This window comes from Ruegeria sp. CDSA141, assembly GCF_059612005.1.
Genome location: NZ_JBXWPT010000006.1, coordinates 1 through 55,807, shown reverse-complemented (window position 1 = coordinate 55,807; position 55,807 = coordinate 1). Strand labels below are relative to the sequence as shown.

Annotated in this window: 57 protein-coding genes and 1 pseudogene (1 of these 58 cut by a window edge); 32 read left to right on the top strand and 26 right to left on the bottom strand. The window is 56.3% G+C overall.

Translation table 11 applies throughout. The features are described 5' to 3' along the window. The 5 genes in view from AC2FLP_RS10960 to AC2FLP_RS10940 are tightly spaced (at most 58 nt apart) and all read right to left on the bottom strand, a layout consistent with a single transcriptional unit that may run on beyond the window. A protein-coding gene (locus AC2FLP_RS10960; RefSeq protein WP_299897490.1) for a fumarylacetoacetate hydrolase family protein crosses the window boundary here: on the bottom strand, positions 1-683 show its 5' portion. Its footprint begins 172 nt before the window's first position; the window shows 683 of its 855 coding nt (coding positions 1-683); its start codon is at positions 681-683; its stop codon lies beyond the left edge, outside the window. Next, entirely contained in the window at positions 680-2,077 is a 1,398-nt protein-coding gene (locus AC2FLP_RS10955; RefSeq protein WP_299897492.1) for a pyridoxal phosphate-dependent decarboxylase family protein, read from the bottom strand. The genes AC2FLP_RS10960 and AC2FLP_RS10955 overlap by 4 nt, the downstream gene beginning before the upstream one ends. 58 nt (positions 2,078-2,135) lie before the next feature. Further along, a complete protein-coding gene (hpaD, locus tag AC2FLP_RS10950) occupies positions 2,136-2,978 on the bottom strand; it encodes a 3,4-dihydroxyphenylacetate 2,3-dioxygenase (protein WP_299897495.1) in 843 nt (280 codons plus the stop codon). Positions 2,979-3,032: 54 nt separating this feature from the next. Continuing rightward, positions 3,033-4,541 (bottom strand): 5-carboxymethyl-2-hydroxymuconate semialdehyde dehydrogenase, encoded by a 1,509-nt coding sequence (gene hpaE / locus AC2FLP_RS10945; RefSeq protein WP_496683639.1) that lies wholly within the window; start codon positions 4,539-4,541, stop codon positions 3,033-3,035. Positions 4,542-4,544: 3 nt separating this feature from the next. Next, a complete protein-coding gene (locus AC2FLP_RS10940; protein WP_496672630.1) occupies positions 4,545-4,943 on the bottom strand; it encodes a 5-carboxymethyl-2-hydroxymuconate Delta-isomerase in 399 nt (132 codons plus the stop codon). Between the two features lie 105 nt (positions 4,944-5,048). On the opposite strand from AC2FLP_RS10940, the gene hpaR reads away from it, so the two are divergent. Beyond that, complete coding sequence (gene hpaR, locus AC2FLP_RS10935; protein ID WP_117873900.1) at positions 5,049-5,489, top strand: homoprotocatechuate degradation operon regulator HpaR; 441 nt, start codon at positions 5,049-5,051, stop codon at positions 5,487-5,489. 33 nt (positions 5,490-5,522) lie between these two features. Here hpaR and AC2FLP_RS10930 read toward each other — a convergent pair whose 3' ends face one another. Continuing rightward, complete coding sequence (locus AC2FLP_RS10930) at positions 5,523-6,875, bottom strand: aminotransferase class III-fold pyridoxal phosphate-dependent enzyme (protein WP_299897505.1); 1,353 nt, start codon at positions 6,873-6,875, stop codon at positions 5,523-5,525. Positions 6,876-6,909: 34 nt separating this feature from the next. Then, positions 6,910-7,689 carry an IclR family transcriptional regulator gene (locus AC2FLP_RS10925; protein ID WP_299897508.1) on the bottom strand — a complete coding sequence of 260 codons (780 nt, stop codon included), beginning with the start codon at positions 7,687-7,689 and terminating at the stop codon, positions 6,910-6,912. A 108-nt stretch (positions 7,690-7,797) separates the two neighbouring features. Here AC2FLP_RS10925 and AC2FLP_RS10920 point away from each other — a divergent pair, with 108 nt between their 5' ends. The 7 genes from AC2FLP_RS10920 to AC2FLP_RS10890 all read left to right on the top strand — a co-directional run bounded on the left by AC2FLP_RS10920 (position 7,798) and on the right by AC2FLP_RS10890 (position 15,842). Further along, the gene (locus tag AC2FLP_RS10920; protein WP_299897511.1) at positions 7,798-8,727 is read left to right on the top strand and encodes a tripartite tricarboxylate transporter substrate binding protein; all 930 of its coding nucleotides are present in this window, start codon (positions 7,798-7,800) and stop codon (positions 8,725-8,727) included. Positions 8,728-8,790: 63 nt separating this feature from the next. Next, a complete protein-coding gene (locus AC2FLP_RS10915) occupies positions 8,791-9,327 on the top strand; it encodes a tripartite tricarboxylate transporter TctB family protein (protein WP_299897514.1) in 537 nt (178 codons plus the stop codon). Positions 9,328-9,334: 7 nt separating this feature from the next. Beyond that, the gene (locus AC2FLP_RS10910) at positions 9,335-10,855 is read left to right on the top strand and encodes a tripartite tricarboxylate transporter permease (RefSeq protein WP_299897517.1); all 1,521 of its coding nucleotides are present in this window, start codon (positions 9,335-9,337) and stop codon (positions 10,853-10,855) included. A 6-nt stretch (positions 10,856-10,861) separates the two neighbouring features. Next, a complete protein-coding gene (locus AC2FLP_RS10905) occupies positions 10,862-12,346 on the top strand; it encodes an aldehyde dehydrogenase (RefSeq protein ID WP_496683632.1) in 1,485 nt (494 codons plus the stop codon). 13 nt (positions 12,347-12,359) lie between these two features. Continuing rightward, positions 12,360-13,655 carry an aspartate aminotransferase family protein gene (locus tag AC2FLP_RS10900; RefSeq protein ID WP_299897523.1) on the top strand — a complete coding sequence of 432 codons (1,296 nt, stop codon included), beginning with the start codon at positions 12,360-12,362 and terminating at the stop codon, positions 13,653-13,655. Continuing rightward, the gene (locus AC2FLP_RS10895) at positions 13,652-14,593 is read left to right on the top strand and encodes a phosphotransferase enzyme family protein (RefSeq protein ID WP_496683629.1); all 942 of its coding nucleotides are present in this window, start codon (positions 13,652-13,654) and stop codon (positions 14,591-14,593) included. The genes AC2FLP_RS10900 and AC2FLP_RS10895 overlap by 4 nt, the downstream gene beginning before the upstream one ends. Positions 14,594-14,606: 13 nt before the next feature. Continuing rightward, a complete protein-coding gene (locus tag AC2FLP_RS10890) occupies positions 14,607-15,842 on the top strand; it encodes a Tm-1-like ATP-binding domain-containing protein (RefSeq protein ID WP_496683626.1) in 1,236 nt (411 codons plus the stop codon). Between the two features lie 61 nt (positions 15,843-15,903). Here AC2FLP_RS10890 and AC2FLP_RS10885 read toward each other — a convergent pair whose 3' ends face one another. Together AC2FLP_RS10885 and AC2FLP_RS10880 are read right to left on the bottom strand one after the other, a co-directional pair. After that, on the bottom strand, positions 15,904-16,371 hold the full coding sequence (locus AC2FLP_RS10885) for a YqfO family protein (RefSeq protein WP_496683623.1): 468 nt from the start codon (positions 16,369-16,371) through the stop codon (positions 15,904-15,906). A 79-nt stretch (positions 16,372-16,450) separates the two neighbouring features. Next, the gene (locus AC2FLP_RS10880) at positions 16,451-17,155 is read right to left on the bottom strand and encodes an ArsR/SmtB family transcription factor (RefSeq protein WP_496683620.1); all 705 of its coding nucleotides are present in this window, start codon (positions 17,153-17,155) and stop codon (positions 16,451-16,453) included. 267 nt (positions 17,156-17,422) lie between these two features. On the opposite strand from AC2FLP_RS10880, the gene AC2FLP_RS10875 reads away from it, so the two are divergent. From AC2FLP_RS10875 to AC2FLP_RS10815, 13 genes are all read left to right on the top strand, one after another. After that, positions 17,423-18,223 (top strand): transporter substrate-binding domain-containing protein, encoded by an 801-nt coding sequence (locus AC2FLP_RS10875; protein ID WP_299638427.1) that lies wholly within the window; start codon positions 17,423-17,425, stop codon positions 18,221-18,223. Positions 18,224-18,328: 105 nt separating this feature from the next. Continuing rightward, entirely contained in the window at positions 18,329-18,958 is a 630-nt protein-coding gene (locus tag AC2FLP_RS10870; RefSeq protein WP_299638424.1) for an amino acid ABC transporter permease, read from the top strand. Positions 18,959-18,969: 11 nt separating this feature from the next. Beyond that, on the top strand, positions 18,970-19,632 hold the full coding sequence (locus tag AC2FLP_RS10865) for an amino acid ABC transporter permease (protein ID WP_117873924.1): 663 nt from the start codon (positions 18,970-18,972) through the stop codon (positions 19,630-19,632). Continuing rightward, on the top strand, positions 19,629-20,351 hold the full coding sequence (locus tag AC2FLP_RS10860; RefSeq protein WP_299897540.1) for an amino acid ABC transporter ATP-binding protein: 723 nt from the start codon (positions 19,629-19,631) through the stop codon (positions 20,349-20,351). Before AC2FLP_RS10865 ends, AC2FLP_RS10860 begins: the two co-directional genes overlap by 4 nt. 39 nt (positions 20,352-20,390) lie before the next feature. Beyond that, complete coding sequence (locus AC2FLP_RS10855; protein WP_117873928.1) at positions 20,391-21,350, top strand: dihydrodipicolinate synthase family protein; 960 nt, start codon at positions 20,391-20,393, stop codon at positions 21,348-21,350. Next, positions 21,341-22,273 (top strand): 4-hydroxyproline epimerase, encoded by a 933-nt coding sequence (locus AC2FLP_RS10850; RefSeq protein WP_496683613.1) that lies wholly within the window; start codon positions 21,341-21,343, stop codon positions 22,271-22,273. Before AC2FLP_RS10855 ends, AC2FLP_RS10850 begins: the two co-directional genes overlap by 10 nt. A gap of 66 nt (positions 22,274-22,339) precedes the next feature. Next, complete coding sequence (locus tag AC2FLP_RS10845) at positions 22,340-23,590, top strand: NAD(P)/FAD-dependent oxidoreductase (protein ID WP_299897548.1); 1,251 nt, start codon at positions 22,340-22,342, stop codon at positions 23,588-23,590. 15 nt (positions 23,591-23,605) lie between these two features. Further along, positions 23,606-24,709 (top strand): cis-3-hydroxy-L-proline dehydratase, encoded by a 1,104-nt coding sequence (locus AC2FLP_RS10840; RefSeq protein WP_496683610.1) that lies wholly within the window; start codon positions 23,606-23,608, stop codon positions 24,707-24,709. Between the two features lie 7 nt (positions 24,710-24,716). Further along, entirely contained in the window at positions 24,717-25,742 is a 1,026-nt protein-coding gene (locus AC2FLP_RS10835) for a trans-3-hydroxy-L-proline dehydratase (protein WP_496683607.1), read from the top strand. Between the two features lie 315 nt (positions 25,743-26,057). Then, positions 26,058-26,738 carry a GntR family transcriptional regulator gene (locus AC2FLP_RS10830; protein WP_117874114.1) on the top strand — a complete coding sequence of 227 codons (681 nt, stop codon included), beginning with the start codon at positions 26,058-26,060 and terminating at the stop codon, positions 26,736-26,738. A gap of 72 nt (positions 26,739-26,810) precedes the next feature. Beyond that, complete coding sequence (locus AC2FLP_RS10825; RefSeq protein ID WP_496683604.1) at positions 26,811-28,325, top strand: aldehyde dehydrogenase (NADP(+)); 1,515 nt, start codon at positions 26,811-26,813, stop codon at positions 28,323-28,325. A gap of 227 nt (positions 28,326-28,552) precedes the next feature. Beyond that, on the top strand, positions 28,553-28,837 hold the full coding sequence (locus AC2FLP_RS10820; protein ID WP_299897559.1) for a malonyl-CoA decarboxylase domain-containing protein: 285 nt from the start codon (positions 28,553-28,555) through the stop codon (positions 28,835-28,837). A gap of 5 nt (positions 28,838-28,842) precedes the next feature. Then, positions 28,843-30,357, top strand: a complete 1,515-nt coding sequence (locus AC2FLP_RS10815; RefSeq protein WP_496683600.1) for a malonate--CoA ligase — start codon at positions 28,843-28,845, stop codon at positions 30,355-30,357. A 210-nt stretch (positions 30,358-30,567) separates the two neighbouring features. Here the strand turns inward: AC2FLP_RS10815 and katG are convergent, their stop codons facing one another. Beyond that, on the bottom strand, positions 30,568-32,748 hold the full coding sequence (gene katG / locus AC2FLP_RS10810) for a catalase/peroxidase HPI (protein ID WP_496683597.1): 2,181 nt from the start codon (positions 32,746-32,748) through the stop codon (positions 30,568-30,570). A 107-nt stretch (positions 32,749-32,855) separates the two neighbouring features. Between katG and AC2FLP_RS10805 the strand changes: the two genes are divergently transcribed. Continuing rightward, the gene (locus tag AC2FLP_RS10805; protein ID WP_496683594.1) at positions 32,856-33,788 is read left to right on the top strand and encodes a hydrogen peroxide-inducible genes activator; all 933 of its coding nucleotides are present in this window, start codon (positions 32,856-32,858) and stop codon (positions 33,786-33,788) included. 49 nt (positions 33,789-33,837) lie between these two features. Here the strand turns inward: AC2FLP_RS10805 and AC2FLP_RS10800 are convergent, their stop codons facing one another. Further along, a complete protein-coding gene (locus AC2FLP_RS10800) occupies positions 33,838-34,419 on the bottom strand; it encodes a carboxymuconolactone decarboxylase family protein (RefSeq protein ID WP_299897567.1) in 582 nt (193 codons plus the stop codon). A 153-nt stretch (positions 34,420-34,572) separates the two neighbouring features. On the opposite strand from AC2FLP_RS10800, the gene AC2FLP_RS10795 reads away from it, so the two are divergent. Then, positions 34,573-35,679: a hypothetical protein gene (locus AC2FLP_RS10795; protein ID WP_299897570.1), complete on the top strand. Its 1,107-nt coding sequence runs from the start codon at positions 34,573-34,575 to the stop codon at positions 35,677-35,679. Here AC2FLP_RS10795 and AC2FLP_RS10790 read toward each other — a convergent pair whose 3' ends face one another. From AC2FLP_RS10790 to AC2FLP_RS10775, 4 genes are read right to left on the bottom strand one after another with little or no spacing between them, the layout of a single operon-like run. Continuing rightward, positions 35,680-36,729 (bottom strand): aromatic ring-hydroxylating dioxygenase subunit alpha, encoded by a 1,050-nt coding sequence (locus AC2FLP_RS10790; RefSeq protein ID WP_299897573.1) that lies wholly within the window; start codon positions 36,727-36,729, stop codon positions 35,680-35,682. Between the two features lie 5 nt (positions 36,730-36,734). Beyond that, the gene (locus tag AC2FLP_RS10785) at positions 36,735-37,070 is read right to left on the bottom strand and encodes a carboxymuconolactone decarboxylase family protein (RefSeq protein WP_299897576.1); all 336 of its coding nucleotides are present in this window, start codon (positions 37,068-37,070) and stop codon (positions 36,735-36,737) included. A 12-nt stretch (positions 37,071-37,082) separates the two neighbouring features. Further along, positions 37,083-37,841 (bottom strand): amino acid ABC transporter permease, encoded by a 759-nt coding sequence (locus AC2FLP_RS10780; protein ID WP_299897579.1) that lies wholly within the window; start codon positions 37,839-37,841, stop codon positions 37,083-37,085. A 9-nt stretch (positions 37,842-37,850) separates the two neighbouring features. Further along, complete coding sequence (locus tag AC2FLP_RS10775) at positions 37,851-38,591, bottom strand: amino acid ABC transporter ATP-binding protein (protein ID WP_299641773.1); 741 nt, start codon at positions 38,589-38,591, stop codon at positions 37,851-37,853. 121 nt (positions 38,592-38,712) lie between these two features. On the opposite strand from AC2FLP_RS10775, the gene AC2FLP_RS10770 reads away from it, so the two are divergent. Further along, on the top strand, positions 38,713-39,483 hold the full coding sequence (locus tag AC2FLP_RS10770; RefSeq protein WP_299897582.1) for a transporter substrate-binding domain-containing protein: 771 nt from the start codon (positions 38,713-38,715) through the stop codon (positions 39,481-39,483). 53 nt (positions 39,484-39,536) lie between these two features. On the opposite strand, the gene AC2FLP_RS10765 is transcribed toward AC2FLP_RS10770, so the two are convergent. The 3 genes from AC2FLP_RS10765 to AC2FLP_RS10755 form a co-directional block, all read right to left on the bottom strand. Beyond that, positions 39,537-40,145, bottom strand: a complete 609-nt coding sequence (locus AC2FLP_RS10765) for a helix-turn-helix domain-containing protein (protein WP_117873956.1) — start codon at positions 40,143-40,145, stop codon at positions 39,537-39,539. Positions 40,146-40,223: 78 nt separating this feature from the next. Next, positions 40,224-41,363, bottom strand: coding sequence for an aminotransferase class I/II-fold pyridoxal phosphate-dependent enzyme (locus AC2FLP_RS10760; protein WP_496683586.1), 1,140 nt, complete (start codon positions 41,361-41,363; stop codon positions 40,224-40,226). Positions 41,364-41,403: 40 nt separating this feature from the next. Then, positions 41,404-41,859: a DnaA N-terminal domain-containing protein gene (locus AC2FLP_RS10755; RefSeq protein ID WP_496683583.1), complete on the bottom strand. Its 456-nt coding sequence runs from the start codon at positions 41,857-41,859 to the stop codon at positions 41,404-41,406. 696 nt (positions 41,860-42,555) lie between these two features. Between AC2FLP_RS10755 and AC2FLP_RS10750 the strand changes: the two genes are divergently transcribed. The 3 genes and pseudogenes from AC2FLP_RS10750 to AC2FLP_RS10740 form a co-directional block, all read left to right on the top strand. After that, positions 42,556-43,863: an AAA family ATPase gene (locus AC2FLP_RS10750; RefSeq protein ID WP_117873962.1), complete on the top strand. Its 1,308-nt coding sequence runs from the start codon at positions 42,556-42,558 to the stop codon at positions 43,861-43,863. Beyond that, the gene (locus AC2FLP_RS10745; RefSeq protein ID WP_496683580.1) at positions 43,860-44,969 is read left to right on the top strand and encodes a ParB/RepB/Spo0J family partition protein; all 1,110 of its coding nucleotides are present in this window, start codon (positions 43,860-43,862) and stop codon (positions 44,967-44,969) included. The genes AC2FLP_RS10750 and AC2FLP_RS10745 overlap by 4 nt, the downstream gene beginning before the upstream one ends. Positions 44,970-45,532: 563 nt before the next feature. Then, positions 45,533-45,859, top strand: a pseudogene (locus AC2FLP_RS10740) (IS110 family transposase); the annotation flags it as partial. A 45-nt stretch (positions 45,860-45,904) separates the two neighbouring features. On the opposite strand, the gene AC2FLP_RS10735 reads toward AC2FLP_RS10740, so the two are convergent. The 5 genes from AC2FLP_RS10735 to AC2FLP_RS10715 form a co-directional block, all read right to left on the bottom strand. Next, positions 45,905-46,147, bottom strand: coding sequence for a hypothetical protein (locus tag AC2FLP_RS10735; protein WP_282121184.1), 243 nt, complete (start codon positions 46,145-46,147; stop codon positions 45,905-45,907). A 14-nt stretch (positions 46,148-46,161) separates the two neighbouring features. Continuing rightward, entirely contained in the window at positions 46,162-46,632 is a 471-nt protein-coding gene (locus AC2FLP_RS10730) for a hypothetical protein (RefSeq protein WP_299643656.1), read from the bottom strand. A 388-nt stretch (positions 46,633-47,020) separates the two neighbouring features. Further along, positions 47,021-47,326 carry a hypothetical protein gene (locus AC2FLP_RS10725; RefSeq protein WP_282121186.1) on the bottom strand — a complete coding sequence of 102 codons (306 nt, stop codon included), beginning with the start codon at positions 47,324-47,326 and terminating at the stop codon, positions 47,021-47,023. A gap of 57 nt (positions 47,327-47,383) precedes the next feature. After that, positions 47,384-47,737 (bottom strand): hypothetical protein, encoded by a 354-nt coding sequence (locus tag AC2FLP_RS10720; RefSeq protein WP_176865328.1) that lies wholly within the window; start codon positions 47,735-47,737, stop codon positions 47,384-47,386. A 59-nt stretch (positions 47,738-47,796) separates the two neighbouring features. Beyond that, positions 47,797-48,048: a hypothetical protein gene (locus AC2FLP_RS10715; protein WP_496683575.1), complete on the bottom strand. Its 252-nt coding sequence runs from the start codon at positions 48,046-48,048 to the stop codon at positions 47,797-47,799. A gap of 222 nt (positions 48,049-48,270) precedes the next feature. On the opposite strand from AC2FLP_RS10715, the gene AC2FLP_RS10710 reads away from it, so the two are divergent. Beyond that, positions 48,271-48,810: a hypothetical protein gene (locus AC2FLP_RS10710; RefSeq protein WP_496683572.1), complete on the top strand. Its 540-nt coding sequence runs from the start codon at positions 48,271-48,273 to the stop codon at positions 48,808-48,810. 171 nt (positions 48,811-48,981) lie between these two features. Further along, positions 48,982-49,182, top strand: coding sequence for a hypothetical protein (locus AC2FLP_RS10705; protein ID WP_113789405.1), 201 nt, complete (start codon positions 48,982-48,984; stop codon positions 49,180-49,182). 54 nt (positions 49,183-49,236) lie between these two features. On the opposite strand, the gene AC2FLP_RS10700 is transcribed toward AC2FLP_RS10705, so the two are convergent. Then, positions 49,237-49,968, bottom strand: coding sequence for a Crp/Fnr family transcriptional regulator (locus AC2FLP_RS10700; RefSeq protein WP_496683569.1), 732 nt, complete (start codon positions 49,966-49,968; stop codon positions 49,237-49,239). A 155-nt stretch (positions 49,969-50,123) separates the two neighbouring features. Between AC2FLP_RS10700 and AC2FLP_RS10695 the strand changes: the two genes are divergently transcribed. Together AC2FLP_RS10695 and AC2FLP_RS10690 are read left to right on the top strand one after the other, a co-directional pair. Further along, the gene (locus tag AC2FLP_RS10695) at positions 50,124-50,354 is read left to right on the top strand and encodes a hypothetical protein (protein ID WP_496683566.1); all 231 of its coding nucleotides are present in this window, start codon (positions 50,124-50,126) and stop codon (positions 50,352-50,354) included. Positions 50,355-50,377: 23 nt separating this feature from the next. Continuing rightward, a complete protein-coding gene (locus AC2FLP_RS10690; protein WP_496683563.1) occupies positions 50,378-50,974 on the top strand; it encodes a fatty acid desaturase in 597 nt (198 codons plus the stop codon). Between the two features lie 193 nt (positions 50,975-51,167). On the opposite strand, the gene groL is transcribed toward AC2FLP_RS10690, so the two are convergent. Both groL and AC2FLP_RS10680 read right to left on the bottom strand, forming a co-directional pair. Then, positions 51,168-52,790: a chaperonin GroEL gene (gene groL, locus AC2FLP_RS10685; protein WP_496683560.1), complete on the bottom strand. Its 1,623-nt coding sequence runs from the start codon at positions 52,788-52,790 to the stop codon at positions 51,168-51,170. Positions 52,791-53,540: 750 nt separating this feature from the next. After that, positions 53,541-53,939, bottom strand: coding sequence for a DDE-type integrase/transposase/recombinase (locus tag AC2FLP_RS10680; RefSeq protein ID WP_496683906.1), 399 nt, complete (start codon positions 53,937-53,939; stop codon positions 53,541-53,543). 257 nt (positions 53,940-54,196) lie between these two features. Here AC2FLP_RS10680 and AC2FLP_RS10675 point away from each other — a divergent pair, with 257 nt between their 5' ends. Then, positions 54,197-55,453 carry a class I SAM-dependent methyltransferase gene (locus AC2FLP_RS10675; RefSeq protein ID WP_496683557.1) on the top strand — a complete coding sequence of 419 codons (1,257 nt, stop codon included), beginning with the start codon at positions 54,197-54,199 and terminating at the stop codon, positions 55,451-55,453. Positions 55,454-55,807 lie beyond the last annotated feature (354 nt).

Here is a 55,807-nt window from a genome sequence, read left to right as displayed (position 1 = left end):
TATTCGATCTCGCGCCGGATCGGGAACATCATGCGGTTCAGCGTATCATCCTGCCGCAACTCACCATTCACGCGGGTTTGAAGACGCGCCTCATCCAGCTGGGCCGCATCCGTGAAAGGAACCAGCCACGGGCCGATGGCCCCAGAGCGGTCCCAGTTCTTGCCTTGCGTGACATTGAACTTGGCGTGCCGAACCCAGTCGCGAATGGTTCCTTCATTACACAGCGTCAGCGCGGCGATGTGCTCATACGCGTCCTGCTGCGGAATGCGACGGCCAGCCTTGCCAATCACGATGGCCACTTCGCCTTCGTAATCCAGCGTGTGGTTTTCCGGCGGGCGGATCAAAGGCCGGTTATGGCCGGTAAACCCACTGGCGAAACGCGGGAACAGCGACATGTGTTTTGGCTGCACGCTGCCATCCTTGTATTCCGCATTCCGGTCGGGAAAGTTCACCCCGACGCAAAGGATACGTCGCGCATCCGGCATCACCATGTCATATGTAAACTCGGAATGGGTGACAGGTTTGCCGTCGGCGGCTTCTGCCAGTTGATCAAATGCACCGGCAGCGATCACCTCGTAGAGGCTGGCGTATTCGGGGAAGACCGGATTCAAAGCAATTGCACCACTGTCGGTGATTGCCCCAAAAAAACGCTCATCACCCGAAAAGAAAGTTGCAAACTTCATTCAATAGTCTCCCACACGTCCCGGATCACGTCCGCCGCCATCAGCACGTCATCGCGGGTGGTATCGAACTGCCCGACCTGAAAGCGGATGATTTTGCGTCCATCGAACAAGCCTTGGGTCAGGTAAATCCGGCCATCGTCATTCAGCGCGTCCACCAGACGCTGTTGCTGGGCGTCGTCCCCGGGACAGCGGAAGGAAAACAAGCTGAGGATCGGGCCGGTTGTGATCTCGAACCCCTCGATCGAACCGATCTTTTCCGCCAGTTCGCTGGCCCATGTCACGTGGTTGCGGATGCGTTCGCGCAATCCTTCCAACCCGTATGACCGCAACAGGAACCAGATTTTCAACGCCCGGAACCTGCGGCCCAAAGGGATGGTCCACTCAGAGTAATTTGTCACCTCTGCACCGGTTGTCTTGAGGTATTCCGGTTCAATTTTCAGCGTATTGAGCTGGGGCGCGGCGTCTCGCAGGAACTGGATGGCACAATCGAATTGCGCGCCCATCCATTTATGCGGGTTGAAGACAATGCTGTCATAGCGACCGGCCCCCTGCCACAAAGCCTTGCGAAATTCCGGGCAGATCATAGCCGATCCCGCCCAAGCGGCGTCGAGATGGGTGTAGAGGTCGTATTTTTTCGCAATGTCAGCTACGGCCATAAGGTCGTCGCAAGCCCCCGCTCCTGTGCCGCCGGTAATGGCAACGATCCCGGCCGGAATATGCCCGGCGGCAATGTCATTCTGAATGGCGGCCTCAAGCGCCGAGGGAACAATCCCGAAGTTCGGCCCCTGTGTGGGCAATTTGACCAGATTGTCCTGACCAATCCCAGCGACCCAGCAGGCCCGGTCAATCGACGAATGCACCTGATCCGAACAATAAATCCGCAATGCACCCTTCGCGTTCAGACCTTCTCGGTTGCCGGTAAAGCCGGTGGCCCGTTCCCGCATGGTCAGCACTGCTGATAACGTAGCCGAAGAGGCGCTGTCCTGAATGACGCCGGTCATGCCCTCAGGCAATCCAAGGGCCTGCCGCAACCATTCGACCATGACGCCTTCAACCTCGGTCGCGGCAGGCGATGTCTGCCACAACATGCATTGCGCTGCGATAGTCGTCACCAGCATCTCGGCCAACATGGACGGGGGCGCGGCATTGGCCGGGAAATACGCAAAGAAGCGTGGATGCTGCCAATGGGTGATGCCCGGCATCACGATCCGTTCGAAATCGGCCATGATGGCGTCCATCGGCTCGCCTGTCTCGGGTGGTACTGGCACAAGCTGGGCCGCGATTTCCCCCGGCGCGGTCTGCGCCCGCACGGGACGTTCAGCAAGTGTCTTGTGATAATCCGCCGCCCATTTCGAGATGTGCTGACCCCAATACGAAAACGTGTCCCAGTTCATCTACTGACTTTCCTTTGTGACGGGATCACCGCCAAATCCTCGTGTTCCGTTGCTTGCGTCACACCGAAAAGCTGACATTTGCCTGACCGGTGCCAGAGCTGCCGAAATACGGGGTGTAAATGTCAATTTCACCTTTGTAGCTTCCCCAACCCAACGCACCAAACAGCAAAGCGGTGTCATTCATGGCGCATTCGCCAGTGCATTTCTTTGCATAGTCCGGCAGCATTTCAAGGAACTCTTCAAACCTGCCCTGCTGCCACAACTCCAGAACGCGCATGTCCATCTGGCGGTTGAACTCGCCATTCACTGCATTCAGCCCGTCGACCGAGCGTTCATTCGGAGTGAAGTCGTGGCTGAGCGAGCCGGACGCCAGAATGGAAACATTGCGGTCCGAACGTCGGATGCCTGTGGCAATGGCCTCGCCCCAGGCCCGGTTTTCTGCAATCGACGAGAATTGATTGACTGCCACCGGCAATACCCGGGCATTCACACCATCGTTGATGAAATGCATCGGCAGCAGGGTGCCGTATTCCATGCCCATGTCGGGGTGCGAATGGCCCAGCGCCCGCTCTCCCCGTTCGCGCAGAACGTCAAGGATGGTTTCCCCCAGTTCGTGATCGCCGCGATAATCGAACTCCATATCCGCCAACATATGCGGCAGTTCGTGACTGATGAATCGACCCTTGTGACGTTCTTTCGTATTCAGGTGAAACCCTTGATTGGTGATCCAATGGGTGTCGAACACAATGAACGTCTCGACCCCGCGATCTATCGCGTCCTGACGCAGGCGTTCATACCCATCAATGGCAGATTGCCGGATGCCTTTGTATTTTGGCATCGTGTGGGACATCCAGATGCTGGGTACATGCGTAATCTTTGCGGCCTGTACTATCTTTCCCATGGCAATTCCTCCTCGTGAAATGGGCTTGCCCCAGCCGGGGTCGGCCTATGAGATCTACTTACCCAACTGCATGATCTTGTGCTGACCGGTGGCAAAGCCAATGTGTTTCTGTTCCATATAGAATTCAAAGCTCCAGTCGCCGCCATCCCGGCCGATGCCGGACGCCTTGACCCCTCCGAACGGCGTTGGCAAGTGACGTGCGTTCTCCGAATTCACCCAGATCATTCCAGCCTCCAGCTTGTCTGTAAACCGAAGCGCGCGGGTCAGATCATTGGTCCAGACATAGCCGGTCAGGCCATAAGGTGTGTCGTTGGCGATCTCCAGCGCCTCGTCCTCGGTCGAGAACGGGATCGAGGTCAGGACAGGGCCAAATATCTCTTCCCGTGCGATGCGCATTTGGTTGGTGGCATTGGTGAACAGGGTCGGCCGGACAAAGTAGCCCGCATCCCCCACCGTGACGCCGCCAGCGGCGACAGTTGCGCCATCTTCCTTGGCGACGTCGAAATAGCTCGTAACCTTGTTGTAGTGTTCTTCAGTCACCAACGGCCCAATCTCGGTCTCCGGGTCCAAGGGGTGGCCCACCTTGATGCTGTTGACGCGTTCAATCAGTCTGGCTTCGAATTCTTCCTTGATCGTGTCCTGCACCAGAAGTCGCGAAGACGAGGTGCAGCGTTCGCCATTGATCGAATAGATCATAAAGATCACGGCATCCAACGCGCGGTCCAGATCTGCATCGTCAAACACGACAACGGGGTTTTTTCCGCCCAATTCCAAATGGTTGCGCTTATGGGTGTCTGCGCCTTGCTTGACGATCAGACTGCCGGTACGACTTTCGCCCACAAAAGCAATGGCCTTGATCAGTTCATGCTCGCACAAAACCTTGCCAGCGTCGGGGCCAAATCCGTTGACCGTGTTCAGCACACCTTTGGGCAGCCCTGCCTGTTCGGCGATTTCCACCAGCAGGCGAGCCGTCAGAGGGGAATCCTCGGCGGGTTTGTGAACCACCGTGCAACCCGCAGCCAACGCAGGCGCGATCTTCCAGGTCGACAGCATGAACGGCGTGTTCCACGGGGTGATCACGCCAACCGGGCCAATTGGCACACGGGTCGTAACATTCATCAGTGTCGGAGACTTCAGGTGCTGCCCGTCCCGTGCCTGAATCACCTGATCCGCGAAATACCGGAAGTTCTCTGCGCCCCGCAACGCTGCCTTTGACATGAAGCGCAGAGTCTGCCCTGTGTCCCAGCACTCGCACAGTGCTATTTCCTCGGCGCGGGCTTCAATGCCATCAGCCACATTCAACAAAATGCGACGGCGTTCGGTGGCGGGAATGTCTCGCCACTCTGCAAAGGCTGCATGAGCGGCCTTGGCTGCCGCGTCAATATCATCACCCGTGCCATGGGCAACATCACAGATCACGGATTTATCGACGGGCGAGACAGACTGAAACACTCCGGCAGATCCGTCCCAATCTTCACCCGCTATTCGGTTGCGGATGCCCGTTTCCCGGAACCGGTCCAGAAAGCCGTTCAGCTTTTCGATGTTTGTGTCCAATGCACTCATGCGTCAGGTCTCCTGCGTGGTCGCATCCAAGTGGTCGCGGATCGTACCAGCCTTGGGCGACAGCTTGGGGTCGATGTCACGCATCTCAAGCGAGAGCGCGATGGAATGCTGTGAAAAAACCGGCGCCAGATATGCTTTGACCGCCTCAAAAATGCGCTGGGTGGCGTCGTGTTTGACATCAGCGGGCCGGCCTGCCCGCAGGCGGATCGAGATATCAATAAACCCATGCGCCGGGTTGCCGTCCGCTATGGCGTAATGATCGACCCGCGTCGCGCGCACACGAATGCCCGGCATCGGAAAGGTCTCAATCTCAGCTGCCGTTGCCCGAATGCATTCGCATAGGCCATCCATGTCGATCCTGTCTTCCAGATTACCGGAGTATTCGACGTGGAAGTGGGGCATGGTTTCTCCTCTATTAGTTAACATGTTTAGTATTTAATGCGTTCCCTGTCAAGAGATTGCTTTGTTAATCTTTGCAATTTCCGAGATGACATTCTAGAAGGCCGCATGAACACTCAAAGCCATTCTAAAAGCACCGCCCGGTCCCTTCCGATTGCGCTGCTGCGAGCCCGCGAAACCGTCATGGCTCCGATCCGGGACATGCTGCAAGGCATCCAACTGACCGAGCAGAAATGGCGCATCCTGCGTGTTTTGGACGAGCTGGGCGAAGTGGAACAAAGCACCATCGCGCACGAGGCATGCCTGCTGCTACCCAGCGTGACCCGCATTTTGCGCACGATGGAGGCCGATGGCCAGATCACCCGCCGTCAGGATAGCGACGACAAGCGCCGCACCATGGTCAAGATCACGGATTCAGGCCGCTCTATCCTCAAGGAGAACCTGGCCACATCACTCGCCATCTCCAGTAATATCGAAGCGCAGATGGGCACCGAGAAACTGGATCAACTGCTGGACCTGCTCGAGGAATTGCAGGCCATCAAAGCCTGACCCCGCCCCAACAGGACGGGGTCGTTTGAATACTTACAGGGTCCCCAATCCAGCGTCCAAAGCCGATAGAATTTTAGTCACCTCTTCCGAAGTGACGATCAGCGGCGGCGACAGAATGATGTTGTTGCCTGATACGCGGACCATCACGCCGTCTTCATATGCAGCTTTCTGAACCTGTAGCGGCAGGTGTTTTGCGATAGGTGCCTTGGTCGCCCGATCCGAGACCAGTTCCAATGCACACATCAGGCCCTCACCGCCCCGCACGTCCCCGATCGCGTCATGCTTGTCGGCCAGCTTTTGCAAGCCGGCAAACAACTCATCCCCGCGCGCGGCAGCGTTTTCCCAGATCCGTAGGCGGTTGATCTCGGACAGGGCGGCCAAAGCTGCGGCCGCCCCGACCGGATGGCCGGAATAGGTATACCCCTGATCGACGGATGCCAGACCCGTGGTGTCACTTTCAAAAACCTCTGCAACCGCGCCCGAAATCATGGCCGCGCCAAAAGGGAAATACCCATTGGTGATCGCCTTTGCCGTCGTCATAATATCCGGCTGGACGCCCCAGTGCCGCGCACCGCTTTCACTGCCGGTGCGACCAAAAGCGGTGATAATCTCGTCCGAGATCAGCAGGATGCCGTGCCTGGAACAGACCTCGCGCACCATGGGCATGAAACTCTTGTGCGGCGGGATTACGCCTCCTGCCCCGAGAACCGGCTCCATGATGAAGGCCGCAACAGTGCTTGCACCCTGAAATGCGATCTCGGCCTCAAGCGCCTTGACACAAAGCTGCGCCAGACGCTCGGGATCGGTTTCGTCAAACGGATTGCGATAGGTCCAGGGGGCCGGCACGTGGTAGCAGCCCGGCATCATCGGCTCATACACCGCGCGGAACTTCTGGTTGCCGTTGACAGAGGCGGCAGCAAAATGAGTGCCGTGATAGCCCTGCTTTAGGCTGATGAACTTGGTACGTCCGGCTTCACCCCGGACTTTGTGATACTGGCGCGCAAGTTTCAGAGCTATTTCGACAGAATCCGACCCACCCGACGTAAAGAAAGCGCGGGTCAGCCCGTCAGGCTCAAAGAACTGGGCCAGTTCATAAGACAGCTCAATTGCCTTGTCATTGCTGGTGCCCCGAAAGGTGGAGTAGTAGGGCAACGCATTCAGTTGATCCGCTATGGCCCGCTTCACCGGTTCACAGGAGTAGCCCAGATTGACGTTCCACAGCCCCCCTACGGCGTCCAGCGCCCTGTGGCCATCGACATCCATGATGCTGACCCCTTCACCACCGCTGAGAATGGTCGGCGGGTTCTTCCGGCTGTCGGCGGGATGCGCCATCGGGTGCCAGAAGTATCGGGCGTTGTTTTCCTTCAGAAAGTTGGAGTCTTTCATGTCGCGGGTCTCCGAGTGTTGAATCCGCCCTTGGTCACGGGTGGAATTCGGTTGGAAAGGAGTCGGGCAACTGGCCGCCAAAACCAGCAGTCAGATCAGCCGAAAGTGAATGCAAAGTTGACAGTATTGCCGGAAGGCGGTCGCTGGTTGCCCGGGTTTCAGGGACAGCTATTGCGATGGTTCCCAGTGCAATCTGATCGATGCCGAAGATCGGCGCGGCATATCCAAAAACACCTTCTTCGTAACTGCCGCGGCTGTCGGCCCAGCCTGAAACTCTGATCTTTGCGACCCGCTCTTTGATGAACTTCGGATCAGTAAGCGTGGCTTGTGTAAACCGTGCCTGCACGTCCTGATCCAACTGCTCCAAAAGGTGAGCCGGTCCGAAACTGAGCATGCACAGACCGGAAGCCGTCGCATTTAGCGGAAGCATCTCGCTGGGATCAAGACTTACCCGGACACTGTGCCGCGTTGTTTCCACCACCAGAGCTGTCTGTAATCCCGTTTTCTCCAGCAAGGACAGATGCAGGGATTCACCGACCATCTGCATTGCGGCCTGCATTTTTTGGCGCGCGCCCTCAATGCCGGGTCTGGCGATCTCTCGCAGTGCGGCCAAACGCAATGCCGCCGGCCCGATGGCATAAGTTTTTGTCATCGGATTCTGTTCGATCAACCCGAACTCCTCAAGCGCGCGCAGGTGGCGCAATGCCGTTGCCTTGTTCAGCCCGGACAACCGCGCCAGGTGACTCAGCCCGATCTCTGGGCGGGCATTGGAAAAGTAATCCAGCATTTTTAGGGCGTTAAGGGCTGTGCCCATGTGCGTATCGTCCTCTTGCTCAGGTAATACTTGACAGAACTAACTTAACAAAGCAACATTATTATTGTTAACGAGGTTCAAATATTGAACCACTAACGGGAGGTGTCAATGAAGAAATTTCTAACAGCCGCCGCTTTTGCAGCTTCGGCCACTGCCGCACTGGCAGAGTACCCTGAGAAGCCGGTAAGCTTTGTCGTACCTTGGCCTCCGGGCGATCTGGAAGATGTCCTTACCCGGATGATCGCCGACGAATTCCAGGCCATGTACGGTGTGCCTGCTGCTGTCGTGAACAAACCCGGAGGTGGCGGTGGCCCATTCCCCGGCGCTGTCGAGGTGGCAACCGCTCCGGCGGATGGTTACACCATCGGCTCTTTCGTCATCGGAGTACCCGTCATTGGCCCCGAGATCGGAATTCCCGAACTCAACCCGAATCCTTTCGATCCAATTGGCATCTTCCTGACTTATCCCTTCGTCATCGCAGCGAGCAAAGACGCACCGTTTTCAAGCTGGGAAGAACTGGCCGAATACGGCAAGGAAAAGGACGTGGCGCTTGGCCATTTCGGATCGGTTCTGCCGCCCACTCAGGTCACATTTGCAGCTGCGGTCAGCAGCGGGTTCGACTTTGCCAGCGAAGCGGCATTTGACGCCTTGGATTGCAACACGCTGGCCTCAGGCGACGTGGATGTAATCAATACGACGCTACAGCTTATCCTTCCCTGCCTTGATCAGGTGAACGTCCTTGCCAGCATCGGTGGCGAGCGGATTTCACTGGTTCCGGATACGCCGACGATCGTGGAACTCAATCCGGACCTGCCATTGGCTCTTTGGAACGGGCTGTTTGTGCACAAAGACACGCCTGCCGACGCGCGTGAAAAGATCTCGGCTGCCGCCCAGAAAGCGTTGTCCTCGGACAAAGCCAAGAAGCTGGCTGAGGAAACAGGCGCACTGATCTACTGGCAGGACCCGGACGCATCCAATGCTCAGATCGAGCAGGACAAAGCCTCTTTTGCCAAGATCGAAGAGATTCTGGGCGAATAGTCCGAAGAAGGCCCGGCAAGGTCGAACAACGCCGGGCCTTTTTCTTTCAAACAGGAGGCCAAAATGATAGCAAAGACACTGCAAGACATGTTCCGACGTTATCGACGTCCTGGCGATATTGTCTTTGCCTTCCTTTTCTTCGGTTGCTCCCTGTTCCTTCTCAGCCAGATCGGCACTGAGACTCAGGCTGTCAAACGAACCAAGTGGTTTGCCCAGCCCGCCCTTTGGCCCAAGATCGCGATCTGGGGTATGGTTTTGTTCAGCGGCCTCCACTTGCTGAGCTCTTTCCTGTCCCCGCGCATTCCCGGACGTTTGCGAGAGGTGACGTTCTGGTTGATGTCCCTCGAATACGTTGCCTACTTCCTGATCTATGTCGTGGCGGTTCCGTGGCTTGGGTATCTGCCCTCCACCATGCTTTTTGCGGCCCTGCTGACGATACGATTGGGATTTCGACTGCCTGGGGCTTTTTGCGTTGCACTTACCTTCGGCGCGGTCGTGGCCGTCGTCTTCCGCGCGCTGCTTCATGTGAACATTCCTGCCGGTCGGATATACGAATTCTTGCCCGATGGGCTGCGCGCCTTTGCGCTGACCTACCTGTGAGGCCAAGATGGACAATCTGATTTCCGGCTTTGCAATTCTGGCACAGTGGCAGGTCGTCGTGGCACTAGTCATCGGATCGGTGGGCGGCGTCATCATCGGCGCGTTGCCCGGCGTCGGCGCTGCTGTGGCAATTGCCATTCTGCTGCCCGCCACCTTCGCGTTTGAGCCCATCGTCGGCCTGACCCTTCTGTTGGGCATTTACGGGTCGTCCATGTATGGCGGTGCAATTCCTGCCATTCTGATCAACACGCCTGGCACGGCCGTCAACGCACTGACCACCTATGACGGCTATCCCATGACCAAGCGCGGCGAGGGACACCGAGCCCTGTCGCTGGCCTATTCGGCGTCGTTTTTCGGCGGCATCTTCTCGATCCTCTGTCTGATCATCCTATCGCCTGTGTTGGCCTGGGTTGCCCCACATTTCGGAAGCCGCGAAATATTCCTGGCTGCGTTAATGGGCATCCTTCTGGTGATCCTGGCCCATCGCGGGCAGACCTTTTCGGCCGCGATGCTGGCGTTCTTCGGCATTTTCCTCAGCACCGTCGGTCTGGAACCCGTCAAATACACCAAACGTTTTACCTTTGACCAAACCTGGCTTTCGTCAGGTGTCGATCTGATCGTGGTGGTTCTTGGGCTGTTCGCCATCAGTCAGGCGCTGCTGCTGCTGGTCGACAAAGAACACGCGCCGGGCGAAGCCCATGTGCGCGGCAGCATCTTCGCGGGCCTCAAAGAACTACTGGGCCTGAAACGCATCGCAACGGTGTCGTCATCGCTGGGTGTGCTCATGGGCATGGTACCGGGCACAGGCGAATTCACATCACAGTTCCTCTCATACACATACGCACAGAAAACCTCTGAAGACCCCGACAAATTTGGCGATGGGTCACCAGAAGGTCTGGTGGCGTCCGAGGCGGCCAACAATGCCGTTCCTGGGGCCGCAATGATTCCGCTGCTGGCGCTGGGTATTCCTGGCGAAGCGCTGACCGCGATGATGCTTTCGGTCTTCTATGTTCACAACGTCATTCCCGGACCACAGCTTTTTGCCGATCAGATGGATTTTGTCATGGCACTGTACATGTCGCTGATCCTGCTCAATGTGATCGTTCTGGTCTTTTTGTTGTTCTCGACCAATCTGTTGCTGAAGATCATTCAGATCCCGACGCGCTTTCTGGGGATCATGATCCTGACGCTTTCCTTTGTCGGTGTATTTAGCCTGCGCAACTCAGTCACGGACTGCGCCATTGCCGCCGGGTTCGGCGTGTTCGGGCTGATCCTGAAGCGCCTGAACCTGCCCATTGTTCCGATCATTCTGGGCATGGTTCTGGGCGGGATCATGGAAGTCAAACTGCGCAGCGCCATGGCGCGGGTGAAGACACCACTTGATTTCATTGACCGGCCGATTGCCGCAATACTATTCATCATGATCCTTGGGATCATTCTGCTCCACGTTCGCTCGCTGATCAAGGAACACAAGGAACGCATCACACCGCAACCGGTTCTCGACGAAGACTCAACTCAGCAAGGATAACCCCCCATGGACCAATCCTCGATTGATGCGCTGCGTGCGCAGGACATTGCTCCGCGCGGGCATTTCATAAACGGCCGCTTTCAGGATGGCGAAACCGGGGCCCGGCATCAAGTTCTGTCTCCGATCAACGGTCAGCCTCTGGCGCTGATCGCCGAGGGCACGCCTGCGGATGTCGAGTCAGCCGTTCGTGCGGCGCGCCTAGCGTTCGAGGATGGGCGATGGGCGCGCATGGCGCCTGCCGACCGCAAGAAAGTATTGCTGAAACTGGCTGACCTGATCGAAGCACGCGCGCTTGAGCTAGCCGTGCTGGGCGTGCGCGACAACGGAACCGAGATCACCATGGCTTACAAGGCCGAGGCACTCTCGGCGGCTGCTACTTTCCGGTACTACGCCGAGGCGATCGACAAGATTTATGGACAAATCGCCCCGACAAGCGGTGATGTTCTGGGGCTTGTACATCACGCTCCGGTCGGGGTTGTCGGGGCCATCGTACCGTGGAACTTTCCACTGATGATCGGCAGCTGGAAAATTGCACCGGCACTGGCCGCAGGCAATTCCGTCGTCCTGAAACCTGCCGAAAGCGCCTCACTCAACCTGCTGAAGATTGCCGAGCTTGCCGCAGAAGCCGGAGTGCCCGACGGGGTGTTCAATGTCGTGACCGGGCGTGGCTCGGTCGTGGGTGAGGCTCTGGCCCTGTCGATGGACGTCGACATCATGGTGTTTACCGGGTCGGGCACAACCGGACGGCGGCTGTTGGAGTATTCCGCTCGGTCGAACCTGAAACGCTGCTATCTGGAACTAGGCGGCAAGTCCCCTAACATCGTTTTTTCCGATGCCCCTGATCTGTCCGAAGCGGCCAAGGTCTCAGCCGCTGGCATCTTCCGCAATTCTGGTCAGGTCTGTGTCGCCGGATCTCGCCTGCTGGTCCAGCAAGAGGTTTACGAGGACTTCGTGACCGAGATCAGCCGCCATGCTGAAAGCTTCCGCGTCGGCGACCCGCTGGACCTGAACAGCCAGATCGGCGCGGTGCACAGCCTGCCAGAGCTTCAGGCCAATCTGGATTTCGTGACCAAAGCCGAAGCAGAAGGCGCCGAGCGCCGGACGGGCGGAAACCGCATCCTGACAGAGACCGGAGGCTATTACATGGCGCCGACCGTCATGGCCAACGTGAAAGAGACCGACAACCTGTTCCAGAACGAAGTCTTCGGCCCTGTACTGGCGGTTACGCCTTTCAAGGATGAAGACGAAGCGATCCGTCTGGCCAATGCCACGGTCTATGGGCTGGCTGGCGGTGTCTGGACCTCGAACCTCAGCCGTGCGCATCGCATGGTGGCTGGCATTCGCGCCGGTGTTGTGCACGTCAACACATATGGCGGTGCCGACCTGACTGTGCCGCTGGGCGGGGTTCGCCAGTCGGGCAATGGGCACGACAAATCTCTGCACGCACTGGAAAAATACTTCGACCTGAAAACCGCCTGGATAAAACTCTGAGAAGGCCGACCTCATGACTCTTCCAGCGAAATCTGTTGAACTCATTGAGCGCCGGGCCAGGCTATTGGGCCCTAACGTGTCGACGTTCTACGACGAGCCGGTTCATTTTGTAAAAGGTGAAGGCGTCTGGTTGTGGGATGCGGACGGGCGTAAATATCTGGATTGCTACAACAACGTGCCACATGTGGGACATTGCAATCCGCGCGTGGTCGAGGCGATCTGTCGTCAGGCGCGCACGCTCAACACGCACACCCGGTATCTGCACGACGGGATTCTGGACTATGTGGAAAAACTGACCGGGACGATGGATGCAGCGCTGAATACGGCCATCCTCACCTGCACCGGTTCCGAGGCAAATGACATTGCTTTGCGAATGGCAGAGGCAATGACCGGAAAACGAGGGATCATTGCCACTGACACCACCTATCATGGAAATACAGCGCTGGTCAGCCAGTTGAGCAAATCGAACATCCCGACAGTCGGCTTCGGGCTGAGCAAGTATTTCCGTTTTGTCGGCGCGCCCGACAGCTATCGCGATCCCGACCCGGACGGGTCAAAATTCGCCGATGCCGTGGCGGAACAGATTGCCGAGCACGAAAAGGCCGGCACCGGTTTTGCCGCATTGATCGTCTGCCCTTATTTTCTGAACGAAGGCTTTCCAGACAATCCGGACGGTTGGCTGGCACCCACGGCCAAGGTCGTACGCCAGGCCGGTGGCCTGTTGATCTGCGACGAGGTGCAATCAGGCTTTGGCCGAACCGGCACCCATATGTGGGCGCATCAGAAGATGGGCGTTGTGCCGGATGTCATGACTTTGGGCAAACCCATGGCCAACGGCCATCCGGTGGGCAGCGTGGTCACACGTTCCGAGATCATTTCGGCGTTCCGCAAGGGATATCGGTACTTCAACACGTTTGGCGGAAACCCTGTTTCCTGTGCTGCAGCGATGGCGGTTTTGCAAGAGATCGAAGACCAGAGCCTGGTCGCACATGCCAAATCCGTTGGCGACCATGCGCGAAAACGACTGAAGCTTTTGAAAGAAAAGTATGACGTCATCGGAGACATACGCGGCTCGGGGCTGATATTCGGGGCCGAAATGGTCCTTGATCGCGACAGCAAGCAGCCCGCCAGTGAATTCACTGACCGTATCATCAACGCCATGCGCCAGCGCGGGATTATTCACTCCAAGCTTGGACGCCATAAGAATGCTCTGAAAATTCGACCACCCATGCCATTCTCTATCAAAAACGCGGATCTTCTCTTTGACACGCTGGACGAAGTTTTGGCGAAAACGCCACTGGTCGCATGAAGCAGATCGTGGAACAGGCGCTGACCCTTTGGGAACTGGTCGATAGCGAATGGTCTCTCGTGGCTGCTCGGGAAAACTGCGTATATCGCGTTCAGGCAGGCCAGACCGCCTATGCTCTGCGACTGCATCGCAAAGGGCTGCGAACGGATGTCGAACTCCGTTCAGAGCTACAATGGATGGCCGTTCTCGGCAAAAACGGGGTCGGAGTTCCAACTCCTGTCCCGGCCGCAGATCGACGCTATCTGCATCTGGTGGACGGCATTCAGGTCGACATGCTCAACTGGTTGCCGGGCAGCCCTTTGGGTGCGACCGGATCAGCCTTGGAGCAGCGCGACAGAAACGGCGTCTTCCACACAATTGGCAGAGAAACGGCGCGACTGCATGACATCAGTAACCAATGGACTCGTCCGCACGACTTCACGCGTTGGTCATGGGATCGTAGCGGGCTGCTTGGAGACACCCCTCTCTGGGGTCAATTCTGGGAGAACCCAACGCTTGGGAAAACGGACCGGTCACTTTTCCTGGCGTTCCGAGACGTCGCAGATCGTGACCTTCAGCGCGTGGAAAAGCAGTTGGATTACGGGCTGATCCACGCCGATCTTGTCCGCGAAAACATCATGGTTGATGGTGACAAACTGTGGCTTATCGACTTCGACGATTCCGGTTTCGGTTTTCGCCTGTTTGATATCGCGACAATACTCCTCAAGAATCTGCGCGAACCGGATTTCAACCAGTTGCACGATGCTTTGCTGGCCGGGTACCGATCGGAACGAACGATCTGCGCCACGCAACTTGACCTGTTCATGGCACTTCGCGCGGCAACATATGTGGGATGGGTTGCATCCCGCCTGAATGAAGAAGGATCGGACATACGCAATGTGCGGTTCATTGAAACCGCCCGAGGGTTGATGACCAAATACCTCGAACGCCACACTTAGACGGGAGGCACCAATGGCCCAAAAGACAATCCTGCTGATTGGTACTTATGACACCAAAGAGCCCGAGATGCGGTTCATCGAAAAGGCGGTCAGAGCGCAGGGTGCCGACGTCCTGACCATGGATGTCTCGGTTCTGGGTGATCCGTCCGATCCAACTGATATCTCAAAGCACGACGTGGCCGCAGCCGGTGGCATGACCATTGAAGAAGTCATCGCGCAAGGAGACGAAAACAAAGCCTTTCGCGCAATGTCGGCCGGGGCAGCAAAGGTCGTTGCAAAGGCTTATTCAGAAGGTCGGTTTGACGGAATGCTTGCCACGGGTGGAACCATGGGCACGGACCTTGCGCTGGATTGTGCGCAGGCGCTGCCGATGGGCGTTCCCAAATACATCGTATCAACGGTCAGCTTCTCACCTCTGATTCCTCCGCATCGGCTTGCACCTGACATTCAGATGATCCTCTGGGCCGGCGGCCTGTATGGCATGAACTCGATCTGCAAATCTTCGCTCAGCCAAGCTGCCGGGGCCGTCGTGGGCGCAACCAAAGCGGCGACCGCCCCCGATCGCAGCAAACCTCTGATCGGTATGACCAGCCTTGGTTCGTCCTGCCTGCGTTACATGAAAACTCTGAAACCGGCATTGGAAGACCGCGGGTTTGAAGTGGCCGTGTTCCACTCTACTGGCATGGGCGGCATGGCTTATGAAAAACTGGCAGGCGAAGGCGCGTTTGCCTGCGTGATGGACTTCTGCATGCAGGAATTCGGCAACCTGATGGCGGGTTCCGTTGTCTCCAGCGGCGATGACCGTGTCACCAATGCCGGACGTGTAGGAACACCACAGATGGTGGCCCCAGGTGCGCTCGATCTATTGGACTTTGCGGGTTGGCAGGATATCCCCGAGCAATACGCCGATCGCCCGTTCCATGAACACAACCGCCTGATCAAAAGCTCGGTCTTCAACGGGGCTGAACGACGTTCCTGGATTCGGGAACTCGCGAACCGGCTGGAAGTCGCAACCGGGCCCGTGCATTTCTTTTTGCCCGTTCAGGGCGTCGAGGATTGGGACAAGGAAGGCGAAGAAGCGCATGATCCAAAGGCACTGGCCGAAATGGTGGATGAAGCGCGCAAGGTCATGCCCGGTCGGGTGCCGATGACAGAACTGGACGTTCACATCAACGACGCGGCTTTCTGCGAAGCAGTTCTGTCCCGGTTTGACAGGTGGGTTGAAACCGGGGTTGTCAGAACAGACTGAACGCCATTGGAAGTAGTGGGAAAGGGAAAAAAGACACCCTGCGCATTGTCTGATAAACGTATTATGGGACCTGGCCGGATTTGTGCGGCTTGATTCTGTGAACCTCTGGCACCCAGTCTTCAGACGGACGGTTCCAGAACTTGTTGGGGTTGTCTTCGTCCATCCCGGCCCGGTGCAAGGTGCGCCACGCGGACCGGATCAGAATGACCGGCTCTTCATAGGGATGCTGTGCAAAAAGCGTTTCCACAACGTTTTTAACGATTTGATGATCGGCAACGAAGAACGAGAGTTCGACGCAAGGCACTTCGACCACTTGATCGGTCGCAGCGTTTCGCCCTCCCGGTAAGGAACGAAACCGTTGAGTGCCGACCTCAGTCTGAAAAGAAACATGGTCGTAGTCGACATAGTCAAGCGCGGTCACCTGGTAAACAGCCTGAAGCAGAGCTTTTGCATGTGGTTGCGGAACCTGCACGGTAATTTCGAAACCCGCTTCGAGGTCGAAACGATTGGATTGGATTTGCCAGATCATGGTGTCCCCTTAGTTTTGGCAAGTCATGGTCGGGGACACCGGCCTTCGCTACTATGAACAGTTCGCCTCCGGCCGAAGTTCAAGTGACTTCAAAGCTACGAAACAACATGTCTTTGGAGATGCCAAAATACAGCTCGAAAGCAGCAAGACCTTTCGGCTCAATGTACAAAGCCCTGCCGTTGCGCGGGCGGGTTACCCATTTCCTTGACAGTGCCTGATCGAGAAGATTGACCCCGAACGGCCCGGAAAAATGGTGGCGACGCTCGGACCAGTCCAGACAGCATTTGACCGGTAGAGATGATGCAGCGTCAGACAGAATTCCAATACGCTTCAGATGCGCACCTCCGCTTTGGGTCAGGCGCGCGCTTGTCCTTTCGACAGACATCCAGCCTTGGTCCACAAGTCGCCGGGCCAAGACGACTCCAAGACGACCGGCGATGTGGTTGTAACAGGTCCGCGCCACCAAATCAGGCGGACATTCCCCGTTTCGACCTCTGTACAGATGATCGGTGGGCGACAATGCAGACAGCTGTTCAAGAGTTTCCGCGACCTCATCGCTGGCGATGCGGTAATAGACGCACCGTCCGCTTTTCTCGGCGACGATCATATCTGCACCCCGAAGTTTCGACAGGTGCTCACTTGCGGTGTTCGGGGCGATCCCGGCAACGGATGCCAGTTCTTTTCCGGTGTGCGCCCGACCATCCATCAACTCGCACAGAATGCGGGTCCTGCTTGAATCCGCAAGTGCAGCGCCGACAATATCCAACCTGGGTTCATATGACATGCCGCAGCTTAACCGAAACAACCTGTTTGGCACATGTTTCGTTGTTCGGTGATTGTCGAACTGAACGAGGAACGGAGGTCATTGAGTTTGGATCGAACAGCGAAACCTCAAGACAATCAATGAGCGACTAGGCGTTCTTTGAATAATTGTTCCGTCCGATAGCCGGGTAGAGGCGCATGCCGATTGCAGCCCGACAGAACTTTTTTGTGGATGTTGGATACAATATCCGTTATTCGTGTTCACATCTTTTGATTCAGGGAGGATCACATGCTCAAGAAACTCGTCGCACTGGCGGCCTTCACTACTTTCACAACAGGTCCTGCGATGGCGGACACGCTCGACGATGTCGTGGATCGCGGCACTCTTCGATGTGGCGTTGTTCTGGACTTTCCGCCGATCGGGTATCGCGACGCCAACAACGAACCGGCGGGTTTTGACGTGGAATACTGCAATGATCTGGCTGCGGCGCTTGAAGTTGAGGCGGAAATCCTTCCTTTGACCTGGGCCGAGCGCCTGCCGGTCATCGTGACCGGGCGCGCAGATGTCGTGTTCGGTGCGACCTCGGACAGCCTCGAACGGGCGCGGACCGTAGGCTTTTCCATTCCCTATGCAATCTACTACGCGCAGGGCGTCGTGAACGCGGACAGTGGGATCGAAACCTTCGAAGACATCCGCGGTAAACGGGTCGCCGCCGCGATTGGCACAGTGCCAGAGCAGGAATGGCTAAAGATCGCTGCCGAATGGGGTGAAGAAGGCAACTATCAGGGCTACCAGTCGGAAAACGAGGTGTTTCTGGCGGTCGCACAGGGCAAGGCCGATATCGGTATCACCACCAACACCGCCGTTCTGCCGATCACCCAGCAGTATGAAACCGTGCTGGCCGGTCCGCGTATGCCCTGGACCACCGATTACACCTCGGTCGTTGGCAAAAGACAGGACGTCACCTGGCTGAACTTCCTGAACCTGTTTGTTACACATCAGGTGCGTTCGGGCCGTTATCAGGAACTGTGGGGCAAATATGTCGGAGGCGAAACACCCGAGCTGCGCATTCCCGGTGTGATGTACTGATCCCACTCCCAAACACTCTTTCGCCGGGCTTCTGCCGGGCGAAAGAGCTGGGTAACTTCGGAAAAGAAACCTGTGTTCGATTATAACTTCCACTGGCGGCCGGTCATGAAAAGCCTGCCGGACTTGCTTGAGGCATCGCTGCTGACCTTGCAAGTCGCGGTAATGGCGATGATCCTCGGCATCATCATCGGCCTGTGTCTGGCATTGACGCGCATGCACCTGAAGGGGCCGATGTATTGGTTTGCTTCTACCTGGGTCGAACTGGCACGTAACACACCTGCTTTGTTCCAGCTGTTCTTTTTCGGCTTTGGGCTTGGCGCATTCGGCCTGCACCTGTCGCCTTACTTCATTGTGCTGGCCGCGTTGACATTCAATTGTGCCGGCTATCTGGCCGAGAACTTTCGCGGAGGCTTTCAGGCCGTTCCCGAGACTCAGTTACGCGCCTCTCGTTCTCTGGGCATGACTGCGTGGCAGGCTTACACACGCGTGGTGATCCCACAGGTGTTTCGCATTGTCTATCACCCAATCACCAACCAGATGGTCTGGGCCGTGCTCATGTCATCGCTGGGCATGCTGGTCGGCTTCCGGGAACTGTCAGGAGAGACGCAGTTCTTTGCCTCACGCACCTTCCGCATCTTCGAATATTTCGCCGTCACGGCGGTCATCTACTACGTGATCGTCAAAATCATTCTCGGAGCCTCACGCCTGCTGGCGACCCGGCTCTTTCGCTACTGAAGGACGCTCGGATGCAACCCACTGTCAGCTTTTTCAGCAGCTTCAACATAAATGATCTGTGGTTTCTGGCCGAAGCCGCCCTGCGGACACTCTGGATTTCAGTTCTGTCAATAACCATCGGAACGTTTCTTGGAGTGGTGTGCGGGTGGATCCTTTACGAAGGCAAACTGGCAGCCACCCTGACAGTGGCCCCGTTTCTGGACATTTTTCGTTCGGTGCCGCTGATCATCCAACTGGTGCTGTTCTACAACTTTGCGCCCATTGTCGGGCTTAACCTGGACCCGTTTGCCTCGGGCGTGGTGATCCTGTCGATCTACACTGCGGCTTTGGTTGCGAATGTCGCGCGCGGCGGGATCGAGGCCGTCGGTGCACCGATGCGCCGTGCCGCGCGCAGTCTGGGCATGACCTATTGGCAGGACTTGCGCTATGTCGTCTTCCCTATCGGCGGACGCGCAGTGTTCCCGGCATGGGTCGGTGTTGCACTGGGTGTGATGAAGGACAGCGCATTGGTGTCGGTATTGGGCTACGTCGAATTGCTCAAGGCTAGCCAGATCCTGATCACCCGAACGCAGGAACCCTTCTTGATCCTGACAATCGCGGGCGCGTTCTACTTCGCGCTCAGCTATCCAATTTCGCGCTATTCCGCGTCTCTTGAAAAAAGGTGGGCCCAATGATCGAAATTCGCGACCTGCACAAGTATTTCGGCGCGCTGCATGTGCTGAAAGGTATCGATCTGGATGTGCAGAAAGGTGAGGTCCTGTCGGTGATCGGCGCGTCGGGTTCCGGCAAATCGACCCTTCTCTATTGCATCAACGGGCTGGAACTGATCCAGCAAGGCTCGGTCAGGGTCGATGGCACCGATGTTCATGCGAAGGGCACAGACATCAACAAGCTGCGCACAAAGCTGGGGATGGTATTTCAGCAATGGAACAGCTTTCCCCACCTGACAGCGCTGGAAAACGTCGCGCTCGCCCCCAAAATCGTCAAGAGATTGTCAAAGCAAGAGGCCCGTGATGTCGCGGCCAAACAACTGACCCACGTCGGCTTGGGCGAAAAGCTCAACGCCTACCCCTCGGCCCTGTCCGGCGGCCAGCAACAGCGTCTGGCCATCGCCCGCGCGCTGGCGATGGAACCGGAATACATGCTGTTTGATGAGGCGACGTCGGCGCTTGATCCCGAACTGGTGGGCGAGGTTCTCGACACGATGCGCCTTTTGGCCGAAGAAGGGATGACCATGATCTGTGTCACGCACGAGATGGGTTTCGCACGAGATGTATCGGACCGGGTTGCTTATTTCCATCAGGGTGTGATGGAAGAGATTGGCCCACCCGGGCAAGTATTCGGTGATGCGCAATCCGAAAACACCCGTAAATTCCTGGCCAATGTGCGCTAAGTGCACCGGCCCCCTGAAACAACGAGGAAGATCACCTTCATGTCCAAGAATATCTTCACCGGCACCATGCCAGCCCTGATGACCCCCTGCAAAGCCGACCGGACACCGGATTTCGATGCTCTGGTCAAAAAGGGCAAAGAAATGATCGAGGCAGGCATGTCGGCCGTCGTGTATTGCGGCTCTATGGGCGACTGGCCGTTGCTGTCAGTTGCCGAACGCATGCAAGGCGTCGAACGCTTGATCGAGGCAGGCCTGCCCGTCGTCGTCGGCACAGGTGCGATAAACTCGAAATCTGCCGTGGCCTTGGCTGCGCATGCGCAAAAGGTCGGCGCGGCAGGGCTTATGGTCATCCCACGTGTGCTGTCGCGCGGATCGTCCATCGCGGCACAGCGTAACCACTTCAAGGCAATCCTGTCAGCGGCGCCGGATATCCCGGCTATCATTTACAACAGCCCCGTTTACGGCTTCGCCACCCGCGCCGATTTGTTCCTGGAATTGCGTGCGGATCATCCGAACCTGGTTGGATTCAAGGAATTCGGCGGCAAAAGCGATCTGCGTTATGCGGCGGAACACATCACCTCGAAAGATGATCAGGTGACACTGATGGTGGGCGTGGATACCGAAGTTTATCATGGCTTCGTCAATTGCGGCGCCACGGGTTCGATTACCGGCATCGGTACCGCCTTGCCCAAAGAGGCACTTCTGCTGGCTGCCCTGTGTCAGAAAGCGGCGGCGGGTCATACCGAAGCGCGCCTGCGCGCGCGTGAGCTTGAAGAAGCCTTTGGCGTGCTGGCCAGCTTTGACGAAGGCACCGATCTGGTGCTGTATTACAAACACCTGCTGGTCCTGAACGGCGAAGAGGAATACCGTTTGCACTTTAACGAAACCGACGAACTGACCGATGCCCAGCGCAACTATTGCGAACAGCAATACAGCCTGTTCCGCACCTGGTTTGCCGACTGGTCCAGCCAGGGTGGGGTCATCGCTGAATGCATGTGATCGACAGCCATACCGGAGGCATGCCCACGCGGGTTATCCTGGACGGCGGCCCCGATCTGGGGTCGGGCCCGCTGGCCGAGCGCGCACAACGCCTGGCCACCGAGCATGAGGCTTTCTACAAATCGGTCCTTCTGGAGCCGCGCGGTCAACCCGGCATGGTCGGGGCGCTTCTTGTCACCCCGGAAACGTCAGGCTGTGAGACCGGCGTGATCTATTTCGATGCCGACGCCGTTTTGGGCATGTGCGGCCATGGCACCATCGGGCTTGGGGTCACTCTGGCGCATCTGGGCCGGATTGGGCCGGGGACGCACAGGGTTGAAACGCCGGCCGGCGTCATCTCGGTTGACCTGTTGGACGCCAACACCGTGCGCGTCACCAATATCGAAAGTCGCCGGGTCAGGGCCTCTGTATCTGTTGATGTCGACGGCCATGGAAAAGTGACCGGCGATCTGGCCTATGGTGGCAACTGGTTCTTCATTGTCGATCCCAGTCCGATAGAAGTGAACCCCGGCAACATCCGAGCCCTCACCGACCTGACCATTGCAATACGCGAAGCCTGCATCGCGCAAAACCTGCGTGGTGAAAACGGGGAACCGGTGGACCACGTGATCTTGCAGGACAAATCCCCTGACGAAAACGTTCACAGCCGGAACTTTGTCCTGTGCCCGGACGATCAATACGACCGATCCCCGTGCGGGACCGGCAGTTCGGCGCGTCTGGCCTGTCTGGCGGCGGATGGGGTTCTGGTTCCCGGAGTAGAGATCGTGCAGGAAAGCGTGGTCGGCAGTTCTTACCGACTAAGCTATCAGCCCGGCCCCAATGGCGGCGTCATCCCGACCTTGACCGGGCAGGCCCATATCATGGCCCAGGGCAAAATGATTTTCGCGCAAAACGATCCATTCCGCAGTGGGATCCTTCTTTGACAAAACTATCGGGGATTGGCGCAATCCGGCCCCCGGTACCGAACCACAGTTTGAAAAGATCTGGCCATGCTGCAAGACAACCTGACGGATATTGTTGTGATCGGCGCTGGTATCATTGGGATCAGCACGGCACTGGAATTGCAAAAGCGCGGCAAACAGGTTCTGGTGTTGGATCGCAAAGGCGTAGGAACTGGTGCCTCGAAAGGGAATGCCGGAGCTTTTGCGTTTACCGACATCGTGCCGTTGGCCACCCCCGGGATCATGCGCAAAGCTCCGAAATGGCTGTTTGATCCATTGGGTCCGCTTTCAATCCCCCCCTCTTACGCTTTGAACATCGCACCGTGGATGCTGAGGTTCTGGCGGGCCAGTTGGCAGGATCGCTATGCTGCTGCTCGGTCTGCACAGGCTGCTTTGATGGATCACAGCCGCGCGGCGCTGGAACGCCAGATTGCGGATGTCGACGGCGAAGCGCTAATGCAACGCGAAGGCCAGTTGCAGTTGTTCGAAAGTGAAGGCGAATTCCGCGCCAGTCTTCCCACGTGGGATATCCGCAAGGATCACGGCATCCCCTTTGACCTGCTGGACAGTCCCGACGCGATTGCGGAAATCCAGCCTGGGCTTCACCGACGATTTACCCACGCGGGATTTACGCCCACCTGGATGAACACGGTCGATCCGGCCAGTTGGACAAGACATTTGGCCACCCGGTTCACTGCGCGTGGCGGTCAGGTTGAAATCGCGGCAATCAACGCGCTCACACCGATGGATGCAGGCGTACACCTGACGACTTCGATCGGTGAAATTGATGCAAGACACGTGATCGTGGCCGCCGGGGCCTGGTCTCACCAACTCGCGAAAACCCTGGGCGATCGCATCCCTCTTGAAACCGAGCGCGGTTATAACACCACCCTGCCCGAAGGGGCCTTTGACCTGCGCACCCATCTGACCTTTGGTGGACATGGGTTCGTGGTGACACGGATCAACGGCGGTGTGCGCATCGGTGGTGCGGTCGAGTTGGGAGGGCTGGAACTGCCGCCCAATTACAAGCGGGCCGACACGCTGCTGGCAAAGGCCGGGCGCTTCATGCCTGATCTGAACCTAGAAGGCGGTACGCAATGGATGGGGTTCCGGCCATCGCTTCCCGACAGTTTGCCGGTGATCGACCGCTCGGCCCGTGCGTCACAGGTTTTTTATGCCTTTGGACACGGTCATCTGGGCCTGACGCAATCCGCAGGCACGGCGGATCTGGTCGCGGATCTGATCACGAACGCCAAGCCCGCGCTCGACATGAAGCCTTACGCATCCACACGCTTCTGATCTGGAGAACATCACATGAAAATCACCGCACTGAACGTATATCAGGTGGATCTGCCGCTGAAGGAAGGTCGTTACAACTGGTCCAATGGCAACTATGTCGAAGTCTTCGACAGCACCGTTCTCGAGATCATCACGGATGAAGGTCTGAAGGGTTATGCCGAATGCTGCCCGCTGGGATCGGCTTATCTTCCGTCCTTCGCACTTGGCGTCAGGGCCGGGCTGGCCGAATTGTCGCCACATCTGATCGGGCAGAATCCGCTTAATATAGGCCAGATCAATCGCACCATGGATGCTGCCCTGCGTGGCCACCCCTATGCCAAGGCTCCTGTTGATATTGCCTGCTGGGATCTTCTGGGCAAGGCGACGGGGCAACCGCTTTACACCCTTTTGGGCGGCGCGGCACAGGAAGATGTGGTGCTTTATCGTGCGATCAGTCAGGAAGCGCCGGACATCATGGCGAAGAAGATCGAAGGCTATGCGGCCGAAGGCTACACGAAGTTTCAACTGAAGGTGGGCGGCGACGCCAATGACGACATCGACCGCATTCACGCCACCCGCGCGGTTCTGAAAAAGACCGATCTTCTGGTGGCAGATGCCAACACTGGCTGGACCCGGCACGAGGCTGCTCGTGTCGTGGGCGCGGTCTCGGGTCTGGATGTCTATGTGGAACAACCCTGTTTGACCTATGAGGAATGCGTTTCGATCCGCCGCCGTACTGCGCTGCCGTTTGTGATGGATGAGGTCATCGACACTCCCAACACATTGGTTCGCGGCATTGCCGACGACGCTATGGATGTGATCAATCTGAAAATCTCCAAAGTCGGTGGTTTGACCAAGGCAAAACTGATGCGGGATCTGTGCGTGGCGCACGGTATTCCCATGACCATCGAGGACACATGGGGCGGCGACATCACCACAGCCACCATCGCCCATCTGGCGCGGTCAACACCGTCCGAGTTCACGTTCTCGGCCACCGATTTCAATTCCTATGGTACCGTGGACATCGCCGAAGGCGCACCAAAGCGTGTCAATGGCCGGATGACCGCAGCAGATCGTCCCGGTCTGGGCGTGACACCGATCTTCGATGCGCTGGGTGCTCCTGTCGCGCAGTACGGCTGAGGTAAACATGCGCAGCAGCAAAACCATACATGTGATCTCGGCCCATGCCGAAGGTGAGGTTGGAGATGTCATCGTCGGAGGTGTCGTCCCACCGCCGGGCGACACTCTCTGGGATCAGCGAAGCTTCATCGCGCGGGATCAAACCCTGCGCAACTTTGTTCTGAACGAACCGCGCGGCGGTGTGTTCCGGCATGTCAACCTTCTGGTTCCGCCAAAACACCCCGAGGCGGACGCCGCCTGGATCATCATGGAACCCGAAGACACGCCGCCCATGTCGGGGTCCAACTCAATCTGTGTCTCAACCGTATTACTGGATAGTGGGATCATTCCGATGAAAGAGCCGGAAACTCATATGGTGCTGGAGGCACCGGGAGGGCTGGTCCGGGTACGTGCGGAATGCCGCGATGGCAAGGCACAACGCATCTTTGTCCAGAACCTGCCCAGCTTTGCCGACAAGCTGTCGGTCCCGCTCGAGGTATCCGGACTGGGCACGATCACGGTAGATACCGCTTATGGCGGCGACAGCTTTGTGGTCGTCGATGCGCAGACGCTTGGGTTTGCAATCGTCGATCATGAGGCCCGCGACATAGCCCGGTTGGGGGTAAAGATCACAAACGCCGCCAATGAACAGCTTGGGTTTTCTCATCCCGAGAACCCGGACTGGGATCATATATCGTTCTGCGCCTTTTGCGGCCCGCTGAGCGAGACGGAAACCGGTCTAAGCGGCAAGTCCGCCGTGGCGATCCAGCCGGGTAAGGTTGACCGTTCGCCGACGGGTACCGCGGTGTCTGCCCGCATGGCGCTGATGGCAGCCAAAGGGTTGATGAAACCCGGCCAGACCTTCGAGGCGGTTTCGATCATCGGATCACGATTTACCGGTAGAGTCCTTGACACAGCGCAGATAGGTGGCCGCCCGGCAATCGTTCCTGAAATCAGCGGTCGCGGTTGGATCACCGGAATTCATCAGCACATGCTGGACCCTGACGACCCGTGGCCGGGTGGTTATCGACTGTCTGACACCTGGGGTGTCTGAGATCTGGTGTCGCGCAATTTTCGTTGATGGCAAAGTCTGCATATCCGCGACCCGAGTTTGGTAATTTGGGATAACTCAAGGCCCTGGCCGCCGATAACCGTCCCACCAACACTTGGGGTTAAGGACGGTTGATCTTGTTTCAAACCTGCTTGCCTTCACTTTGACAGAGGTGGGATTGATACATCCTGGATGATGGATTCATCACCAGATCCATACTTTTCAAACGCTCTGAAATGGGTCGAAATCCAAGTTCGGCTTGGAAAAGTCGGTAATTACGGGTAATTGTATCCAAAAAACCGCGGCGGGATATTGGAAATGGCAGGAAAACGCGCGATCACGAAACAAAGCCTACCGGACGTCATCGCAAATGATCTGCGTGAACGTATCCTGAGCGGCGAACTCGCCGAAGGTGAGACGATCCGGCAGGAAGCACTGGCCGAGGAATATGATGTCTCGCGTATGCCAATCCGCGAGGCGCTGAAACGCCTGAATGCCGAAGGCCTGGTACAATGGGCCAACAATCGCGGCGGCTCGGTGACCAAACACTCCCTCGACGAAATCGGTGAGATTTTCGATCTTCGCATCCTGATCGAAGTGGATCTGTTTCGCCGAGCCATCCCTAATATGGGCCCAAGGGAATTTGCTCGTTGCGACGAGATACTCAAGCAGATGGAAGCGTCATACGATGAAAATGACGTCGGCAAGTGGGGGATACTGAACTATCAATATCACTCGGCGCTTTATGCGGCTTCACAGCGGAAGCTGACCAACGAATTGCTGGACCGCGTCAACCTGCAATCGGATCGCTATGTAAGGATGCACCTGAGCGTGATGAAACAGCGCGAACCCGCAAAAAAGGAACATCGTGATCTGTTGCGGCTGGCCCGGGAAGGCAAGGTGGACAAAGCATGCGAGGTCTTGACGCAGCACATACGCCGGACGAAGGAACAGCTTCTGGAAATGATCGCCTCGAAGCGCGGGACAGACGAACCCTAAGGTGGTCTTGCATGTCCTGTCATTTTGGATACATTATCCATTAGACTGGACATCCTGAAATACGAGGCCCAAATGAACTTTACTCCGCATGGCAAGCATCTGATCGCAGGCAACTGGCTTGCAGGTGACGATTTCTTTGCATCACAACCCGCACATGGGCTATCGCATGACTATTCGAAAGGTCGCATTTCAGACGTCGATGCCGCTGCGCAGGCCGCGGAAGATGCCTTTTGGAGTTATGGCTATTCCACTCGGGAAAAACGTGCCGCCTTCCTGAACACCATTGCCGACGAGATCGAAGCGCGCGCCGATGCAATCACCGAGATTGGCACACAGGAAACCGGCCTGCCCGAAGCTCGGTTGCAAGGTGAGCGAGGCCGCACGTCGGGGCAGCTAAGGCTGTTTGCAACGCATATCATCAGCGGCGATTATCTGGACCGGCGCCACGACGGCGCGCTGCCGGACCGTGCACCCCTGCCCCGGCCCGATCTGAAAATGATCCAGCGTCCGATCGGCCCGGTTGCAGTGTTCGGCGCATCAAATTTCCCGTTGGCATTTTCCACCGCCGGGGGGGACACCGCCGCCGCACTGGCTGCCGGCTGCCCGGTTGTCGTCAAAGGCCACAGCGCCCATCCTGGCACCGGCGAGATCATCGCTGAAGCAATCTTCGCTGCTGCTCGCCGTTGCAACATTCATCCCGGTGTTTTCAGCCTGATCCAGGACGGCGGGCCGGCTGTGGGTTCAGCCTTGGTGCAGCACCCTCTGATCAAGGCAGTCGGGTTCACCGGGTCGCTTACGGGCGGTCGCGCCCTGTTCGACCTGTGCGCCGCGCGCCGCGAACCGATTCCGTTTTTTGGTGAGCTTGGATCGGTCAACCCCACGTTTATTCTGGATGCGGCACTCGCGAACCGGGGCGAAGACATCGCCAAAGACTGGGCCGGATCGCTGACCATGGGCGCAGGTCAGTTCTGCACCAACCCGGGCGTCGTCGTGATACCGGCAGGTGAAGCAACAGACCGTTTCGCCGAGATCGCACGGACCGCATTGACCGAAGTTCCGGCGCAGACCATGCTGACCGACGGCATCGCCGAAGCCTATCGCAACGGTCAGGCCCGCGTCGCGGAAACCGGTGGCGTTCAGGAGGTTCTGACGTCGATATGCGACCAGCGCAACGCAGCCCCCTTCCTTTACCGAACAAGCGCCTCGACATGGCTGGCCAACGAAACCCTCGCAGAAGAGGTGTTTGGCCCGTTGGGCATCATCGTTACCGCCGAAACATCCGACGAGATGCGCGACGTCGCGCGCAGTTTGCACGGTCAGTTGACCTGCACGCTGCAAATGGACGAGGCCGACATGGACATGGCCCGGTCCCTGCTGCCGATCCTTGAACGCAAATCCGGGCGCGTGTTGTCCAATGGCTTCCCCACGGGGGTCGAGGTGTGCGACAGCATGGTCCATGGCGGCCCCTACCCGGCTTCGACCAATTTCGGTGCCACATCTGTCGGCACATTGTCGATCCGACGTTTCCTGCGTCCTGTTTGCTATCAGAACCTGCCGGATGCCTTGTTGCCGGAACGATTCTCGTAGAGCTTCGGGGGAACGCCCGCTCGCCGACACTGTGAGAGCAATAAGCACTGCAGAGGCTGGCGGTTGCATTTGAAGCCAACCGTCAACCTCTGCCGAGCGATCTTGGTTCATCCTTTCTGTTTCAGCGCCCGCGTAAAAAGGATGGGGCAGAACCGCCACCTTTAAGCCTGCATGTTCAACCACGGTATTCTGGTGTTGCGTCCGATCAACCGGGAAAGTCCGACCAAATGAGAGCTTTGGCACCGAATTGCTTGATGAACGCCAAAGGAAAAGGGAGCACGCCCTTCGATCCGATTGCGCAGTTTCATTTGGGTAACAGTGCGCTTACTCATTCGCTGCATGCTAACGCAGACACCGCTCAGTGCGTTGGCACCATGGTCAACTACCTGTATGACTTGACCCGCGTGGCCCTGAACCACGAACAATTCACCAAAACCCATGAGATGACCGCCTCAACCGAGACAAAATTCTCCGCTGCATCCACCTCTCTCTCCATGCTTCAAGAAAGGTAAACCTGATGGCTAACCCCCTCTATGACGGCCTGTTCGGCATTCATGCTGGCAAACGCACACCTTTTTTGCGGCTGCTGGATGGGACAACAATCACCCATCAGGACTTTCTCGGCAACGCGGCGCAGATCGCGCATGTCGCCACGCGTCTGGGTCTGAATCCCGGTGATCGCGTTGCGGCGCAGGTTGAGAAGTCACCCGAGGCGCTGGCGCTTTATGCAGCTTGCGCCCAAGCCGGTCTGGTGTTCCTACCGCTCAATACCGCCTACACGGTAGATGAATTAACCTATTTCATAGAAAACAGTGGAGCCGCACTGATTATCTGTGACGCCAAAAGTGAGGAAAAACTGACCCCTGTCGGCGCGCAGCTGGGGGCGCGAATAGAGACCCTCAACGCGGATGGCAGCGGGTCCCTGACAGATCAGGCCGCAACCATGCCGACAAGTTTCGAAACCGTCGCCCGCGATGGCGAGGACCTGGCCGCGTTCCTCTATACATCGGGAACCACAGGCCGGTCCAAGGGGGCCATGCTGACCCAGAATAATCTGCTGTCGAATGCACAGACACTGATCAAGGAATGGCGCTTCACCTCGCAGGATGTGCTTCTGCATGCCCTGCCAATCTTCCACACCCACGGGCTGTTCGTCGCGACCAACATCATGCTGGCCGCGGGCGGATGCATGATCTGGCTACCAAAATTCGATCTGGATCAGATCATAGACAATTTGCCCTATGCCACGTCGATGATGGGCGTCCCAACCTTCTATACGCGCCTATTGGACGACCGCCGCTTTACCAAGGAACTGGCCACCCATATGCGCCTGTTCGTATCGGGATCGGCACCACTGCGGGCGGAAACCCATGTGCAGTTCGAGAAACGAACGGGTCATCGCATCCTTGAGCGCTACGGCATGACTGAAACCAACATGAACACGTCAAACCCCTATGACGGCGATCGGCGCGCCGGAACGGTTGGGCACCCGCTACCCGGGGTCGAACTGAAGATCTGTGATTCAGACGGCAATACCCTGCCCGTGGGCGAGATCGGCGAGATTGAGGTGCGTGGCCCCAACGTCTTTAAAGGCTATTGGCAGATGCCTGAAAAAACCGCTGCCGAACTGCGCGACAACGGCTTTTTCATCACCGGTGATCTGGGCCGCATCGACGACGATGGCTACGTCCATATCGTTGGTCGCAACAAGGATCTTATCATCTCGGGCGGTTACAACATTTACCCCAAAGAGATCGAGCTGGTTCTCGATGATCAACCCGGAGTATTGGAAAGCGCCGTGATCGGCGTGCCGCACCCAGATTTCGGTGAAACGGTTGTTGGTATCATCGTGGCAGAGCCCGGCCAGACTCCCGATCCGGATGCGATAACAGGGGCGGTACGTGAAGGTCTGGCGCGGTTCAAGCATCCGCGCAAGCTGATCGTTGTGGATGAACTTCCCTGCAACACGATGGGCAAGGTTCAAAAGAACGTTTTGCGTGACCGATACAAAGACATGTTCATGGCCGTGTGAGTGAGTCTCCGCAAAACGGAAATCTACGGGCCCTGAGCCGAACTGGGCGTCGTGATCGGCAAAGACGCAAAAAACGTGACAGCATCCGAAGTGGTGTATCGCGTCGACAACGGTCTGTCGGAGCATGATTGCGGCATAGCGGGCATTAGCGGATGCAGCCCCCTGAAAAGATAATCAGGCGAGGGTGTCCTCGCCTGATTTTTTCATGTGTCAGGCAACCAGATCGAACCGGTCGTTGTTCATGATTTTGGTCCATGCCGCCACAAAGTCGCGTACGAACTTCTCGGCGTTGTCGTTCTGAGCATAAACCTCTGCATAACCGCGCAGGATCGAGTTCGAGCCGAAGACCAGATCTGCGCTGGTTGCGGTGAACTTGACCTCACCCGAGGCGCGGTCGCGCAGTTCGTAGGTTCCGCCGTCAACCGGATGCCAGCTCAGCGCCATATCCGTCAGGTTGACAAAGAAGTCTGTTGTCAGCTTACCCAGCCGGTCAGTGAAGACACCATGTGGCGATCCGCCATGGTTGGCACCCAGCACACGCAGGCCACCGACCAGAACGGTCATCTCGGCTGCGGTCAGACCCAGCAGTTGCGCGCGATCCAGCATCATTGCCTCAGGAGATACTGCGTATTCCTTCAGTTGCCAGTTGCGGAACCCGTCCGCCAGCGGCTCAAGCACCGAGAAACTGTCCACATCGGTCTGCTCGTCCGACGCGTCGCCGCGACCGGCCGAGAACGGAACCGCCACGTCAAAGCCTGCGGCCTTGATTGCCTGCTCCAGTCCGACATTGCCCGCCAGAACGATCACGTCGGCAATCGAGGCACCGGTTTCCGCTGCGATCGGCTCCAGCACACCCAGCACTTTTGCCAGACGCTCGGGCTCGTTGCCTGCCCAGTCCTTTTGCGGCGCCAGTCGGATGCGCGCCCCATTTGCGCCACCGCGTTTGTCCGAGCCACGGAAGGTGCGGGCACTGTCCCAGGCTGTGGTGATCATCTCGACTGCCGTCAGGCCGCTGTCTGCGATCTTCGCCTTGACGGCATTTATGTCATAATCTGTCGAACCAGCCGGGATCGGATCCTGCCAGATCAGGTCTTCTGACGGCACGTTTGGACCATAATAGTTGACGCGTGGACCCATATCACGGTGAGTCAACTTGAACCAGGCACGTGCAAATGTATCGGCAAAATAGTCCGGATCCGCCATGAACTTCTGACAGATCGCGTTGTAGGTCGGGTCGACTTTCATCGCCATATCCGCATCAGTCATCATGGGCATGCGACGAACAGACGGGTCGGTCGGGTCGACCGGCTTTTCGTTTTCGGGCATGTCGACGGGCTGCCACTGATGGGCGCCGGCGGGCGATTTGCCCAGCTCCCACTCGTAGCCGAACAGGTAGTCGAAATAGCCCATGTCAAACTTCAGGGGCTCTTTCGTCCACGCCCCTTCGATCCCAGAAGTAAAGGCGTTGGTCGCTTTACCGTTCTGATCAGGGTTCTCCCATCCCAGACCCTGGCTGGACACGGGGCAGGCTTCGGGCTCGGCGCCGATATTGTCGCCTGGCATCGCACCATGGGCCTTGCCGACCGTATGACCACCGCAGGTCAACGCCGCAGTCTCTTCGTCATCCATCGCCATACGGGCAAAGGTTTCACGGATATGCAGCGCGGTTTTGGAAGGATCCGGATTGCCGTTCACGCCTTCGGGGTTCACATAGATCAAGCCCATATGCACCGCACCCAGAGGGTTTTCCAGCGTACTGGGAGTTTCCAGATTGCCATATCGGTTCTCGGACGGGGCCAACCACTGGTTTTCCGACCCCCAGTAAACATCTTTCTCCGGGCCCCAGATATCCTCGCGACCAAATCCGAAGCCAAAGGTCTTCAGCCCCATGGCTTCATATGCAACGGTTCCCGACAGAACGATCAGGTCAGCCCAGGAAAGCGCGTTTCCATATTTCTTTTTCACCGGCCACAACAAACGCCGGGCTTTATCCAGGCTGGCATTGTCCGGCCACGAGTTAAGCGGCGCAAACCGGATGTTGCCCGAACCGGCGCCACCTCGACCATCCCCCAGACGATAAGACCCGGCCGAGTGCCACGCCAGACGGATCATCAGGCCACCGTAGTGACCCCAGTCTGCCGGCCACCAGTCCTGACTGACAGTCAGCAGCGCCTCGACATCGGCGCGAACCGCCTTGAAGTCCAGCCCTTTGACCGCTTCGCGGTGGTTGTAATCCGCATCCATCGGGTTCGTGCGCGTGTCGTGCTGGCTCAGAATGTCCAGGTTCAGCGAATCCGGCCACCACTTGGTAACGGAATTGCCCGTTCCAGTATTGCCGCCATGCATGACAGGGCAGCCGCCGGATTGGTGATTGTGGGGGGTACCGTCCATTGTAAATCTCCTGAGTATTTACCTAGGGGTTCAGATATCTTGACTCGTACCTTACAGCTTCGATAATTGGAAATTTGTAATTACTATCGTTGCGATTAGTTTTTCATATGAAAGCACTCACGCTTAAACACCTGCGCTATTTCGAGGCGCTCGCCACGCACGGCCACTTTGGCAAAGCGGCTGCGGCCAGTGCGATATCGCAGCCCGCGCTTTCCATACAAATCAAAGAGCTGGAAGCAATCATGGGTGGGCCGCTGGTCGAACGCGCGGCCCGTCAAACCCGCCTGACAGCACTTGGCGAAGACGTGCTGAAACATGGCCGCGAAATCCTGACCCGGGTCGAGGATTTGGGGAATTTGGTGCAATCCCTCTCAGGCCCCTTGTCCGGCCGCATCAGAATCGGGGTCATTCCCACGGTTGCACCTTATTTGCTGCCCTCGATCATCAAAGCTTTGTCGCAACGTTTCCCACAACTGACCATCGAACCAAAGGAAACGATAACCAAGACGTTGATCGGTGAAATACTGGATTCAAAACTGGATTTTGGCGTCGTTGCCCTGCCTGTCTCGGAACCCAACCTCCGAGAATTCTCGCTGTTCAACGAAGACTTTCTGCTGGTTCGCCCGGCGCAGGATGCCAAGCTGCCGATGCCAAGTTCGTCGCAGCTCAGAACCATGCGCCTGCTGTTGCTGGAAGAGGGGCATTGCTTCAGGGATCAGGCCCTGTCCTTCTGCTCAATCCGCAATATCGAACCGCAGCACATCATGGAGGGCAGTTCGCTTTCCACACTGGTTCAGATGGTCGGCGCCGGCATCGGTGTAACCCTGATACCGGAAATGGCGGTTGGGCTGGAAACCCGATCCGCGGATGTGTCCATTGCCCGGTTTCAGGACACACCGCCGACGCGGACGATTGGTCTGATCTGGCGAAAGACCAACCCGCTTAGCGAAAATCTATTGAAGATCGGCGCGATCATCCGCAAAACAGCGGAAGAAAACACGTGGGGCATGAAACCACCGCAACCCAAAGCTATCAGCTGACCCCCCAAAACGTTGTTCTACGGCACGGAGCCAGACCCGCCGCAACCCATCAGTCGTCACCCGTATAAAAGCCGATCACATCATTCTCGGTCGTTGCGCCAAGACCGTTCAGCAATCGGTTGGAATAGTTGAAATAGGCGCAGACCTGGTTGACCTCCAGGATCTCTCCGTCTTCACAGCCTGCGATCTTGAGCACTTCGAAGTCGGACTTGACCATTTTACCGACATCCGTCGTCAGCTTGGCGGCATAGCGCAGCAGCGCCAGTTCTTTGCCTTCGAATTCATCCTCGGGCCGATGGGCCTTGAGCGCGACAAAAATCCGGTCGCTGCGCGGCTGGTCCTTCAGCAGGTTGCGCACGTTCATGAAGTGATGGGTCAGTGAATAGGTGCAATCATTCAGGATCGAAGTATAGCTGGCGACAACCTCGAGAAACCAGAATGGCAACTGGTTGTCATCGGAATGCAGGACCGAACGATACAGCGTCACATGCCCGTTCATCGTTTCGGGGCGCAATGAATGCACACGCATGACCGTGTCAACGGTGCCATGAGGGGTGCGGGCCTTGTCCAGCAGCTCTTTCAGGCGGCCGTCGGCCTTGCCGTCCGAGATCATCTCGATCCAAGCACTCATTGCTATGTCTCCTGTCCTGTTCGGGCCCAGCTTATGAACAAAGCCCTCAAGCATGTCAGTTAATTTTTTTCTTAAGGTGAAATTTTTTCTGGATCACAGAAACGTGAAAGATGTAAAACACCAACGCGGGGGATTTTTTGAGGATCAGCGGAAATGCACAGTCCAGATCTCATGGCGGGTGCTGAAAACCTGTTGTTCAGATGCGGTGGCCTGACGGCGGGCGACCAGTTGCTTGTGGTCTGCGAAGATGCGGCCAACGGTTATTATGATGCCGAGATCACAGGGGCTATCGTCGACTGTGCCCGACAGAACCGGATCAAAACCGCAGTTCGAACTCTCCCATTCGAACCCATGGGTCCCTTGGTGCCTGAAGAGCTGAAATCGGCGATGAAGTCGGCGGACTGCACCCTGTTTCTGTCCCGCACCGGCGATCAGATAAGGTTCGACGCGGGCATGGAGGACGTTCGGCCCATCATGTCGTACGCGCTGGACGCCGGAATGCTGGCGTCGGGTTTCGGGCGAGCCAACTACACCGGGTTCGTCGAGCTGAAAAACGCTGTCAACACGCTGCTGGCCAACGCCGGGCGCATCCACGTGACCTGCCCGCTTGGCACCAACTTCGCTGGCCCGGGCGCCGCCTTCCCGCCATCAGGTGCCACGGATGTCAGCATCACGCGTTTTCCGATGTCGGTTTTTGCCCCGGTTCCCGCGCAGGGGTTCTCTGGTGTGCTGGTTCAGGACGGGTTCCTGGTCGGCACCGGATCGAAGTTCTATGAACCATACGGCTGTGACCTGCGAGAACCGCTGACCATCCGGTTCGAAAACAACCGCCTGACCGGTTTTGACGGCCATCCCATGGATGTGCATTGTGCGCAGATGCATTACGAAAAGGTCGGTCGGATGTTCGGTCTTGATCCCCTGACCATGCATTCCTGGCACGCAGGTATCCATCCGGGCTGCGCCTATACCACCCCTGCCCAAAGCAGCTTTGAACGTTGGAGCGGATCTGCCTTTGGCAATCCGCGCCTGCTGCACTTTCACACTTGCGGGCATTATGCGCCGGGTGAGATTTCACTCAACGTGCTGGATCCCACGATCCGGGTGGATGGTGTTGCAATCTGGGATGCCGGTGTTCTCCGGGCCGATCTGTTGCCAGGTGGAACGGAAATCCTCGAACAGTATCCCTGTATCAAAGCGGTGTTCGACGACCCGGCCCGACACGTAGGCCAGGGCGCGAACGGGCGCTTGTCGGCCGGTTGATCAGCCAGCCTCCTGCGCAATCAGTTTTGCAACCCGCGCGCGGAAGCGCATCGCGCCCGCGTCCAGCCCGAGGTTGATATAGCCGGTCTTGCGCCGTGCCATGCCTGTTTGGACGTATTCCAGAACCTCTTTGTCCTCGTTGAAGGCCATGACCGCGCCCTCAAACATGCGCTGCGACATGGCTGCGTCATCCGCGTGCATGTTGCGGTGCTGGAACCAGAAATACCGAGAGGTTTCCGCATCGACCGGCGTGATGAAATTGTACGAAATGTTCACAAAGGCATTGGGCGACATCGGTCGATCCGCCCCGCCCTCACCCGTCGGAGTGTAAACGGACATGTTGATCGCAGTGGACGGCAGACGGCATTCGTAATGCTGCTTGCGGTCACAACTTGGCCCAAACGGCAGTATCGGCGCGTAGTAGGGCGGCGCGGGTTCGTCCGCGATCCAGCGCGAAACAATGACACCGCTTTCGGTTTCTTCAAGATCCAGCGGGCGGTTGTCGGTCCCTGCCCCGGCAAACGAGGTCAGATGCACCCAGGCCACATGGCTTGGATCCAGCAGGTTGTCGATGATGTAAAGGTAGTGGCACGCCATCTCCATCGCTCCGGTCCGGGTCTTGCCCCAGGACGGGTTGTCGAAATTGGGGATATCGATGATATCGTCAGTGCTGGCGTTATCCGGGTCTCCCATCCAGAGCCACAGAAACCCCCAGCGATCTTCGGCCGGGAAGGCATGCACGGCGGCGCGGCGCGGAGGATTGTCCAGCTGTGTGGGGGCGCTGACGCATTCACCGCCGCAGCCGAAAGTCAGACCGTGATAGCCGCAAACCACATGGTCCCCTTCAATGGTGCCCCGAGACAGCGGCAGCTTTCTATGCGGACATGCGTCCTCCAACGCGATCGCTTTGCCTGTCGTGTCACGATAGACCACTATCTCTTCGCCCAGCATTCGCACGGCGCTCAGGCTGCGGCCAAAATTCTCGGACCGTCCGGCGACATACCAGCTGTTGCGAATAAACCCCTCTGCTCCGGCCAGATCAGGACGCATGTTTCTTACTCCGAAAACACATCAAAAGCATTGAGCGCCTTGGCGCTATACGCATAGGACGGCCCTCCGCCCATATAGGTGGCCATAGCCAACGCCTCGCACATCTCTTCGCGGGTAGCGCCCAGCCGGACCAGCGAACGCACATGAAATCCAATGCAACTGTCGCAGCGGGTCGCGATCGCAATGCCAAGCGCCATGAACTCCTTGGTTTTCTCGCTCAGCGCTCCATCGGTCTTGGCGGCCTTTCCCATGATGCCAAAGCCGCGCACTGTTTCAGGCACCTCCTTTGAAAAGGCCCCGATATTGGCCTCGGTCTCGGCCATGAAATCTTTCCAGTCCATTTTTTTTGCTCCTTATCCGCGCTCGTCCGCGCCCATACGACGCTCCAGCCAGCGCACCCCGGCTGAGATGATCAGAACCAGGATCAGATACTCGAAAATCAGCAGGGTATAGATTTCCAGCGGGCGGTATTCCGTCACCACCAACTCATTCGCGCGGCGGGTCAGTTCCTGCATCCCGATGACGCTGGCGAAGGCGCTCATCTTGACGATGTAGATGAACTGGTTTGCCAGCGGCGGCAGAATACGCCGGATTGCCTGTGGCAGGATCACGTAGCGCATGGTCTGCACGTAGTTCAGCCCAATGGTTTGCGCCGCCTCGCGCTGGCCTCGGGCAATGGACTGAATCCCCGCGCGGTAGATTTCGGCAGTAAAGGCACTGTCAGAAATCGCCAACGTAAGGATCGCACCCCAAAAGGGATCAATGGGGATGTTCACCCCCATGGATTGAAACACGATCGGCAAGCCGTAAAACACCCAAAACAACATCGGCAGCAGAGGGATGGCGCGGATGAACTCCACGTAAATTCGGTTAAGCATCCGCCAGCCGCGTTTCTCGGACAACCCCGGCAAGGCGACCAGCAGCCCGATGGCGATCGAAATAACGGCGGCGATCAACGAAATCTGGATCGTCGCGCCCATGCCCGAGATCAAGAATTTCACATTGGTCCAACCCGACGCCGTGGTCGGATCGATCACGTACCAGCCCCAGGTCTGGGACGACGAACATCCTGCCAGCAGAAAAAGTGGAAGAATCAGAAGAGTTTTTTTCATCGGCTCCACTCAGTGCTGCAAAATCTGGCTGAGGAATTGGCGGCACCGTTCAGATTGAGGTGCCGTGAAGAAATGTTCGGGGTTGCCTTCCTCGACAATTTCGCCTGCATCCATGAAGATCATCTTGTCCGCCACCTTGCGGGCAAATCCCATCTCGTGCGTGACAACCACCATGGTCATGCCCTCATTCGCCAGTTCGACCATCACATCCAGCACTTCCGAAATCATCTCGGGGTCCAGCGCCGAAGTGGGTTCATCAAACAACAAGACGCGCGGCTCCATGCACAGGGATCGCGCTATGGCGACACGTTGCTGCTGACCGCCCGACAACTGAATGGGCTTTTTTTCGGCCTGATCGGGAATATGCACCCGATCCAGATAATGACGTGCTTTTTCCTCTGCCTCTTTGCGGCTTAGACCGCGCGCTTTGACCGGGCCCAATGTCAGGTTCTCCAACACGGTCAGATGAGGGAACAGGTTGAATTGCTGGAACACCATGCCGACCTCGGACCGGATCCTGGCCACGGATTTTGCGTCATCCGTCAACTCGATCCCATCTACGCGAATGGTTCCTTTCTGGTGCTTTTCCAACTGGTTGATACATCGCACAACAGTGGATTTTCCTGACCCTGAAGGTCCGCAGATCACCACCTTTTCGCCGCTGTTAACTGTCAGATTGATATCCTTGAGAACGTGAAACGTGTCGAACCACTTGTTCACGCCCACAAGTTCGATTGCGGCGTCTGGCATAAGCTGAGCTGCCCCTGTTTTAGTCCCAGTATAATATTTTCTTGAGGTTATCTTTCCCTTTGGGCTTAAATCAATGAAGAATACGGCCACAAGGTCGAAACGCCACCAACGGGAGAAACCTATGAACACTTTTTGGAAAGCTGCGGCAGCCGCTGCGCTTGGGCTTGTATTGTCAGGCGCTGCGAACGCGCAATCTGCACTGAACGAGGTGCTGGATTCCGGCGTGCTCAAGGTTGGCACCACGGGCGATTGGAACCCCATGTCCCTCCGCGACCCTGCAACCAACAGCTACAAGGGGTATGACATCGACATCATGAACGAGCTGGCCGCCGATCTGGGTGTTGAGGTCGAATATGTCCCTACCGACTGGAAAACACTGGTCAACGGTGTGGTGGCAGGCAAGTATCACCTGACCGGGTCAGCTTCGATTTCGCCACCGCGTATGAAGGTCGCGGGCTTTTCCGACAGCTATATTTCAGTGGAGCTCTTCCCATACACGACGAAGGATAAGGCCGACAAATTCGACGGTTATGACTCGATCAACCAACCCGGAGTGGCGGTTGCAACGACTTTGGGCACCACATTCGAAAAACGAGTCCGCGAGTGGTTCCCGAATGCTGAGATCAAGGTGGTCGAGGCGCCGGCCCGCGGTTTTCAGGAAGTAATCGCCGGTCGGGCCGACGTGTTCATCACGTCGAACATCGAAGGTTCGACCCTGGAGGAAAAGTTTCCCATAGTACGCGTCAAAAACGCGGGTCCCCGTTCGCCGTCGCCCATCGCGATGATCTTGCCGCAGGCGGATCAGGTCTGGATCAACTATGTGAACAACTGGATCGAAGTGAAAAAGGCACAAGGGTTTTTCGAAGCAAATCGCAAGAAATGGGGTCTCTGACCCTTTTCACATTGCTTTGTTCCCCGAACGCCCGGCCCTGTTGCCGGGCGTTTTCAATTGTCGCCCGACACGGCTTTGGAAACCACGGTGACAAAGCTGACCTTGTCTGTTTTCAACTCGATCGGCCCGTGGGTGGCATTTGAATCAAAACTCAGGCTGTCGCCCGGACGCATATGATAAGCTGCTTCACCGCAACCATAGACCATCTCACCAGCTGTAACATGGATGAATTCGACACCCTGGTGTTGGTAAAGCGGACGTTCGTCCAACGGGCCTTCCAATGTAACGCTGAAACTCTCGAAACTGACATGTTTTGCTTCCGCCCGACCGATCAGCTTGTAACTGTGCCCAAAACCGCTGCCCAACCGTTGAACGGTTACGCCTTCGCCTGCGGCCACAAATGACACGTCCGTGCGTTCGACCGTACCAGCGAAAAAGTTGATCAGGGGAACGCCAATCCCTCCTGCCAGGGCCTCAAGCGTCGCCAGTGAAGCAGACACCTGACCGCGCTCGATCTTGGAAATCATCGCCGTGGATACACCGGACCGCTGAGACAGTTCGGCCAGAGTCAACCCTGTCAGCGTCCGGTGAGTCTTAACTGCTGACCCAACCAGTTGATCCAGAGGCGGTTTTTCGGCGGAAAGAACAGGTGAATCTTCCATTTGCGAAGCCTATCGACACGAATGAAAAAGGCAAAAGAAATGTCACCGAACCACTCGCATAAATTCGACGGCAAACCCTTAGCCTCCGTTCAGAATGTCTCCTGTAAGATCATTCAACTTTGCCAGCCCGTCCCGCAAATGATCTTCGGGCAGGGCCGAGCTGAACCGAAAATGATTCTCGACCCCGAACCTCGACCCCGGAATGACCAGCACGTCTTTCTCGCGCAACAGGCGCATGCTGAACTCCTCCGATGCGATCGGTAGATTGAACCGCACGAACGACAAGGCCGACGCCTGAGGTGGTACAACCGAAAACACCCCCTGATGCCGCGCCAGTTCTTCCGTCAGAACGTCAAACCCCGTGCGGATCAGACGGCGCGCGCGGGCTTTCAGTTTGGATCGCGCTGGTTCGGCAAGTGCCTTGTCCGCCAGTTCCATCGACAACATGGATGCCGCGATCGAGGCATATTCGTGCCGCCGCCAGCATTGCTGAATAATATCTTCCGGCCCCACAAGCCAACCCAGCCTCAGACCCGGAAGTCCATAGGCCTTGGACATGGAGTTCACCACAAGAACCCTGTCCGTACTCCCCCAGAAGGAGGGCGTTTCAGTATCTCCTTCCCGCTCGGTTCCAGCATATACCTCGTCCGAAACAATCCAGGCGCCGACTCGCTCGGCTGCCGACACGATACGCGCGCGGTCCGCTTCGCCCAGAATTCGGCCCGTTGGATTGTTCGGATTGACCACATGAATGATGCGGGTCCGGTCATCGACGGCCCGCTCAAGCGCCTCGGCGTCAATGCCCCACCCTGCGGATTCGATCAGATCGACCCACCGCACCTCGTTTCCACGATTGGCGGCGTTTCCTGAAATCTGCTCATAGGTCGGTCGAAAACACACAACATTGTCGCCGGGCCCTAACACCGTATTGGTGACCAGAGTGTTCGCTTCGGTTGCCCCGACCGTGACCATTACCCCATCCGGAGAAGCCCCCGGGTAAAAATCTGCGATGGTTTCGCGCAGGGATTGCTTTCCATTGACTTGCGGGTAATCGATCATCGTGATCAGCAGAGTATCGAGATCAATCTGTGCCAGATCCATCAATCCCTGGAGCGACATAGGGTGTACGCCGCTTTCCGAGAAATTGAAGACCACTCCGTGCTCTGTGTCGGAAAGGAACTGTTCGACCCGAAAAGGCTGAAAACTCCGGTTGATCATGACTCATCCTTTGTTCGGGTGGGCTTCGTGCCCGCCGCCCTTAATCGGCCGCTTCTATACGAACCGTCCTGATACTGGGATCAACGCGACTGTAAGCGGCCAGCAATCGCGCTGTCCATTTCTGTGCAATGTAGTCAGCCATAAACCGCGAGGGCGCAACCAGGGTGACGCTTCCCCCTGTCCTTTCCGCCTCGGACAGGTGCCGAAACCAGCTCGCCCACAGCTCGGGATCACGCCCGTGGAGAATCGATTGCACCTGTGACCAGACATCCTCAGCCGCAACTTCAGGTCCCACGGGTTTTGCCGCGAAAGGCACGACATTTGTAACGGGCTCAGAATCTTCACTCATCCGGGTCTGGAAATCGGGTCCTATGATTGGCCAGACCTTCTGCGTATCAATCATGATCTGTTTAAGGTCGATTTCGTAGACAGCGACCCGACCCCGTGCAGCAGACCGTTTTACCGTTACCCATCCTAATGCGCGAAAATTGGCCATTTCGCGCTTTACGGTCCTTTCGTTCACTGCCCACAGACGCGAAATTTCTTCACGCCCAATCGATAATTCATTGTTCCGCCAGTTATATCGGGTCGTAATCAAGGCGATAATGCGCAGTATACTTCGCTGTCGATGCTTGTCGCCTGACAACGCGTAAATGGTGAGCGCCGATAATATATCGTATTTTAAGGCCGCCGCATTTCGCCCGACCGGTTTAGCCAGCTGCATACCCGTTCTCACCGTTCTGTCTGCCTCGGACGGGTGTGTCCCGTCTATCTTGCGCTGTTTACCAACGCTTTTCGTCACCTTGGCCTAATTAGCGTCCAAAGCTTCGATTCTGTCAAGAAGAGTCTGAAAAAGGTCAGAAACTTGCGCCAATCCAGATCAAAAAATAAAAGAAATCTGGTGAAGTATTGGTGAGGGGGGACATGCAGGGCGTCCCCCTATTCTTGTATTATGTCCCCCTATATGTGGCCGTTTCAAGACATATGCCCCCCTAAATGCGGTTGAGGGTTCCATGCGAATCGTCGCCCTACATCTTTCGACCACCCGAATCGGATTCAGGCTTGTAGGCCCTTGTTTTCTTACCCGTGGGTAAGATTGCAGTTTCATCATATTTTCTTTTGCGTAAAGCGCAAATCAAGCGTAAATAAAAAATGAACAGAAATTTACGTTCTAAGCAAAGAGACATGAGGCATGTACACGCACGAAGACCTGAATGCATTGCGCAATCAATCTCTCAAACTACAGGGGTGGATTCGTCAGCAGACTTTTAGCCCCGAGATGGAGAAGACACTCCGCCGGTTCTCGAGCTGGGAGGTTTCCGAGCTGATCTTCCGGGTCAACCAGTCAACTTTTCGCGGAAAGCTTGCCGCTGATCCATCTCTGCCTGGTGGCGAAGTTGAGCCCGAGGGACGGCAGCGCTGGTTTAGCCTGGAAGAAGTGAATGAGTTGCGACGGCGGCTCAAAGTGAATCGCAAGTCCCTTATGCCACCTCGTCCCGAGGGTAAACGTGCCATTCGCGCGGCTGTGGCAAACTTCAAGGGCGGTGCGGGCAAGTCGACCGTGGCGTTGCATCTTGCTCATGCGGCCGCGCTTGATGGTTATCGCGTTCTCGTCGTGGACTTCGACCCTCAGGCAACGTTGAGCCATTCGATGGGTCTGACCGATGTGGCCGAAGACTATACTGTCTGGGGGATCATGGCACGTGACCTGATCCGCGAGACGGAACGTATGAACAACCGGCCCGCAGCCGCGGAGTCTGGAACCGCCCTACCCCACCGGGAGTTGCCGCCGGCGATTACGGATATGGGGCTTGGTGACCTGCGGATCAGCGATTTCATTAGAAAGACATCATGGTCCACCATCGATGCAATACCATCCTGTGCGAACGCTGCCTTCGTCGAGTTCGCCTCGGCGCAATATCGCCACCTGAACCCAGAATGGTCTTTCTTTGCTGCGGTGTCCCGCTATCTGGATCAAATCCCTGATGATGCCTATGACCTGATTCTGTTCGATTGCCCTCCTGCCATTGGATATCAGTCAATGAACGCGGTGTTCGCGGCAGACATGTTGTATATCCCGTCCGGCCCGGGGTATTGGGAATATGATTCGACCACATCCTTTATCGGTCAGCTGGCCGAGGCTTTAGAGGATCTGGCTTACGGGTTCGACAAAACCTTACCCACGGGTAAGATCGGCCTTCCCAAAACGTTCTGCGAGTTGCGGTTCCTGCTCACGCGGTACGAGCCCGGCAACGCTTTGCATCTGGCGATGTTTGATGCCTTTCAGAAAGTTTTCGGGGACCACGTAGCCCAGCACCCGGTTGAAATGACCCGCGCGGTTGAACAATCGGGCCGCTTTCTGAGCTCAGTCTACGAAATGGACTATCGAGAGATGACCCGGGAAACCTGGCGCCGGGCGCGTTCGACTTTTGACAATGTTTACGAGGAATTCCGCGGTGTGATGCTGTCTGCCTGGGACAAGCTGGAGGATGACGCATGAGCCGTAAGCGCAGAATGTTTGATATCGACCTACCTGCAATGGATGATATTCCTGTCGGCAAGGTTCCGGATAAGGTTCTTGAAAAGCGGCGCGGCCCGATGGCTGCGGCCATTTCGGAAAATGCCGATGCGCTGCGCGACCAGCAATCGACGGAAGAATCAATTCGTGCAGAGAATGATCGCCTTGCGCATGAACTGGTTCGCCTGCGGTCCGAAGGTCTGGTAACGGAACGGGTGGCATTGGCTGACATCCTTTTTGAAAAGCTGACTCGGGATCGCAAGCCGGGACCGGATCCTGAACTGGACGAACTAAAGGCGTCAATCCAGGAAATCGGATTGTCCAACCCGATCCGACTTGAGCGTCGTTCAGATGGTCGATTTGAATTGATCCAGGGAATGCGACGCCTGTCAGCCTATCGGGCCTTGTATGAAGAAACGGGCGATGAGTTCTACGCCAGAATTCCGGCGGGTATCTCAGAGGCGGGCGATCTCGATAACAGTTACCGGCGCATGGTGGATGAGAACCTGGTCCGCAAGGATATCTCTTTTGCTGAAATGGGCGCTCTCGCACGCGCGTATGCCGAAGACCCGGCAAATGATTGCCCGGATGTAGACAAGGCGGTTTCCACGCTGTTTAAATCTGCCAGTTATACAAAGCGGAGTTACATCAGATCATTTGCCAGTTTGCTGATGATGTTGGACAAGGTGCTGAAACATCCGAACGAAATTCCGCGCAACGTAGGCGTTGAGCTGAAGCGCAAACTGGATGCAACGCCAGGTTTGGTGCGCCAGGTGAGTGACGCGGTCATGAGCGAGCCGGACCGAGACGGAGCGCGGGAGGTCGCAATTCTCAGGTCTTTTCTGGGCGCTCCGGAAACAGGCGTGGCAAAGAAGGTTCCCGTTGAAAGTGCCGGCAAACCACGACGTGCAAAGACCACGTTTCAGGTATCTGGACGGGCAGGGATCGCGAAATGCTCAGCTTCCAGCGGCCGAATTGAGTTGCGATACGATTTGGACTTTACGCGTGTCGACCGCAGCAAACTTGAGGCGGCGATTGCCGCTCTGATTGATGCTCTCCCTGAGGAAGATGATCTTACCCATGGGTAAGATTCTGTTCGAAGGTTCGAAAAAGGGCGCCGGATCAAACCGACGCCTGAGTTTTTTCGCAAAAGCATAGCGGGTACCAACAAAAGCTTCCTGCCCACAAGGCTTCTAGGTTAGATCCAGTGTTCCGGGGCGAGCGTGACGAGGGGCTTGAGAGCGCGAGGCTTCAGCCATTTGTTCAGAAGTGGTGGTTTCACGGGATGTTGTAGCTGCCTAACAACACAAAGTTCAGGTCGACGCGAGTATGTTTTTGTTGGCGAAGGGTCTCCGGCAACTGCTTGAGCTTGCCGCTTGCAAAGGATGGAACGGAAGGTGCCAAGGTCACATGACAGCCAGTCTGCGCCAGATGTTCGGCGAGGCAAATTATACCTGATAAGGGGTACTTATCAGTTGTAATAGTAAGTTTAGAAAGTAACAAATGTAACGAGCAAAAGGGTGAAATATTGCGCGCAATACAGATGGAAGCTCTGCTTGGCAACAGAAATCGCGGGCTCTGAAGGTGTAGACGCCCCCGCTGGCCTCGATGTGCCATTGTCGGTTTGCAAACAACATGATTGGAGGCGTCTATGGAAGAGATTAGCATGATTGGCCTGGATTTGGCGAAGAGCGTTTTCCAGGTGCACGGAGCAGATCACTCGGGTCACCCTATTCTGCGGAAGAAACTGCGCAGAGGTCAGGTCCTTGAGTTTTTTGCCATGCTACCGAGATGCGTGGTTGCGATGGAGGCTTGCTCTAGCGCGCATTACTGGGGCCGCGAGATTGGTCGCCTGGGTCACGATGTCAGGCTCATCCCACCTGCGTATGTGAAACCGTTTGTGAAGCGACAGAAAAACGATGCCGCTGATGCAGAGGCCATCTGTGAGGCTTCGATCCGTCCCACCATGCGTTTTATCTCGGACAACAACGGCAGGCAGCCCTAAAAACAAACAAGGGATCTATCACGACCGGCCGCCAGAGCGGCGACCTTGACTGACGCCTTCCGGCACGGCCGCGCGCCAAGCAGAGGTGGCCTTGCAGCGGGAACAGATGCGTTCGCCAAAACCTTCGCTCCAGAAAGAGGATTTGCAGCGCAAGCAGAACCGTTCCTTGGGCGCATCTGCAAGCGCACGCTTTGGCGGGTCCGAGACGATGAATTCCTTCTTCTTTTGCATCAGTTCCTTGCTTTCCATTGACTCAGGCATTCGCTTCTTCCACTTCATTCAGGTACAAGCGAAGTGGCCTGTTGGCATGGCATCCCTTCATTTTCGGCGTTCTGAATTTCAGAGCTGTCCTGCGAAAAAACTTGCGGGATATCGTCTTTGGGACTTTGGTCAACGAGATCGATATTCTCCCGCGTTGTCCGCGATCCCGAGTAAAGATGCCGCAATTGGGCCTCGGATACCCCGTCGGCCTGCATCACAAGCTGCACCATTGGGTCTGCCAGCATTTCTTCCAGAAAAACATCAGACAGCTCTCTTCCTGAAAGCTTGTCCTTCGCGCGGGCATTGTCGAGATCAATTAATGAAACGGTTAGGCTCCGGGTTAATCCCGGATGGGAAATGCGTGGATGCAGGTGGACAACAACCGAGGCCTTCCAAGCTTCAGGGTCTTGGTGATCCGGAGGCGAGGCGAGTTCGGTCTCGATTTCATACTCGCCGGCGGGGAGCGTTTCTGCAAAACCGGGCACTGTGAATGGCCAGTCGAAAACTGCGATGGTCTTGCTGAATTGGTCATCCATTGCGGTGGTCCTTTCGATTAAGGGCCAGGTAGGGCTCGCCAGCCCGTTCCGGCGCGACTCTCGGGGTTTTTCGAGATTGGCTGAACCGGCCTTTGCCGCCCTGATTGTCGGTTTCCTTATTCGACGGTTCAGCAGGACGGCAGACCTAATAGCCAGGTCATTGAAAGACATGATCCCAATCGATTTCGGATTTTCCACTGAGACCTCGGTGCGTCGGTCAGACCCGAAAATTCGCACGTAGCCTATCAGTATATGGGGTTTGAAGGGCCGATTTACTACGGCGCGTTGCCAAGCAAATCAGCACATGACGCTCGGTATCGGACCGCTATTTGAGAAGTTACAACAACTTCAAATTTAGGCAGGCTTCGCTATCCCCGTTAGTTTTGGCAAGTTTTCCTTGCATAGTCGAATTCTCGCGACATCCGGCGCGTTTATTGCCCCCAATAAGAGCGTTGTAGTTCATGCCTATTTTCATTTCGCGCCTGACGGGCCCGGTGAGTTTGGCTGAGCCGGTGTGATCGCTTGTTGCGCCGCGGTAGATTGTACTTGAGGGAAATTTCAGACTGCTTGCATCGGCATCCCACTTTCTAACACCAAGGGTCGAACAGGTTCCTTGGTCGCCTTCCAGTTGCAATCCAAACATCCCACTTACCGTAGCAAACCAGTGTGAATTGACAAGGGCGGCCTTGACGCAATCATATTAAGATGCATCAAGGTTCAGCCCTTCTATGCACGCTTTGGCGAGATCGCGGTTCGGAGAATCGGAACCAGGCATGGTTGCCCAACCCGCATCCATCACGGCGTCGCGTCGCTTGTACGACGTGGCAGCCTGGATCGTTGCGAGCTTTGCTAAACGCTGATTATCCGTGCGGGACATGTCGTGGCAAATTGGCACGAGCGCCGCGATCACCTGGTCCCGCGCCATTTCGCTTGCCAACTTGTTCGCGCTTCCGCCAGTCATCCAACCGCCCCAAGAAAATCCAACGACGCCGACAAACACCGCGCCGAGCAGCGCGCCATACATACCAGGTTTCAGCCATTCAGGATTGGTCATATCAAGTCCTCCAGCGGAGAAAGCGCCGCTTCGCTATGTTGAATTGTTTCACAGTGGGCCTAGTCGCAGGCAATGGCATGCTCCAGATCCTTTTGTGTTGCCATGTGCATCGTTGTTTGACCGACATGACTCCCTCGACCCCTGACCATCAGGTAGGTCGCGGTGCGTCGGTAAGCCTCAAAGCTGACGCCTTGCAGCAACTCCTCCTCGAAGAGAATTTCATACGCGCCAGCCGGAAACACGATGTCGCTGTTTCCCAACCTGAAGGCATTGGTGAACGTCACCTTTGACCTGATCGAACGCGTGAGCATCCCATACCTCCGTTGAATTGATCGCTGGATTTCCGGTACCGACCATGGTCGGCCGCATCAGTCCAAATGCCCCGTCAAGTCACAGCACTTAGGGCTATATTATTCCCAACCCACGGGCTTTATGCTGATCGAAGTTAGTACCCATCAGGTTCTTTACTGTCAGGATGTGTGCAACAGCCTCACTCCCGACAATCGGGGCTAGAAGGTGGCGCATCCAGGCAGATGCAAGTCTTTGCGCCTTGCAGCAATCAAGCAATATTGAATGCGGTATCCAACGCGTTGGTCGGTATCTTTGTCCCAACGATTTTTGTCGAGCGCCGCTCCCCCAGTCCGAAAGGAAAAATCATGTCTGTATCAGATGTTCTTCGCCCGGATGGCTCCGACTACGACCCTTTCCTGCTTGCAGAAGTGGGTGAAGACAAAACCGGTGCAACAGTCACGGTTTTGTCAGCCCTTGCGCGTCTCGGGCTCGAGCCTTGGACCGAGGCTCGTGAGCTTACACTTCTGGGCCGAGATGCAGCGCATGCCCGGCTGAAAGCGCATCTTTCAACAGTCAGAGATGTACCCACGCTTAATCATGCGAGCGGCAGTGTGGCGACAAAGTTGGTGGCCTTGTTACCTAAGCGCGTGTCGCATCGCGTTTCGAAACTGCCAGAGACAATAAAGTATAACGGCCCCAGGATCCCGATTTATTGGATGCTGATTGCACTCATGGGCGCTCTGATGTTTGCGCGGATCTTTTATCTGGCTCAAGCGGGCTAACCTGCGTCAGTACGAAGGCGCTCTGAAACCCGTTAGGTAACATGTGTCCGCTGTGTATTTGGTTGGCATTTTTTTGAGTATCTGAGGGGCGCGGGGAACATGGAGCTCCCCAAAAGAGCTGTATGAGTCTCGTGCTTCTCATTCTCGGACCGTCCAGGAAAGGACATTCCAATGAATGATGAAGACCAGAGTCAGGAAAACCACACCGTCAAACACATGGCCTCCGTTAAGGCCGCCTGGGACAAAGCGCCAGAAGGCCCCAAAAAGGCGACGGCATTGAAACACTATCAGGCCGCTGAAAGTGCCCACGAAGCAGAAAATGACGAAGAGGCTCACAAGGAACTCAAGGAAGCCAGTCGGGCGCTGATGTAACGTCACGCGTTTGAGATGTAAGCAGGATCGTCCAAAACCAGATTGTGGGCCCAATCAGGCCAGAAGCGGCCGTTTCTGATCCAGATACGCTGGATCGAAATCCGCCAGTTTAACCAGACCCTCATAGTTATTGAACGTCACAAACCCATCCCGAAATGTAACCAACTCGTCCTCCCTGAGTTTGCGCAGGACGCGGTTGACGTGAATGGCGCTCAATCCCAGTGCATCGGCAAGATGGTACTGTGTGAGCGGGCAGGCATAGCCTTTCTTGCTGCCCATCCCCACAAGCGACAGCCTGACTCCAAGTTCCAGTAGGAAATGTGCCATGCGCGCATCCGCATCACGCCGCCCAAGCCCGACAAGATGTTCGACAACCATCGCTTCGTCGCGTGACACGGCCCATAAAATTGCAGTGGCCAGCCGAGGTGTCTCTGCGAAGGCTTGCAAAAGATCGCTCACCAGAACCTCGGCGGCTTCGATATCAACAATCGGCTCAATGCCATGGTCTGACGTGTGCAACAAAACGCTGCGCAGCCCAAGGAAATCCCCTGGAATCTGGAAATCGACGATTTGGCGTGATCCGTCAGGCTGAATCTTATATGAAACAACCCAGCCGGCGGCGAGGATATAGGCAGCCTGTTCCGATTGTCCCTGATGAACAAGATCTCGGCCAGCCTCAAAGGTTCTCCTCCGCTGGTGCAATTGTTCCAAAACGACCAGTTCCGCCTCTGCCAAGGCAACAAATGCCGAGAGTTTCTGTGTTAGCGGGCTGGTGTTGGTGTTCATCGTTGAATTTCCTCGAGCCTGCAAAGACTCTACGAAGAATTTGGTATTGAGGCTACTTTCGATCAGTCCAAAATACCAAAACTCATGTGACAATAGAAAAACCATCACCACCTCGCCTGGTCGCGAATCCAATGACTTTAAAAGGAATGACCCCAATGTCAGATCACCAAGATCCCGCAGGCATGGCTGCACTCTCGATCTGCGAGGCTCTTCTACTTGCCTTAAACGATCTCAATCTTCTTCAGGAACGTGAGATCGTCGGGGTTTTGCGCGATGCCGCGGTGACCCACGAGTGTGCCAATGGTTCGGATTTAGAGCTAGAAACCCATTCGGCAGTCGCCAAATTGATCAACGAGATTATTGTCAGCGGTAACTTCTCGCGCTGATCTTAGATCACGCGGCCAGGTACTTGTACGTCCTGTTGTTCGTGTTTCTGCCGACGATGCTCCTCGCTGCAATTGCTGGCATGTGGTTCTTTTACCTGCAGCACCAGTTCGAGGATATCAGTTGGCAGCGGGAAAATGATTGGAGCATTCAGGATGCGGCGCTTGAAGTCGGCTCACACTTCGCACGGCCCGGTATGCTGCGCTGGATCACCGGGAATACCGGAGTTCACCATGTTCATCATCTGGCCAGCCGCATCCCGTTCTATCGTCTTCCGGAAGTCCTTCGAGGTCATGACGTCCTTGCCAACACCCGGCGCATCACTCTCCGCGATAGCTTGCGCTTCACAAGCCTCGCGCTCTGGGACGAAACCGAACACGTCGTTATAGTGAGTTATGAAACAATCCGGGAATGGATCAGAAACTTCGGAAACCAAATTGCGAAGCATGCCAGAGCGGCGCTCCAATGGCCTTCGGACACCATGGGCCGGAGTTGCGGCTATTGCCCATGTCTCCATCCGTTCCTGACGACGCGAATCCTGCACGCTCCGCCTTGGTTGCAATCTTCGTCCTGCGACTATGAAAATTACTTTTTCTTACTCCCTATCTTGACCGGCTTCTGACCCTTAAAGAAGTCGGCCGTCGCCACGATTTTTTCCTTTGCTTTCTTTGGCTTTTTAACTTCGCGGTTGCCGCGCCTCTTGTCACCTTTCGACATCTGAATTCCTTTCAGGTTGGTTTTTCTCAATACGTTTACATGTTACAAATCGACCGACTGCATTGAGGTGGTCCCGTCGTTGGGCCAAAAGACCTGCGTCACGCCCTCAAGGGTCCCAAATCTGATGCAGTTCCAGACCTGTTGGGTTTTTGTGCGACCATCGCCTCGGTTGTGATCAGAAGGCTTGCAATCGACGCCGCATCTTCCAGAGCAACCCGGACAACTTTGGTGGGGTCAATGATCCCCGCTGTCAGCATGTCGACATAAGTTTCCGTTTGAGCGTCGAACCCGAAGGATGGGTTTTCGCTTTCGATGATCTTTGCCGCGACGACCGATCCGTCCACGCCGGCATTTTCGACAATCTGACGCAGCGGTGCCTGGATCGATCGGCGGACGATCCTGATGCCGGCATTCTGGTCGGAGTTGGCGCCCTTTAGGGTTGCAAGCGCTTTGCTCGCATGCACCAGCGCAACACCACCGCCTGGAACAACACCTTCCTGAACCGCCGCGCGAGTGGCGTTCAACGCGTCGTCAACCCGGTCTTTGCGTTCCGTTACCTCAATCTCCGTGGCCCCTCCGACCCGGATGATGGCGACCCCGCCTGCCAGTTTAGCAAGACGATTCTGCAGCTTTTCCCGTTCGTAGTCGGATGTCGTATCTTCGATCTGCGAGCGAATCTGGGCGACCCGTGAAGTGATTGCTGATTTGTCGCCCGCGCCATCAATGACGGTCGTATCGTCCTTGGAGATGACGACTTTCTGTGCGGCACCGAGCATGTCCAGCGTGACGGTTTCAAGCTTGGTCCCCAAATCGGTCGAGATCACTTGGCCGCCCGTCAGTATCGCGAGATCCTCCAGCATCTCCTTGCGGCTATCCCCAAACCCAGGCGCCTTTACTGCGGCAACCTTCAGCCCGCCACGAAGCTTGTTGACCACAAGCATGGCCAGCGCATCGCCCTCCACTTCCTCGGCAACAACCAGAAGCTGCTTTTCGGCTTCCATGACTGCTTCGAGCAACGGCACCATGTCGGCAAGAGACGACAACTTGCTCTCGTGGAACAGGATAACGCAGTCTTCCAGCTCTACGCTCATCTTGACCACATTTGTTATGAAATATGGGCTAAGGTAACCGCGATCGAAATTCATACCTTCGACCACTTCGGTTTCGGTCTCCAATCCCTTGCTCTCTTCAACCGTGATTACGCCTTCAGTGCCGACCGCAGCCATCGCATGGGCGATCTGACGGCCAATCGCTATATCTCCGTTGGCGGAGATGGCCCCTACCTTCGCAATTTCGACACTGTCGCCAACCGGTCGGGACAGGTCCTTGATCTTTGCGGCGACGACCCGGACGGCTTGTTCAATGCCTCGCTTCAGATCCATCGGATTCATGCCAGCGGCAACGGCCTTCATCCCTTCCTTGACGATCGCCTGAGCCAGTACGGTAGCAGTGGTTGTGCCGTCGCCAGCCTCTTCGTTGGTGCGGGACGCGACTTCCTTCACCATCTGGGCTCCCATGTTTTCAAAGTGATCCGGAAGCTCGAATTCTTTGGCAACAGTAACGCCATCCTTGGTGATACGCGGGGCACCGTGGGATCTGTCCAAAATGACGTTTCGACCTTTGGGACCAAGAGTGATCCTGACGGTGTTCGCCAGCATGTTGATCCCTGTTAGCATTCGGCTGCGCGCATCAGAACTGAATTTGACGTCTTTGGCGGACATGTCGGGAACTCCCTGAGACAAGGATTGGATGATGGTCTGCCGCGTCGGAAAAGACCGACTGGTCCATGGTCTTTTCGTCTTCGTCGAAAAGGCGACGTCGAGTGAATGGCCTCGAAGCGCTCTTTGTAAGGTTTGCCGAGCAGAACAGCACTGGACGGAGGCGTGCTGATCGGGCGAGTTTCATTCGGGCGGGAGCGGTGGCGGTTTCTTTTTCGGGTCCACTTCAAAGGTCGGGAGCCAAACCACTACCGCGCGGTGTCACAAACATCGAACCGTGTTTTTGGTGACTATGATCGCGTTAATCAAGTCAGCAACGGCCTGATGGCATTTTGTTTCCAATCCTATTGTTGGAGCGTTTTCGTGAGCCGTCGCCGCGGCGCGTAATACCCTCGCGACATGGCGTTGCGGAAGCAATTTTTTGATTACTCAAGGAGAGCGACGGTGTCTCGCTGGTCGAGAGTGCCGCCATTCCTGCAAACTCTGTTGGGTCAGACATCATGGGCGGTTCCTGTTGCGTGAATTCATCAGGATCAGAATTGGGCCCGATGAATTCAACCATCGTTGCAGAATTTTCTGCACGCTGGACTGATTGAAAGCAGCTTCGCGTCGAATTTTCTCATGAAATTTTCGTCGCACTTGGAGTACCCAATAAAAACAAGCGAAAACAATCCTCTCACTCGAAAACTATCTGCAATCGTCGCTCTTTCGAGTGCTGAACGGTTGTGTTGCAAACTTTTAGAACGGCCAGAGTTAGCGACATGCTGGACACATTTGTCCAGCGATCACAGCAAACAAACGAAAGCCCAAAGTTGTAGCGCTAGAGAGCTGCATTATTCGGATCATATAGACGACTTCAATGCCATCCAAGTTAGCGGACGCAGATGCGAAAGATTTGAACCCACACATGCGCCGAACACGCTGTATTTTGAACTGATGTTCTTGCTCGATCAGTCTATTCAGGAGTTTCGACCTTATTGTCTGTACTTTAACCGGGCAACCAAATCGCCTCAAGTTCCTGTTCACTTCTTGAATACCTGCTGCGTTGGCTCCGCTCTTATCGATTACGGTTTTGCCAGTGCTTCCGATTGAAGACAACGCTTTGGCAAAGAACTTGGTTGCTGCGGGACCGTTCCATCGCTCAGGCAGCACGAAATCATGGGTGTTCCCTGTCACCTGCTTTATCGACAGTTCGATAAAGGCGCATCCAATTGCCGCGAACACGCAGTTAAGTCCGGTCCATGCGCCAGGAATTCAGCACAGGGCGCCTTTTCGATTGTGCTCGCGCGGCGATCATCGGCGAGTATTTGGGAAACTACCTATTCAATGTGGCGTTATCTACGCGCACGACCGACCGCTCTGCGGACACTAAGCGGACATAACTTGCTCCTTCAACTTGTGCGATTGCCATGGAGTGTAGTCTAATCGTGGAAGCATTGGAGGACGTCACATTGTGGGTGTCATTGCTTGACCGCCTTTTGACCAAGATCATCCAAGAAGGTGAGCTTGCGGTGACTTGGCCGGATGGGCGTTGCAGCACCTATGGCCGCGGAAAAGGGCCCAGTTCAGCCATAACCCTCCACGACAAAGCGCTTCCGCGCAAATTGGTAATGAACGGCGATCTCGCCTTGGGCGAAGCCTATATGGATGAGACTCTCACAATTTCGCAAAACGATTTACGCGGCTTTGTTTCGCTAATTGTGCGCAATGCAAACAACTATGGCGGTGGGCGTTACGGCACGTCGGTCACAGGGCTGCGCAAGTCGCTTAGACGTATCGCACAGTATAATCCCGTTCATATCGCGCGCAGAAATGTCGAACATCATTATGACCTTTCCGCTGATCTCTATGAACTTTTTCTTGACCAGGACCTTCAATATACCTGCGCCTATTTCTCAGATCCGGTGCAAAGCATCGAAGAGGCCCAGGTAGCAAAGAAGGCGCACATAGCCAAGAAGCTCTTAATCAAACCAGGAATGACAGTGATGGATATCGGCTGTGGTTGGGGCGGCATGTCAATTACCTTGGCGCGAGACTATGGAGCGAAGGTGGTTGGTGTGACCTTGTCCAAAGTGCAGTTGGAATATGCAAAAAGCAGAGCCGAAGCGGCCGGTGTCGGGAATATGGTCGAATTTCGCCTGATCGACTATCGAGAGGTCGACGAAGAATTTGATCGTATCGTTGTGGTCGGAATGATGGAGCATGTTGGTCGGCCCCAATATCCAACATTTTTTCGCAAACTGCGTGAGAATCTGAAACCGGATGGCGTCGCATTGGTGCATACAATCGGTCGATCCACCGCACCCGGTCGAACGTCGCCATGGATTCACAAATACATTTTTCCCGGCGGATATGCACCATCAATGTCCGAAGCCATGAAGGAGATTGAAAAGCAGGACTTGGTGACCACAGATGTTGAAGTCTGGCGCGGCCACTACGCGCGAACGCTTCAATGTTGGCAGGAAAAGTTCGAGGCCAATCTGGAATCGATCCGCGACCTCTACGATGATCGGTTTCTGCGAATGTGGCGATACTATCTGATCGTATCCGAGATGGCCTTTTCGGAACAGGGCTTGGTTGTATTTCAGTTTCAGCTAAGCCGAGGTCAGATGGTTGTTCCTGTAACCAGAGATTATCTGTGCAAAACGTCTAATCAATCGGGCTGAACTCACGATTTGCGGGCCAATCCGCTATTCGCGGGACAGTCGGTCAAATTCCGCCACAAGGCGCAACGTTTTTCTTTATTGGCCCAACCGACCCGAGCGTGCATATTTGGGCGTCATGAAAAACAAATAGTGAACATGTAAACCAGTTGCCATTCGTTGTGCCCTATGCGTACCGATAAGACGCGAGGTGATTTCAACGGACAAACTGGACTTTTGCGTTTGCGGCGGATGCACGTGCCGAAAACCCAAAACTTTGAACCTATTAAACGCGGATGGTGTGGATGACGTTTGCTCCCAAACACCGCGTTTGCGGCAACGGGTGTCGGTCGCAATCTGGCGTTCGGCGCTTCGCTT

Bases quoted from the DNA above. Each gene is read 5' to 3' on its own strand.
- AC2FLP_RS10955 (WP_299897492.1), bottom strand. From the start codon at position 2,077: ATGAACTGGGACACGTTTTCGTATTGGGGTCAGCACATCTCGAAATGG.
- hpaD (WP_299897495.1), bottom strand. From the start codon at position 2,978: ATGGGAAAGATAGTACAGGCCGCAAAGATTACGCATGTACCCAGCATC.
- hpaE (WP_496683639.1), bottom strand. From the start codon at position 4,541: ATGAGTGCATTGGACACAAACATCGAAAAGCTGAACGGCTTTCTGGAC.
- AC2FLP_RS10940 (WP_496672630.1), bottom strand. From the start codon at position 4,943: ATGCCCCACTTCCACGTCGAATACTCCGGTAATCTGGAAGACAGGATC.
- hpaR (WP_117873900.1), top strand. From the start codon at position 5,049: ATGAACACTCAAAGCCATTCTAAAAGCACCGCCCGGTCCCTTCCGATT.
- AC2FLP_RS10930 (WP_299897505.1), bottom strand. From the start codon at position 6,875: ATGAAAGACTCCAACTTTCTGAAGGAAAACAACGCCCGATACTTCTGG.
- AC2FLP_RS10925 (WP_299897508.1), bottom strand. From the start codon at position 7,689: ATGGGCACAGCCCTTAACGCCCTAAAAATGCTGGATTACTTTTCCAAT.
- AC2FLP_RS10920 (WP_299897511.1), top strand. From the start codon at position 7,798: ATGAAGAAATTTCTAACAGCCGCCGCTTTTGCAGCTTCGGCCACTGCC.
- AC2FLP_RS10915 (WP_299897514.1), top strand. From the start codon at position 8,791: ATGATAGCAAAGACACTGCAAGACATGTTCCGACGTTATCGACGTCCT.
- AC2FLP_RS10910 (WP_299897517.1), top strand. From the start codon at position 9,335: ATGGACAATCTGATTTCCGGCTTTGCAATTCTGGCACAGTGGCAGGTC.
- AC2FLP_RS10905 (WP_496683632.1), top strand. From the start codon at position 10,862: ATGGACCAATCCTCGATTGATGCGCTGCGTGCGCAGGACATTGCTCCG.
- AC2FLP_RS10900 (WP_299897523.1), top strand. From the start codon at position 12,360: ATGACTCTTCCAGCGAAATCTGTTGAACTCATTGAGCGCCGGGCCAGG.
- AC2FLP_RS10895 (WP_496683629.1), top strand. From the start codon at position 13,652: ATGAAGCAGATCGTGGAACAGGCGCTGACCCTTTGGGAACTGGTCGAT.
- AC2FLP_RS10890 (WP_496683626.1), top strand. From the start codon at position 14,607: ATGGCCCAAAAGACAATCCTGCTGATTGGTACTTATGACACCAAAGAG.
- AC2FLP_RS10885 (WP_496683623.1), bottom strand. From the start codon at position 16,371: ATGATCTGGCAAATCCAATCCAATCGTTTCGACCTCGAAGCGGGTTTC.
- AC2FLP_RS10880 (WP_496683620.1), bottom strand. From the start codon at position 17,155: ATGTCATATGAACCCAGGTTGGATATTGTCGGCGCTGCACTTGCGGAT.
- AC2FLP_RS10875 (WP_299638427.1), top strand. From the start codon at position 17,423: ATGCTCAAGAAACTCGTCGCACTGGCGGCCTTCACTACTTTCACAACA.
- AC2FLP_RS10870 (WP_299638424.1), top strand. From the start codon at position 18,329: ATGAAAAGCCTGCCGGACTTGCTTGAGGCATCGCTGCTGACCTTGCAA.
- AC2FLP_RS10865 (WP_117873924.1), top strand. From the start codon at position 18,970: ATGCAACCCACTGTCAGCTTTTTCAGCAGCTTCAACATAAATGATCTG.
- AC2FLP_RS10860 (WP_299897540.1), top strand. From the start codon at position 19,629: ATGATCGAAATTCGCGACCTGCACAAGTATTTCGGCGCGCTGCATGTG.
- AC2FLP_RS10855 (WP_117873928.1), top strand. From the start codon at position 20,391: ATGTCCAAGAATATCTTCACCGGCACCATGCCAGCCCTGATGACCCCC.
- AC2FLP_RS10850 (WP_496683613.1), top strand. From the start codon at position 21,341: ATGCATGTGATCGACAGCCATACCGGAGGCATGCCCACGCGGGTTATC.
- AC2FLP_RS10845 (WP_299897548.1), top strand. From the start codon at position 22,340: ATGCTGCAAGACAACCTGACGGATATTGTTGTGATCGGCGCTGGTATC.
- AC2FLP_RS10840 (WP_496683610.1), top strand. From the start codon at position 23,606: ATGAAAATCACCGCACTGAACGTATATCAGGTGGATCTGCCGCTGAAG.
- AC2FLP_RS10835 (WP_496683607.1), top strand. From the start codon at position 24,717: ATGCGCAGCAGCAAAACCATACATGTGATCTCGGCCCATGCCGAAGGT.
- AC2FLP_RS10830 (WP_117874114.1), top strand. From the start codon at position 26,058: ATGGCAGGAAAACGCGCGATCACGAAACAAAGCCTACCGGACGTCATC.
- AC2FLP_RS10825 (WP_496683604.1), top strand. From the start codon at position 26,811: ATGAACTTTACTCCGCATGGCAAGCATCTGATCGCAGGCAACTGGCTT.
- AC2FLP_RS10820 (WP_299897559.1), top strand. From the start codon at position 28,553: ATGAGAGCTTTGGCACCGAATTGCTTGATGAACGCCAAAGGAAAAGGG.
- AC2FLP_RS10815 (WP_496683600.1), top strand. From the start codon at position 28,843: ATGGCTAACCCCCTCTATGACGGCCTGTTCGGCATTCATGCTGGCAAA.
- katG (WP_496683597.1), bottom strand. From the start codon at position 32,748: ATGGACGGTACCCCCCACAATCACCAATCCGGCGGCTGCCCTGTCATG.
- AC2FLP_RS10805 (WP_496683594.1), top strand. From the start codon at position 32,856: ATGAAAGCACTCACGCTTAAACACCTGCGCTATTTCGAGGCGCTCGCC.
- AC2FLP_RS10800 (WP_299897567.1), bottom strand. From the start codon at position 34,419: ATGAGTGCTTGGATCGAGATGATCTCGGACGGCAAGGCCGACGGCCGC.
- AC2FLP_RS10795 (WP_299897570.1), top strand. From the start codon at position 34,573: ATGCACAGTCCAGATCTCATGGCGGGTGCTGAAAACCTGTTGTTCAGA.
- AC2FLP_RS10790 (WP_299897573.1), bottom strand. From the start codon at position 36,729: ATGCGTCCTGATCTGGCCGGAGCAGAGGGGTTTATTCGCAACAGCTGG.
- AC2FLP_RS10785 (WP_299897576.1), bottom strand. From the start codon at position 37,070: ATGGACTGGAAAGATTTCATGGCCGAGACCGAGGCCAATATCGGGGCC.
- AC2FLP_RS10780 (WP_299897579.1), bottom strand. From the start codon at position 37,841: ATGAAAAAAACTCTTCTGATTCTTCCACTTTTTCTGCTGGCAGGATGT.
- AC2FLP_RS10775 (WP_299641773.1), bottom strand. From the start codon at position 38,591: ATGCCAGACGCCGCAATCGAACTTGTGGGCGTGAACAAGTGGTTCGAC.
- AC2FLP_RS10770 (WP_299897582.1), top strand. From the start codon at position 38,713: ATGAACACTTTTTGGAAAGCTGCGGCAGCCGCTGCGCTTGGGCTTGTA.
- AC2FLP_RS10765 (WP_117873956.1), bottom strand. From the start codon at position 40,145: ATGGAAGATTCACCTGTTCTTTCCGCCGAAAAACCGCCTCTGGATCAA.
- AC2FLP_RS10760 (WP_496683586.1), bottom strand. From the start codon at position 41,363: ATGATCAACCGGAGTTTTCAGCCTTTTCGGGTCGAACAGTTCCTTTCC.
- AC2FLP_RS10755 (WP_496683583.1), bottom strand. From the start codon at position 41,859: ATGGCCAATTTTCGCGCATTAGGATGGGTAACGGTAAAACGGTCTGCT.
- AC2FLP_RS10750 (WP_117873962.1), top strand. From the start codon at position 42,556: ATGTACACGCACGAAGACCTGAATGCATTGCGCAATCAATCTCTCAAA.
- AC2FLP_RS10745 (WP_496683580.1), top strand. From the start codon at position 43,860: ATGAGCCGTAAGCGCAGAATGTTTGATATCGACCTACCTGCAATGGAT.
- AC2FLP_RS10735 (WP_282121184.1), bottom strand. From the start codon at position 46,147: ATGCCTGAGTCAATGGAAAGCAAGGAACTGATGCAAAAGAAGAAGGAA.
- AC2FLP_RS10725 (WP_282121186.1), bottom strand. From the start codon at position 47,326: ATGTTTGGATTGCAACTGGAAGGCGACCAAGGAACCTGTTCGACCCTT.
- AC2FLP_RS10720 (WP_176865328.1), bottom strand. From the start codon at position 47,737: ATGACCAATCCTGAATGGCTGAAACCTGGTATGTATGGCGCGCTGCTC.
- AC2FLP_RS10715 (WP_496683575.1), bottom strand. From the start codon at position 48,048: ATGCTCACGCGTTCGATCAGGTCAAAGGTGACGTTCACCAATGCCTTC.
- AC2FLP_RS10710 (WP_496683572.1), top strand. From the start codon at position 48,271: ATGCAAGTCTTTGCGCCTTGCAGCAATCAAGCAATATTGAATGCGGTA.
- AC2FLP_RS10705 (WP_113789405.1), top strand. From the start codon at position 48,982: ATGAATGATGAAGACCAGAGTCAGGAAAACCACACCGTCAAACACATG.
- AC2FLP_RS10700 (WP_496683569.1), bottom strand. From the start codon at position 49,968: ATGAACACCAACACCAGCCCGCTAACACAGAAACTCTCGGCATTTGTT.
- AC2FLP_RS10695 (WP_496683566.1), top strand. From the start codon at position 50,124: ATGTCAGATCACCAAGATCCCGCAGGCATGGCTGCACTCTCGATCTGC.
- groL (WP_496683560.1), bottom strand. From the start codon at position 52,790: ATGTCCGCCAAAGACGTCAAATTCAGTTCTGATGCGCGCAGCCGAATG.
- AC2FLP_RS10675 (WP_496683557.1), top strand. From the start codon at position 54,197: ATGGAGTGTAGTCTAATCGTGGAAGCATTGGAGGACGTCACATTGTGG.